At 71.7% G+C, this 49,367-nt stretch carries 37 protein-coding genes and 2 pseudogenes; 18 read left to right on the top strand and 21 right to left on the bottom strand.

The genetic code is table 11. The features are described from left to right. Nucleotides 1–76 precede the first annotated feature (76 nt). Entirely contained in the window at nt 77–2,266 is a 2,190-nt protein-coding gene (locus tag AB0917_RS13105; RefSeq protein WP_366819585.1) for an MMPL family transporter, read from the bottom strand. Between the two features lie 243 nt (nt 2,267–2,509). Between AB0917_RS13105 and AB0917_RS13100 the strand changes: the two genes are divergently transcribed. Then, nucleotides 2,510–3,778: a sensor domain-containing protein gene (locus AB0917_RS13100; RefSeq protein ID WP_366819584.1), complete on the top strand. Its 1,269-nt coding sequence runs from the start codon at nt 2,510–2,512 to the stop codon at nt 3,776–3,778. After that, nucleotides 3,763–4,410 carry a response regulator transcription factor gene (locus AB0917_RS13095; protein WP_366819583.1) on the top strand — a complete coding sequence of 216 codons (648 nt, stop codon included), beginning with the start codon at nt 3,763–3,765 and terminating at the stop codon, nt 4,408–4,410. Before AB0917_RS13100 ends, AB0917_RS13095 begins: the two co-directional genes overlap by 16 nt. Nucleotides 4,411–4,586: 176 nt before the next feature. Here the strand turns inward: AB0917_RS13095 and AB0917_RS13090 are convergent, their stop codons facing one another. Then, nucleotides 4,587–5,126: a MarR family winged helix-turn-helix transcriptional regulator gene (locus tag AB0917_RS13090; RefSeq protein WP_366819582.1), complete on the bottom strand. Its 540-nt coding sequence runs from the start codon at nt 5,124–5,126 to the stop codon at nt 4,587–4,589. An 86-nt stretch (nt 5,127–5,212) separates the two neighbouring features. On the opposite strand from AB0917_RS13090, the gene AB0917_RS13085 reads away from it, so the two are divergent. Beyond that, the gene (locus AB0917_RS13085) at nt 5,213–5,755 is read left to right on the top strand and encodes a carboxymuconolactone decarboxylase family protein (RefSeq protein WP_366819581.1); all 543 of its coding nucleotides are present in this window, start codon (nt 5,213–5,215) and stop codon (nt 5,753–5,755) included. 78 nt (nt 5,756–5,833) lie between these two features. On the opposite strand, the pseudogene AB0917_RS13080 reads toward AB0917_RS13085, so the two are convergent. Continuing rightward, nucleotides 5,834–6,539, bottom strand: a pseudogene (locus AB0917_RS13080) (methyltransferase domain-containing protein). 210 nt (nt 6,540–6,749) lie between these two features. Between AB0917_RS13080 and AB0917_RS13075 the strand changes: the two are divergent. The 3 genes from AB0917_RS13075 (at nt 6,750) to AB0917_RS13065 (ending at nt 9,658) form a co-directional block, all read left to right on the top strand. Then, nucleotides 6,750–7,655 (top strand): metal-dependent hydrolase, encoded by a 906-nt coding sequence (locus tag AB0917_RS13075; RefSeq protein WP_366819580.1) that lies wholly within the window; start codon nt 6,750–6,752, stop codon nt 7,653–7,655. A 3-nt stretch (nt 7,656–7,658) separates the two neighbouring features. Beyond that, on the top strand, nt 7,659–8,735 hold the full coding sequence (locus tag AB0917_RS13070; protein ID WP_366819579.1) for a PDR/VanB family oxidoreductase: 1,077 nt from the start codon (nt 7,659–7,661) through the stop codon (nt 8,733–8,735). A 185-nt stretch (nt 8,736–8,920) separates the two neighbouring features. After that, on the top strand, nt 8,921–9,658 hold the full coding sequence (locus AB0917_RS13065; RefSeq protein WP_366819578.1) for a TetR/AcrR family transcriptional regulator: 738 nt from the start codon (nt 8,921–8,923) through the stop codon (nt 9,656–9,658). A gap of 35 nt (nt 9,659–9,693) precedes the next feature. Here AB0917_RS13065 and AB0917_RS13060 read toward each other — a convergent pair whose 3' ends face one another. From AB0917_RS13060 to AB0917_RS13020, 9 genes are all read right to left on the bottom strand, one after another. Beyond that, nucleotides 9,694–10,398: a DUF2470 domain-containing protein gene (locus AB0917_RS13060; protein WP_366819577.1), complete on the bottom strand. Its 705-nt coding sequence runs from the start codon at nt 10,396–10,398 to the stop codon at nt 9,694–9,696. A gap of 136 nt (nt 10,399–10,534) precedes the next feature. Next, on the bottom strand, nt 10,535–12,727 hold the full coding sequence (locus tag AB0917_RS13055; RefSeq protein WP_366819576.1) for an NB-ARC domain-containing protein: 2,193 nt from the start codon (nt 12,725–12,727) through the stop codon (nt 10,535–10,537). 186 nt (nt 12,728–12,913) lie between these two features. After that, a complete protein-coding gene (gene pulA / locus AB0917_RS13050) occupies nt 12,914–18,232 on the bottom strand; it encodes a pullulanase-type alpha-1,6-glucosidase (protein WP_366819575.1) in 5,319 nt (1,772 codons plus the stop codon). A 94-nt stretch (nt 18,233–18,326) separates the two neighbouring features. After that, nucleotides 18,327–20,060 (bottom strand): carbohydrate-binding module family 20 domain-containing protein, encoded by a 1,734-nt coding sequence (locus tag AB0917_RS13045; protein ID WP_366819574.1) that lies wholly within the window; start codon nt 20,058–20,060, stop codon nt 18,327–18,329. 418 nt (nt 20,061–20,478) lie between these two features. Then, entirely contained in the window at nt 20,479–21,543 is a 1,065-nt protein-coding gene (locus AB0917_RS13040; RefSeq protein ID WP_366819573.1) for a LacI family DNA-binding transcriptional regulator, read from the bottom strand. Beyond that, nucleotides 21,528–23,255 carry a glycoside hydrolase family 13 protein gene (locus AB0917_RS13035; protein ID WP_366819572.1) on the bottom strand — a complete coding sequence of 576 codons (1,728 nt, stop codon included), beginning with the start codon at nt 23,253–23,255 and terminating at the stop codon, nt 21,528–21,530. The genes AB0917_RS13040 and AB0917_RS13035 overlap by 16 nt, the downstream gene beginning before the upstream one ends. A gap of 118 nt (nt 23,256–23,373) precedes the next feature. Then, entirely contained in the window at nt 23,374–24,252 is an 879-nt protein-coding gene (locus AB0917_RS13030; RefSeq protein ID WP_366819571.1) for a carbohydrate ABC transporter permease, read from the bottom strand. Continuing rightward, a complete protein-coding gene (locus AB0917_RS13025) occupies nt 24,249–25,268 on the bottom strand; it encodes a sugar ABC transporter permease (protein ID WP_366819570.1) in 1,020 nt (339 codons plus the stop codon). Before AB0917_RS13025 ends, AB0917_RS13030 begins: the two co-directional genes overlap by 4 nt. A gap of 19 nt (nt 25,269–25,287) precedes the next feature. Beyond that, the gene (locus AB0917_RS13020) at nt 25,288–26,559 is read right to left on the bottom strand and encodes an extracellular solute-binding protein (protein WP_366819569.1); all 1,272 of its coding nucleotides are present in this window, start codon (nt 26,557–26,559) and stop codon (nt 25,288–25,290) included. 418 nt (nt 26,560–26,977) lie between these two features. Between AB0917_RS13020 and AB0917_RS13015 the strand changes: the two genes are divergently transcribed. Together AB0917_RS13015 and AB0917_RS13010 are read left to right on the top strand one after the other, a co-directional pair. Then, on the top strand, nt 26,978–28,033 hold the full coding sequence (locus AB0917_RS13015) for a LacI family DNA-binding transcriptional regulator (RefSeq protein WP_366819568.1): 1,056 nt from the start codon (nt 26,978–26,980) through the stop codon (nt 28,031–28,033). Between the two features lie 76 nt (nt 28,034–28,109). Continuing rightward, nucleotides 28,110–29,096 (top strand): phosphatase PAP2 family protein, encoded by a 987-nt coding sequence (locus AB0917_RS13010; protein ID WP_366819567.1) that lies wholly within the window; start codon nt 28,110–28,112, stop codon nt 29,094–29,096. Nucleotides 29,097–29,210: 114 nt separating this feature from the next. On the opposite strand, the gene AB0917_RS13005 is transcribed toward AB0917_RS13010, so the two are convergent. After that, nucleotides 29,211–32,207: a bifunctional [glutamine synthetase] adenylyltransferase/[glutamine synthetase]-adenylyl-L-tyrosine phosphorylase gene (locus tag AB0917_RS13005; RefSeq protein ID WP_366819566.1), complete on the bottom strand. Its 2,997-nt coding sequence runs from the start codon at nt 32,205–32,207 to the stop codon at nt 29,211–29,213. 155 nt (nt 32,208–32,362) lie between these two features. Here AB0917_RS13005 and AB0917_RS13000 point away from each other — a divergent pair. Next, nucleotides 32,363–32,572: pseudogene (locus AB0917_RS13000) on the top strand (pyridoxamine 5'-phosphate oxidase family protein); the annotation flags it as partial. On the opposite strand, the gene AB0917_RS12995 reads toward AB0917_RS13000, so the two are convergent. Further along, the gene (locus tag AB0917_RS12995) at nt 32,565–33,356 is read right to left on the bottom strand and encodes a putative protein N(5)-glutamine methyltransferase (RefSeq protein WP_366819565.1); all 792 of its coding nucleotides are present in this window, start codon (nt 33,354–33,356) and stop codon (nt 32,565–32,567) included. The pseudogene AB0917_RS13000 and the gene AB0917_RS12995 overlap by 8 nt on opposite strands. A 246-nt stretch (nt 33,357–33,602) precedes the next feature. Beyond that, nucleotides 33,603–35,102: an MFS transporter gene (locus AB0917_RS12990; RefSeq protein WP_366819588.1), complete on the bottom strand. Its 1,500-nt coding sequence runs from the start codon at nt 35,100–35,102 to the stop codon at nt 33,603–33,605. A 157-nt stretch (nt 35,103–35,259) separates the two neighbouring features. Here AB0917_RS12990 and AB0917_RS12985 point away from each other — a divergent pair, with 157 nt between their 5' ends. Together AB0917_RS12985 and AB0917_RS12980 are read left to right on the top strand one after the other, a co-directional pair. Beyond that, a complete protein-coding gene (locus AB0917_RS12985) occupies nt 35,260–35,859 on the top strand; it encodes a TetR family transcriptional regulator (RefSeq protein ID WP_366819564.1) in 600 nt (199 codons plus the stop codon). A gap of 214 nt (nt 35,860–36,073) precedes the next feature. After that, nucleotides 36,074–36,610, top strand: a complete 537-nt coding sequence (locus tag AB0917_RS12980; RefSeq protein WP_366819587.1) for a GNAT family protein — start codon at nt 36,074–36,076, stop codon at nt 36,608–36,610. A 65-nt stretch (nt 36,611–36,675) separates the two neighbouring features. Here AB0917_RS12980 and AB0917_RS12975 read toward each other — a convergent pair whose 3' ends face one another. Then, on the bottom strand, nt 36,676–37,440 hold the full coding sequence (locus tag AB0917_RS12975; RefSeq protein WP_366819563.1) for a GntR family transcriptional regulator: 765 nt from the start codon (nt 37,438–37,440) through the stop codon (nt 36,676–36,678). Nucleotides 37,441–37,598: 158 nt separating this feature from the next. On the opposite strand from AB0917_RS12975, the gene AB0917_RS12970 reads away from it, so the two are divergent. Both AB0917_RS12970 and AB0917_RS12965 read left to right on the top strand, forming a co-directional pair. Beyond that, nucleotides 37,599–37,937: a hypothetical protein gene (locus AB0917_RS12970; RefSeq protein WP_366819586.1), complete on the top strand. Its 339-nt coding sequence runs from the start codon at nt 37,599–37,601 to the stop codon at nt 37,935–37,937. A gap of 160 nt (nt 37,938–38,097) precedes the next feature. Beyond that, nucleotides 38,098–38,394 carry a hypothetical protein gene (locus tag AB0917_RS12965; protein ID WP_366819562.1) on the top strand — a complete coding sequence of 99 codons (297 nt, stop codon included), beginning with the start codon at nt 38,098–38,100 and terminating at the stop codon, nt 38,392–38,394. Nucleotides 38,395–38,551: 157 nt separating this feature from the next. Here the strand turns inward: AB0917_RS12965 and AB0917_RS12960 are convergent, their stop codons facing one another. The 3 genes from AB0917_RS12960 to glnA all read right to left on the bottom strand — a co-directional run bounded on the left by AB0917_RS12960 (nt 38,552) and on the right by glnA (nt 41,340). Then, nucleotides 38,552–38,875: a hypothetical protein gene (locus tag AB0917_RS12960; protein ID WP_366819561.1), complete on the bottom strand. Its 324-nt coding sequence runs from the start codon at nt 38,873–38,875 to the stop codon at nt 38,552–38,554. Continuing rightward, complete coding sequence (locus tag AB0917_RS12955) at nt 38,872–39,726, bottom strand: DUF6461 domain-containing protein (RefSeq protein WP_366819560.1); 855 nt, start codon at nt 39,724–39,726, stop codon at nt 38,872–38,874. The genes AB0917_RS12960 and AB0917_RS12955 overlap by 4 nt, the downstream gene beginning before the upstream one ends. 252 nt (nt 39,727–39,978) lie before the next feature. After that, nucleotides 39,979–41,340, bottom strand: a complete 1,362-nt coding sequence (glnA, locus tag AB0917_RS12950) for a type I glutamate--ammonia ligase (protein ID WP_366819559.1) — start codon at nt 41,338–41,340, stop codon at nt 39,979–39,981. Nucleotides 41,341–41,641: 301 nt separating this feature from the next. Here glnA and AB0917_RS12945 point away from each other — a divergent pair, with 301 nt between their 5' ends. The 4 genes from AB0917_RS12945 to AB0917_RS12930 all read left to right on the top strand — a co-directional run bounded on the left by AB0917_RS12945 (nt 41,642) and on the right by AB0917_RS12930 (nt 46,282). Next, on the top strand, nt 41,642–42,067 hold the full coding sequence (locus AB0917_RS12945; RefSeq protein WP_366819558.1) for a CBS domain-containing protein: 426 nt from the start codon (nt 41,642–41,644) through the stop codon (nt 42,065–42,067). Between the two features lie 113 nt (nt 42,068–42,180). Further along, nucleotides 42,181–42,726, top strand: coding sequence for a hypothetical protein (locus tag AB0917_RS12940; RefSeq protein WP_366819557.1), 546 nt, complete (start codon nt 42,181–42,183; stop codon nt 42,724–42,726). A 61-nt stretch (nt 42,727–42,787) separates the two neighbouring features. Continuing rightward, nucleotides 42,788–44,404, top strand: a complete 1,617-nt coding sequence (locus tag AB0917_RS12935; RefSeq protein WP_366819556.1) for a multicopper oxidase family protein — start codon at nt 42,788–42,790, stop codon at nt 44,402–44,404. Between the two features lie 123 nt (nt 44,405–44,527). After that, the gene (locus AB0917_RS12930) at nt 44,528–46,282 is read left to right on the top strand and encodes an NAD+ synthase (RefSeq protein ID WP_366819555.1); all 1,755 of its coding nucleotides are present in this window, start codon (nt 44,528–44,530) and stop codon (nt 46,280–46,282) included. A 126-nt stretch (nt 46,283–46,408) separates the two neighbouring features. On the opposite strand, the gene AB0917_RS12925 is transcribed toward AB0917_RS12930, so the two are convergent. Both AB0917_RS12925 and AB0917_RS12920 read right to left on the bottom strand, forming a co-directional pair. Further along, nucleotides 46,409–47,758 carry an MFS transporter gene (locus tag AB0917_RS12925; protein WP_366819554.1) on the bottom strand — a complete coding sequence of 450 codons (1,350 nt, stop codon included), beginning with the start codon at nt 47,756–47,758 and terminating at the stop codon, nt 46,409–46,411. Between the two features lie 335 nt (nt 47,759–48,093). After that, nucleotides 48,094–49,119 carry an endonuclease/exonuclease/phosphatase family protein gene (locus AB0917_RS12920; protein ID WP_366819553.1) on the bottom strand — a complete coding sequence of 342 codons (1,026 nt, stop codon included), beginning with the start codon at nt 49,117–49,119 and terminating at the stop codon, nt 48,094–48,096. Between the two features lie 54 nt (nt 49,120–49,173). Here AB0917_RS12920 and AB0917_RS12915 point away from each other — a divergent pair. Then, on the top strand, nt 49,174–49,367 hold a 194-nt coding region (locus AB0917_RS12915; RefSeq protein WP_366819552.1), incomplete at its 3' end, for a hypothetical protein.

Raw genomic sequence — 49,367 nt, 5'->3', positions numbered from 1 at the left:
CGAACGCCGGGCTCACCCCCTGGATCTTGCCGGTGTAGGGGTTCACATAGAGGTTGCGGCCCGTGGGTGCGCCGGGTCAGGCCACGCCCACCGGTGAGCCGCCCGTCCGGGGGGCCGGCTCGTCGTGCTCCAGGCTCGGCAGGCGGGAAAGCCCCCTCGGCGTACGCCAGTTGCGCTCGCCCAGGAGCAGCATCACGGAGGGCAGCAGCACCATCCGTACGACGGTGGCGTCCAGCAGCACCGCCACGGCGAGGCCCACGCCCATCTGCTGCATGTCCTGCATGGAGAGCGTGCCGAACACCGCGAAGACCGCCACCATGATCGCCGCCGCCCCGGTGACCGCCCCGGCCGTACGGCGGATACCGGTCTCGATGGCTTCCCGGTTGTCCAGGCCGGCGCCGCGGGCCTCGCGGATCCGGGAGACCACGAACACGTGGTAGTCCATGGAGAGGCCGAACAGGACCACCAGGACGAACAGCGGCATCCACGCCTCGATCGCGCCGACCCCCTCCGAGCCGATCAGCGAGGCGCCCCAGCCGTGCTGGAAGACGGCGGTCATCACCCCGTAGGCGGCGGCCACGGAGAGCAGGTTGAGGATGATGGACGTGACGGCGATGACGTAGGAGCGGAAGCAGAACAGCATCAGCAGGAACGTCACCGCGGTGATGAACGTGAAGACCGGGACGATGCCGCGCCGCAGTTGGTCGTTGAAGTCGACGGATCCGGCGATCTCCCCGGTGACGTACGCCTGCGCCCCCGTCCCGTCGAAGGCGGCGGGCAGCCGCCGCTCGCGCAGCTCGGTGAGGCCCGCGGTGCCGTCCGGGAGGGGGACCTCGATCTCGGCGATGCCGCGGTCGCGGTGGACGGTGACGTTGTCGAAGCCCGCGAGCGCCTTGCCGATGGCCGGGGCGGTGATGTCGGCCGCCTTGACGACGACCAGGGCGGGGGCGGGGCCGCCGGGGAAGCTCTCGGTGATCGTGCGGTGGGCGACGGAGAGCTGCGAGTCGGAGCCGAACTGCTTCTCCAGGCCCAGGGTTTCGGTCTTCATGCCGAGTGCGGGCGCGGCCAGTGCGAGGAGCAGGAGGGTGGCGGCGGCGGCGAAGAGGCGGGGCCGGGCGAGTACGGGGCCGAGCACCCGGCCCACGATGCGGCCGCTGCTCCGGCCGCCGTGGGAGCCGCGCCGGTCGCCGTGGGAGCCGCCCTGGTCGCCGTGGGTGCCGCGCCGGCTGCCGTGACGGGCGGTGCGCGGGCCCAGCAGCGGGATGCGGCCCGCGTCGACGCGGTCGCCGAGCCAGGAGAGCAGTGCGGGCAGGACGGTCACCGAGCCGAGCATGGCGATGAACACGACGATGATCGTGGCGAGGGCGAAGCCCTTGAACAGCAGGAGCCCGGAGAGGAACATGCCGCCCATCGCGACCATCACGGTCAGCCCGGAGACGAGCACCGCCCGGCCGCTGGTGGCGGCGGCGATCCGCAGGGCGGTCTCGGCGTCCCGGCCCGCCGCCCGCTCGTCGCGTTCGCGGCGCAGGTAGAAGAGGCAGTAGTCGACGCCGACGGCGAAGCCCATCAGGAACATCACCGAGTACGTCGTCTGGAACAGGTGCAGCTGGTGGCTGGCGAGGGAGAGCAGGCCGAAGGCGGCCAGGCACGCGGTGAGCGCGAGGCCGACGGGGAGCAGGGCGGCGACCACGGCGCCGAAGGCGACGAGCAGGATGCCCAGGGCCAGGGGTACGGCGGTGAACTCGGCGCGCCGGAAGTCGTCGGCCAGCAGGTCGCCGAGCCACTTGCCCGCACTGGCCTCGCCGAACTGGTGGATCTCGACGTCCGGGTGGTCCTTCGCCACGGCCGCGACGGCGTCCAGGACCGGCTGGACCCGGTCCGGGGCGGTCCGCGCGTCGCCCCGCATCGCGAAGGTGATCAGGGCGTCCTTGCCGTCCTCGGAGGGGACGGGCTCGGCCAGGTCCCGCACCTCGCCGGTCTTCTCTACGGCGTCGGTCAGGGCGCCGGTGGCCGCCTTCCAGTCGCCGGCGGCGGTGGCGGAGACCATGACCAGTTCGCCGGCGGGCTTGGTGAGCCCCGCGTCCTGGAGAATCTGCTCGGCGCGGGCGGAGTCGCCGGCCCCGTTCTCCGCGGCGGACATCTCGACCATGCCGGTCGCGCCGCCGATGCCCGCGGCGAGCACGACGAAGAGCAACCAGCCGAGAACGGCCGTCCTACGGTGGTGTGTGCTCCACACACCGATGCGTGCCGCGAGGTTGCGCCTCATGCGGTTTCGCCCCCAGAGATAAGCGTCGGGTAAGTACGTACGTCGAACGCTTCGAATCTAGGAACGGGGCTCCGTCCGCCCCAGCCGTCGGGACCCCCGCTCGCGAGGCGCTGGGGCGAGGTGCGGGGGTGGTGCCAGCTACACCCCCGGGTGGGTGGCGTACCGGCTGCCGCCGCGGGGTGGGTGGGGGTGAGACTTGATCCAGAGCGGGGCCGGTCCGGTCCTGTGAGGGAGAGGGACACCATGAACGTACTCGCGACACGGATACGGCCGCCGATGCTGGCGGCGGGACGAGGACTCGTCCTGTCGGTCTACGGGCTGGCCGTCTCCATCATCCTGTTCGTCGTCACGGTGCTCTCGATCGCCTTCATCCTGCTGGGCATCGGTGTGTTCACCACCCCGGTGGTCCTGGAGGCGGTGCGCCGCCACGCCAACCAGCGCCGACTGTGGGCCGCCGCCTGGTCGGACGTACGGATACCCGCCCCGTACCGCCCGTTCCCGCCGGATCTGCGCGGGGGTGTCACCGGGCAGGTCGAGCGGACGACGCTGCTGCTGAAGGACCCGGCGACCTGGCGGGACCTCCAGTGGCTGCTGGTCGACATGACGGTCGGCCCGGTCGTGGCGATGCTCGCCGCCACCCTGATGATCTACCCGGTCGAGGGGCTGGTCCTGGCGGCGGGGCTGTGGCGCGTGTTCCAGGACGACCCGTACTGGTACGGATTCATCCCCGTGGACAGCCAGGGCACGGCGCTCGCCGCCCTGGCGCTCGGGGCCGTGATCTTCGCCGTCGGGCTCAAGGCCGCCGCGCCCCTGCTGCGGCTGCACTTCGTGATCGCCCGCCCGCTGCTGGCGCCCACCCCCGAGCAGACGCTGGCGCAGCGTGTGGACCGGCTCACCGAGACCCGGCACGAGGCGGTGGACACCGCCGCCTCCGAGCTGCGGCGCATCGAGCGGGACCTGCACGACGGGGCGCAGGCGCGGCTGGTCGCGATGGGGATGAACCTGGGCACGATCGAGGCGCTCATCGAGAAGGACCCCGAGCAGGCGAAGAGGATGCTGGCCATGGCCCGGGAGTCGTCGGCGGAGGCGCTGACCGAGCTGCGCGACCTGGTCCGGGGCATCCACCCGCCGGTCCTGGCCGAACGGGGCCTCGGCGACGCGGTCAAGGCGCTGGCCCTGCGGCTGCCGGTCGCCACGGAGGTGACGGTGGAGCTGCCGGGGCGGGCGGAGGCGTCGGTGGAGTCGGCGGCGTACTTCGCGGTGAGCGAGGCCCTGACCAACGCGGTGAAGCACGGCGGCGGCGACCGGATCTGGGTGGACCTGCACCACGGCGAGGGGATGCTCCGCATCTCCGTGACGGACAACGGCGGGGGCGGTGCGCGGATCGGATCGGGCTCCGGGCTGAGCGGGATCGAACGGCGACTCGGTACATTCGACGGCGTCCTGGCCGTCAGCAGCCCTGCGGGCGGCCCCACCATGGTCACCATGGAGCTGCCTTGCGTGTTGTCCTAGCCGAAGATCTTTTCCTGCTGCGCGACGGCCTGGTGCGCATGCTGGAGGCGTACGGGTTCGAGATCGCGGCAGCGGTGGAGAGCGGGCCCGAACTGAGCAAGGCCCTGGTCGAGTTGGAGCCGGACGTCGCGGTCGTCGACGTCCGGCTCCCGCCGTCCCACACGGACGAGGGCCTCCAGTGCGCCCTGGCGGCCCGGCGGGCGCGGCCGGGGCTGCCGGTGCTGGTGCTCTCCCAGCACGTGGAGCAGCTCTACGCCCGGGAGCTGCTGGCCGACGGCAACGGGGGCATCGGCTATCTGCTGAAGGACCGGGTCTTCGACGCCGACCAGTTCATCGACGCCGTACGACGGGTGGCGGCGGGCGGCACGGCGATGGACCCGCAGGTGATCTCCCAGCTGCTGTCGCGGCGGGCGCAGGACAAGCCGATGGGCGGCCTCACCCCGCGCGAGCGGGAGGTGATGGAGCTGGTGGCCCAGGGCCGCTCCAACACGGCGATCGCCGCCCAGCTGGTGGTCACGGAGCGGGCGGTCGCCAAGCACACCTCGAACATCTTCGGAAAGCTCGGCCTACCCCCCTCGGACGACGACAACCGCCGAGTCCTGGCGGTGCTCGCCTACCTGGACCAGGGCTGAACGGGGGGGGTGCGGCTGGCCCCCGGGGGGCTGGTCTGGGGGGGGCGGCTGGGGCGGGGGCACGGCTGACCTCCGGGCGCGGCTGACCTTCGGGGCACCGCTGGTCCGGGGCGCGGCTGAACCAAGCGCACGGCTGACCTCCGGGCGCGGCCGTGCGCCCGGTTCGGGCCCGTCTCTCAGCCCGTGAACCAGCCGGCCGCGTCGAGCCGGAACGCGTTCGCCGGCGCCATGGTGCGCAGGTCCGCCTCCAGGGCGGTCAGCCGTTCGTCCCCCAGCGCTCGCGCCCACTGGGCCCGCAGCCGGTCGAAGCCCTCGGCGGACCGGGCCAGCAGGTCGGTGCCGTGCGAGGTCAGGCGGATCACGGTGCGCCGGCCGTCGGCGGGATCGGCGGCGCGCTCCACGTAGCCGAGCGCCTCCAGCTTCTCGACGGTCTTGCCCGCCGCCTGTTTGGAGACCCCGAGCCGCCGGCCGATCTCGCTGATGCCCGCGCCCTCGCGGCCCACCGCCTGGAGGGCGAAGCCGTACGCGGGCCGGGTCTCGGGGTGTCCCTGCTCGGCCAGGTCCCGGTGCAGGGCGTCGATGATCGAGCGGAAGCCGGCGAAGAGGAGCAGCGGCAGCTCGAAGCCCGCCCCTCCCCCGGGCGCCGCCGCCCCTCCGCCGGGCACCACCGTCCCGCCCTCGGGCCCCCCTCCTCCCCCTGCGGCAGCCTCAGCCATTGCCGAACTCGACAACCTGGTTTACCTTTTTTTCGTCAACCATGTTGTCGATCCTACCTGTCCCCACCCTCCCCGAAAGGTCCGCCATGCCCTTCCCCGACCACACCCCCGAGACCGCGCCGCCCGCTGCCCGGCGAGCGCTGGAGGCAGTGACGGAGCGCCTGGGCTACCGGCCCGCCGCCGTCGCCCGGCTCGCCACCTCGCCCCACACCCTGGACGGCTTCCTCAAGATCAGCGCGATATTCGAGACCTGCACCCTGGACCCGCTCTCCCGCGAGGTCCCGATCATGACGATGGCCACCCGTAACGACTGCCATGTCTGCGTCGCGATGCACACGGCGAAGCTGACCCGCATGGGCGCCGACCCGGCGCTCGTCGCCGCACTCCGCGACCGCGCGGCCCCCACGCTTCCCGACGAACGCCTGGAAGCCATACGCCGGTTCACGCTGGCGGTGCTCGCCTCGGCGGGCGCGGTCGACGACGCGGCGCTGCGGGACTTCCTGTCGTACGGCTACACCGAACAGAACGCCCTGGAAGTGGTCCTGGGCATCGGCGCCTACACGCTGTCCACTCTGGCCAACCGGCTCACCGGAGCACCGGTGGACGCCCCCTTGGCCGCCTTCGCCTGAGAGTCGGGCAGGCGGGCCGCCTTCAGGGTTCCCGCCACGGTCGGCGGCGCCGAGGGGCGGCCCTCGCCGCAACCGGTCTCAGGTACGGGTGACGGCCAGGCTCGTCACGTAGGCCTCGCGGACCGTGCCGCCCGGGAACGCCTCGGTCAGCAGCGTCCGTTCGCGCTCCAGGGCGGCCTCGGCCACCGCTCGTTCCGCGACCAGGAAGACGGAGTGGCTGGCGAGGTTGGCGAGGTGGACGTCGAGCGGCACCTCCCGGCTCCACTCCACCTGCCGGGTGCCGAAGTCGACTCCGGCGGGCAGCTCGGCCCGGAGGCGGACGTCGGGGGCGTACGCCGTCACGTGGTGTTCCTCCTGGCCTTCGCCGAAGGTGTCCAGCACCCGCCGCCTCTGTTCCCCGATCCACTCCACGCGCGGGTCGGAGTCGTTCCACCACAGGGCGAGCGCCCCGCCGGGCCGCAGGACCCGCCGGGCCTCGGGGACCGAGCGGGCGGGGTCGGTCCAGTGCCAGGACTGGGCGTACGTGATCAGGTCCAGCGACCCCGTGCGCAGCGGCAGCCGGTTGCCGTCGCCCCGGACCACGGACACGTGCGGCAGGCCCCGGCGGAGCTGGCCCGCCATCCCGCCCCCCGGCCCCGACGTCGGCCACCCGGGCGCCGGCCAGGGGGCGGCCGGACAGCTCCTCGATCGCGTCCAGCAGTGCGGGCGGGTAGGAGGGCCGGTTGGCGGCGTAGGAGGCGGCCACCGCATCGAACGAGCGGGCGCGGGCTGAGTTCGTCGTCATCCCTCCATCATGGGCGACGGCGCCGCGAAGACGCTGGGAGTTCTGGGCCAGGACGCTGCCGGCCGCACTGGACAGGGAGTTCCGGGACCACCGGGCCGTCCGGCCCACCCTGCGCCGACTGAGCCAGGGGGCGAGTACCGACCCCGATCGGTACTGACGAATCCGTGCACGCCTCTGGTCCCCCCGCTTACCCGTCAGTACATTGACGCCATGTCTAACACGCAGCCAGCGGCGGTCGCGTCGGAGCGGACGCCGCTCAAGGCCCGCAAGGTCTCCTTCGCCTGGGAGAAGACCCCCCTGCACTGGGTGCCGGGCGACCCGTTCACCACGCACACCATCAACGTGCTCCACCTGCTGCTCCCGGCCGGGGAGCGCTGGTTCATCCATGTGTACCGGCAGATACTCCCGTACATCCATGACGAACAACTCCGCGAGGACGTCATCGGGTTCATCGGCCAGGAGGCCGTGCACTCGCAGGCCCACGACGACGTTCTGCCGCACCTGCGGGAGCTGGGCCTGGACCCGACCCCGTACACCGCGCAGGTCGACTGGTTCTTCGAGAAGCTGCTCGGGGACCGGACCCTGCCGCCGGGGCGGGCCTCGCAGTGGTGGCTGATGGAGCGGGTGGCGATGATCGCCGCCATCGAGCACTACACCGCCTTCCTCGGCGACTGGATACTCAACGCCGAGGCGCTGGACCGCAAGGGCGCCGATCCGACCATGCTGGACCTGCTGCGCTGGCACGGCGCGGAGGAGGTGGAGCACCGGTCGGTGGCGTTCGAGGTGTTCATGCATGTCGACGGCGGCTACCGCAGGCGCGTGCGGACCTGGGCGACCGCCTTCTCCACGCTGGTCTTCCTCTGGCAGCGCGGGACCCGGTTCTTCATGGAGAACGATCCGACCCTGCTGGACGGCAAGGCCACGTTCAAGGCGTTCCACGCCCGTGGCAAGCAGGGGACGCTGCCCGGTACGGGGGCGATCCTGCGGTCCATACCCAGCTACCTCAGCCGCTCGTACCACCCCTCCCAGGAAGGCAGCACGGCCCAGGCCGTCGACTACCTCGCCCACTCGCCCGCGGCGCTCGCCGCCGAGGCCCACGCGACGGGGGTGTCCTGACCCGTGGCCCCGCCCCGTCTGCGTCACCTCGCCGTCGTCGTCGGCGCCGCCCTGCTCGCCCGGCGGGCGCTGCGCCGCCGGATCGCCCGGTCCCCGCTGTGGCCGCTGCCCGCCCTGCCCGAGCCGATATCCGGCCACTCCCGGCGAAGGCCGACGGCCGTGCGGCGGCTGCTGGTCACCGAGCGGGTGACCGTCGCCGAGGGGGTCGTACAACTGCGCCTGGAGGGCAAGGGGTTGCCGCGCTGGCGGCCCGGCGCCCATCTGGACCTGGTGCTGCCCTCCGGCCTGGTGCGGCAGTTCTCGCTCTGCGGCGACCCGGACGACCCCGGCTCGTACACGGTGGCGACCCGGCTGGTGGAGGACGGCCGGGGCGGGTCACGGGAGGTGCACGAGCGGCTCCGGGTGGGGACGGAGATCGAGGTGCGCGGGCCGCGCAACCGGTTCCCGCTGGTGGAGGCGGAGGCGTACGTCTTCGTCGCGGGCGGCATCGGCATCACCCCGGTCCTGCCGATGGTGCGTTCGCTGGCCGCCTCGGGGGCGGGCTGGCGGCTGCTGTACGGGGGCCGGTCGCGGGCCTCCATGCCGTTCCTGGACGAGATCGAGAAGCTCGGCGCCGACGGGGACCGGGTCACGGTGGTCGCCCAGGACGAGGCGGGCCACCCGGACACCGCCGCCGCGCTGGCGGGCGTCGCCCCCGGCACGGCGGTCTACTGCTGCGGCCCCGAGCCCCTGATGGACGCCGTCACCGCCGCGCTCCCCGAGGGCCGCACCCCGCACCTGGAGCGGTTCTCCGCCGCGACGACGGACGCGGCCGGCTCCGCCGCCTTCGAGGTGGAGCTGCACCGCAGCGGCCGGACCGTGCGGGTGGCGGCCGGGCAGTCGGTGCTGGCGGCCGTCCGCGAGGAGCTGCCCCATGTCGCGTACTCCTGCGAGCAGGGCTTCTGCGGAACGTGCCAACAGCGGGTGCTGGAGGGCGAGATCGACCACCGGGACGAGCTGCTGACCGACGACGAGCGCGGCGACTCGATGCTCATCTGCGTCTCGCGCTGCCGGGGCGGGCGCCTCGTGCTGGACCTGTAGCGGATGCCGGCCCCCGGGTTCGTGGCGGATACCGGCTCCCGGGCCGGTGGCGGACGCCGGCTGCCAGGCCCGTGGCGGACGGCGCCGGCTCCCGGGCCCGTGGCGGATGTGACGTCTGGAGCTGAAGCGGTCGTGACTCCTGGACCTGGGGAGCCGCCGCGCCGCGCCCCGGCTAGGCTGGACGGATGACGACCGGAGTACGGCGCAGGATGGGCGTCGACGAGCGCAGGCAGCAACTGATCGGCGTCGCGCTGGACTTGTTCAGCCGACGCTCCCCCGAGGAGGTGTCGATCGACGAGATCGCCGCCGCCGCGGGCATCTCACGGCCGCTGGTCTACCACTACTTCCCGGGGAAGCAGAGCCTGTACGAGGCGGCGCTGCGGCGGGCCGCCGACGAGCTGGCCGCCCGCTTCCTGGAGCCGCTCGAAGGGCCCCTGGGGGCGCGACTGCTGCGGGTGATGGGGCGGTTCTTCGACTTCGTCGACGAGCACGGGCCGGGCTTCTCCGCGCTGATGCGCGGCGGCCCGGCCGTCGGCTCCTCCACGGCGAACGCCATGATCGACGGGGTGCGGCAGGCCGCGTACGAGCAGATCATCACGCACCTGGGGGTGCAGGACCCGCCCGCCCGGCTGGAGTTGGTGGTCCGCTCCTGGGTCTCGCTGGCCGAGTCGACCGCGCTGATCTGGCTGGACGGGCGGCGCATTCCGCGCGAGGAGCTGGAGACGCAGCTCGTGCACGACTTCGCGGCACTGGCCGCCGTCAGCGCGGCGTACGACCAGGAGATGGCGGGCATCGTGCTGCGGGTGCTCTCCCAGGAGCCGGCACAGGGCCCGTTCGGGGAGCTGCTGACCCGGCTCTCCGCGCTCGCCCCCGCCGTACCGGCCGTCCCGGCGCAGCGGCTGCCGCACGACGCGCCCGCCTGAGCCGAGACGAAGACGGAGACGGAGACGGAGACGGCTCAGGCCGGCAGCCCGTTGCGGTGCGAGACGCGGCGGGCGGCGGCCAGGAGAGCGTGGATCTGCGGGCCCGCCTGGTCGATGTCGGTCACCGGCTTCGGGAACGGCAGCCGTACGTCGCGGTGGGCGCGCGGGTACTCCAGCCGCAGGGTCAGGCCGTAGCGGTCCATCGCCAGGGGCAGGGCCCGCACCATCCCCCGGTCCGGGTGGGGGCGGACCAGGCGCAGCAGCAGCGGCACGAGCTCGCCGTGGTCGTCGACCAGGTGCGTCAGCATGCCCGCCTCGCACGCGGCGACCGGGTCGGTCTCCGCCCGCTCCAGCTCTTCGAGCGTGACGAACGTACGGCCCTCGGCGTCCTCCAGGACCGCCTGGCCGAACTCCATGCAGGTGGAGGCCTCGGTGTCGGTGCTGTACGGGGCCGCCAGCAGCCCGGTCACCGTGACCCGGGCGCGCAGCCGCTCACGTACGGGGGTGGGGGCGATGTCGGTGAACTCCAGGCGGGCGGGGACCCGTTGCGCGGCCGGGGCGTGGGTGCCCTCGGTGGGGGCGTGGAGGTGGATGTGGCCCATCGCCCCCGTGCCGTCCAGGCGGCGGACTTCGGTCTGCACCCCGTCGCTCACCACCGTCATCGAGTGGGCGACGACGAGGATCGACCGGACGCGCTCGGCGCGGGTCGGCTGCGTGGCACGGGCACTGAAAGGGCGCATCCGAGTTCTCCAGAGACGGTCAGGGCACCCAAGTGGTTACTTAGGTATGCCTAACCTAACTCACGATGCGGCGGCAGGGGTAGTCCGCCATCCGGATCCGCCCTTCCGCATCACGCCCCCGGGCCGCCGCGCCCCCTCAGAGCTGGAGCTCGCTGTGGAGCGCGGCGGCGAGTCCGACCTCCGCGTTGTCCGCCTGGCCGCGTTCGAAGGCGCGCTGGTAGGCCTCGTCGCCCACGGCAGCCCGCGCCTGGCGCTCGTAGGTCCTGCGGACCGCGCCCAGCTCCGGGGTGCCGCGCTGGGGGTGGCCGACCATCCGCCAGTACGCGTGCCCGGTGCCGTAGACCCTGGCGGCCTGGGCCCCCGCGCCCTGGGCGGCGATGGCGGCGGCCAGGATGTCCAGGCCCAGCGCGATGCCGAAGCTGTCGCGGAGCCGGTGCTTGCCCGCGAGCATCGCGCGGGCGTGCGTGGCGGAGGCCTCCGGGCGGCCCTGGAGCAGGGCGATCAGGGCGAGCTGGTAGTCCGCGTAGGAGCGGGTCCAGTGCTCGCCGCCGCGCTCGCACGACCGGCGCAGCGCGGTGGCGGCCCGCCCGGCCTCGGCGAGCCGGCCCAGCGCGGTGAGCGCGAAGACGGTGATGAGGCGGCAGCGCAGCCGGTGGGCGGTGTCCAGGGGGGCGAGGCCGTCGTCGGTGTCCCCGGCGGTCTCCCCGGCGGCGCCCGCGCCGGTCTCCCGGGCGGTGGCGCGCGGCCCTGCCGGCGGCCTGTCCGGCGAGCCGCTCGACGGCCTCGTCCCGGTCATCCGCAGCACCCGTTCGGCCGCCTCCAGGGCCGCCGCGGGCCGGCCGGTCATCAGCTGGGTGAGGCCGCTGAGGTAGGTGGCGCCGAGCATGCCCTCGTCGTCCCGGTCGTGCAGCGCGATGGCCGTGCAGAGCGCCCCGTACTTCTCGGCGGTCGCGAAGTCCCCCTGGAGCAGGGCCGCGACGCCGAGCACCCACTGCAACCGGGTCCGGTGCGGGCCGTCCGCCGGGCCCGCGTCCAGGGCGCGCTGGGCGTAGCCGCGGGCCTCGGAGAGATGGCCGCAGCAGGCCCAGAAGAAGCCGACGCGGCCCGCCATCTCCTGGGCGCGGGCCACATCGTGGGCGAGCAGGTGGTCCAGGGCGGCGCACAGGTCCAGGTGGGTGTCGGCGACCTTGTGGTACCAGGAGACCTGGTCGGGGCCGGTCCAGCCGTCGTGGGCGCGGCGGGCCAGGCGCAGGAAGCTGGCGGCGTGCCGGTCGGCGGCCGCCCGCTCCTCGCCGAGCTCGGTGAGCCACATGCGGCCGTACTCGCGCAGGGTGTCGAGCATCCGGTAGCGGGCGCCGTCGCACTGGAGGACCGACTGGGCCACGAGCCCTTGCAGCGCCCGGTCCACCTCGTCGGGGGTGAGCGGCCCCCCGGCGCAGACCTCGCGGGCGACCTCCTCGTCGAAGTCCGTACGCAGCAGGGTGAGGCGGGCCCACAGGAGCCGCTCCAGCGGGGTGCACAGTTCGTGGCTCCAGCCGATCGTGGTGCGCAGGGTGCGGTGGCGGCGGGGCCAGAGGGAGTCGTCGGCGAGGAGGTCGAGCCGGGAGGCGGTGAGGTCCTCGGCGTCGACCGGGGCGTCGAAGCGGGTCCCGATGCGGGTGGCGAGCTGGGCCACGGTGTGGCGGCCGATGCCGGCCGCGGCCAGTTCGATGGCGAGCGGGATGCCTTCGAGGCGGCGGCAGATGTCGGCGGCGGCCTCCCGGTCTCCCGGCGCGTCCAGGCCCGCCCGGGGGTCGCCCGCGCGCAGCCGGTCCTCGAAGAGCTGGAGCGCGTCGGGGGCGCCGTCGACCGGCAGCGGCTGGATCCGTACGACGTGCTCGCCCCGGGTGCCCAGCGGCTGCCTGCTGGTGACCAGGACGGTCAGGCCGGGCGAGGTGGTGAGGACCTCGGCGAGCAGGTGGGAGCAGGGGGCACGCAGGTGTTCGGCCGAGTCGAGGACGAGCAGGAGGCGCTTGTCGCTGAGCCATTCGCAGAGCGCCTCGACCGGCATCCGCAGGGTGTGGTCGGCGAGCCCGACCGCGTCGGAGACGGTGGGCAGCAGCAGGGTGTCGTCGTAGAGCGGTGAGAGGTCGGCCCACCAGGCGCCGTCCGGGTAGCGGTCGGCGGCGGCGCGGGCGGCCCGGACGGCGAGCCGGGTCTTGCCGACGCCTCCGGGGCCGATCAGGGTGGTCATCCGCCGCGTGGTCAACGCGGTGTCCAGTCGGGCCAGTTCGGCCCGCCTCCCGACGAAGCTGCTCGTCTCCTCGGGAAGGAATCCCACCTTGGTCATGATCACCGTCCGGCACGCTGGGGCAGAGGGCGCCGGTGAGCCGACCGCCCCGCCCGGGGCTCCTGCCGCACGAACCGGGCCGGCCCCGCCTCCCCGACGGGGGGAAGGCGGGGCCGGCCCGGTGGACCAGGACGGCTGTCGCGGCTCCTTCGCCGACGTCTGCCGTCACCGTAATGCCGGTGGGAGTCAGCGCAGGACGAAGACGGCCGCCGTGCGTCCCGGGACGGTGAAAGTGGCTGATTTCGCCTCGTACCTGGCTCGTTTGACAGTAAGGTCCGCGCCCTTGGCCTGCACCGGGTGGAGGGCGTACGTCTTCCCCGCCGGGGCGGCGAGCCGCTGGGTGGCGGTGGCCGGGGTGGCGTTGAGGACGACGGCCAGCCTGCCCAGGCGCATGGTGATCACGCCGGGGGTCTCGGCCGGGCCGGAGAGCGGGAAGGACAGGGCGGACTGCACCTGCCCGGTGGTGGTCAGGGAGAACTCCTTCTCGGTGGAGCGGATGGTGAGCAGGTCGCGGTAGGCGGCCGAAGCACCCTCGATCTGGGCGCACTTCGGGGCGATCGTGGCGGAGGCCGTCAGCAGCGGCTTCGCGTAGGACCACTTGTCCTCGTTGTCGGCGGCGGGCGGCAGGCCCCGGCCGAAGCCGTTGCCGTCGCGGCAGTCCCAGTGCAGGGCGTTGAACCAGTCGCCGCTGTCGTAGGAGTTGCGGTCCAGCGACTTGGAGCGCAGCAGGTCGGTGCCCGCCTGGGAGAGCGAGGGGCCCTGGGAGAGGACGGAGGCGGCCATCGCCACCACCTGGGCCCTGGCCCGCTCGGCGGCCGTGGTGCCGGCCGGGAGCTTGAAGGCGAGGGTGTCGAAGAGCGTCTCGTTGTCGTGGGCGTCGGAGTAGGCCAGCGCGTCGCCGGGGACGGCCGCGTATCCGGCGGGCGCCCCGTTGTAGTCGACGTCCGAGCCCTTGACCTTGCGGCCGGAGGTGTCGGTGAAGGTGTAGTCGGCGAGGTTGCCGGTGAGGCCGACCTTGATCAGGTCCTGGTAGTGCAGGAGGCGGGCCTTCTGCTCGGCGCGGGTGCCGTTGGCCGGGGAGGAGTTGGGGTCGGTGTAGAGGCCGGTAGCGAAGCCCTGGACGCCGGGGTCCTCGTCGAAGGGGCCGCCGCCGCGCACGGCGTCACGGGCCCGGTCGGAGAAGGTCGCGATGCCGGTGCCGGCCATGTTCTGCTGGGTGGCCTGGACGAAGCGGGCGTCGTCGGCGATCTCGCCGAAGTTCCAGCCCTCCCCGTACAGGATGATCTTCTTGCCGTCGACGCCGTCCTTGGCGGGCGTGAGAGAGTCCAGCGCCTCGCGGACGGCGAGGATGTTGTCCTTGGGGTGGTGGCCCATCAGGTCGAAGCGGAAGCCGTCGACCTTGTACTCCTTGGCCCAGGTGACGATCGAGTCGACGACGAGCTTGCCCATCATGGTGTTCTCGGGCGCGGTGTTGGCGCAGCAGGTGGAGGTGGCGACGGTGCCGTCCTCCAGGAGCCGCTGGTAGTAGCCGGGCACGATCTTGTCGAGGACCGACTTGTCGTCCTGGCCGGAGGCGACGGTGTGGTTGTAGACGACGTCCATGACCGTGCGCAGCCCGGCCTGGTTGAGGCCCTGGACCATCTGCCGGAACTCGACCGTGCGCCTGGTGCCGTTCGGGTCGGAGGCGTACGAGCCCTCCGGGACGGTGTAGTGGAACGGGTCGTAGCCCCAGTTGAAGCCGTCCTTGGCGGCGGCCTTGCTCACGCAGGCCTGCTGCTCTTCGGAGTCAGGGGCGTAGACGTGCAGGTCGCAGGCGGGCTCGGCCTGGTCCTTCTTCTTCTCGGGGATGGTCCCGATGTCGAAGACGGGCAGCAGGTGGACGTAGCTGGTGCCGGAGTCGGCGAGCTTCTTGAGGTGCTTCATGCCGGCCGAGCGGGTGTCGGTGAAGGCCAGGTACTCACCGGGGTGCTTGGCCGTGCGGTCCGTGATGGAGAAGTCCCGGACGTGCAGCTCCTGGATCTGGGCGTCCCGCAGCGGGGTGGCGGCGGGCTTCTTCAGGCCGGACCAGCCGCGCGGCGCCAGCTTCGGGTCGGTGAGGTCAACGACGAGGCTGCGGGCGGAGTCGGCGGTCAGGGCGGTGGAGTAGGGGTCGGTGACCTTGTTGGTGACCAGCTTCTGGACGGTGGGCGCCCAGACGGTCACGGCGTACCGGTAGGGCTTGCCCCGCCAGTCCTTCTTCCCGGTGACCGACCAGACGCCGGTGCGGTCGTCGCGCTTCATCGGGTGTGTACGGCCGTCGAGTTCGAGGGCGACGGTCCGGGCCGTGGGGGCCCAGACGGAGAGCGTGGGGGCCGACTTGCGGAAGACGGGGCCGAGTTCGGCGCTCGCCGCGTGCTGCCCGTACAGGTCGTCCAGGATGCCCGCCGTCTGTACGCCGGTGGCGGCGAGCAGAGCACCGTTGGCCGCGCGCTGGGTGGCGATGAGCTGGCCGCGCAGGGACTCACGGACGCGGTCCCGGTCGCGCGGGTCGACGGTGAAGACCGGATAGTCCTTCAGGTGCGGGTACTTGGCCTTCTGCGCATCACTGAGCGCGGCTGAGGTGAGCCGCAGCCACTGGCCCTCGTCGGAGAGCGCCCCGTCGACGACGGAGATGCCGCCCTTCTTCGCGTACACGAGCTGCTGGCTGGTGGCGTCGGTGGTCTTCACCTTCCAGACGACGGTGTTCGCGTCGATCCACTGCGCCTCGGCCTTGGAGAGGTCGGGGGCCGCGCCGCCGCCGACCTGCGGGAGCAGGTAGCCGGGCCTGCCACCGATCATCCAGACCTCGTGGCCGTAGGTGGCGATGTCCAGGGACTGGTCGCTGGGGAGATCCTTCTCGTCGCCCTTGTGCAGGATGTAGCTGAGCGAGGTGGCGCCGTCGACGAGGGGCACCTCGAAGGTGACCCCGTAGGCGTCCTCCTTGACCGGTGTCAGGGGCTTGGCCCAGTCGGTGGGCTCCTCGGCGCCGGTCCAGGTGTGCAGCCCCCAGCCGTCGTAATCGCCGTCGGCGCGGTGGTAGTTGAGGACCGCCTTGGTGGTGTCCTGCGGAGGGGTCTCGGGCGCCTGGGTGGTCTGTTCGTCCGTGCCCTGCTCGACCCAGACCTGTCCGGTCACCCCGAGGTCGATGGTCCGCTCCGGCCCGTCCGCCGTGCCGTTCCTCTCGACGGTGTACGGGAGGGAGCCGGTGCCCTCCTCCAGGTCGAGCCAGGCGAACGCGCCGAACGCGTCCCGGCCGATGAACTCGGCGGTCCTGTCACCGGACTTGAGCTGCCAGCCGTCGTAGTCGCCGTCGGGGCGCTGGTAGTGGACGACGGCCCGGTCGCGCTCGACAGCGACGGGCTTGCCGGCCGGCGGGGTCTGCCCGGCGGTGGTCGTGGCCAGGGCGCTGGAGGTGCGGCCCGCCCGGTCGACGACAACGGCCTTGTAGCGCAGGGGCGTTCCGACCTTGACGGTCTCGTCAAGATACTGGGTGACCTTGTACGGGGCGTGGTCGGCCGAACCGAGCGTCTGCCACTTCCCGTTGCCCACCTGGGCGGCGAAGACGACCCGGTTGAGCTGGCCGCCGTCCACGTCGGCGGTGATCTCGACGGTGCCGGTGGCGCCGGCGGCCGGCGCCTTCAGCGTGATGGCGGGCTTGGTGGCCGGGGCGCCCAGCGGCTTCTCCGCCCGCAGCACGACGCTGGAGAGGGCGGGCACGGTCACGGTGACCCTCTTGTCGGCACCGCTGCGGACCGCGCCGGAACCGCCGTAGATCGTACGGAAGTTGACCCCGGCCGACTCGGTGGAGAGCTGGACCTTCTTCGGGGTGGCCGCGTTGTTGGAGGCGACGAGGTACTCGTACGGCCGCTTGGCGTCGATGCGCGAGGTGGCGTACACCGAACCGTGCGCGTACCGCTCGTTCTGCACGCCGTCCCGCAGCGCCGGGTGCTCCTTGGTGAGCTTGGCGAGCCCGGCGATGGAGCGGTAGATCGGGTGCTCGGTGTCGTACGCGTCCGAGGCGTGGGTGCGGTCGGTGCCGAGCTGGTCGTCGTCCAGGTAGTCGGCGGTCCTCGAGGCGAAGAGGGTCTGGCGCGCGTCCTTGTCGCCACCCGCTCCGGTGAAGCCCTGCTCGTCGCCGTAGTAGATCACCGGGTTGCCCCGGCCGAGGAACATCAGCTCGTTGGCGAGGCGGGCGCGCTTGAGCAGCTCCGCGTCGTCGGCCTGCGGGTTGTCCTCCTTGAGGAAGGTCCCGATGCGGCCCATGTCGTGGTTGCCGAGGAAGGTGACCTGCTCGTAGGCGTTGGCCTTGTCGGTGGTGTAGCGGTAGTCGTTGCCGTACACCGAGGCGAGCCGGTCGGCCGGGGCGCCCTGGGAGGCGAACTGCCGGGCGGCCTCCTGGAAGGGGAAGTCCAGCGTCGAGTCCAGGCGGCCCCGTGTCACGTACGGCGAGGTGATCGCCGGGTCGGCGGAGTAGACCTCTCCGAACATGAAGAAGTTCTTCCGGCCCTGCTTGGCGGCGTACGCGTCGAGCGCGGTGGCCCACTGGGTCCAGAAGTCCAGGTCGACGTGTTTGACGGTGTCGATGCGGAACCCGTCGATGTCGAAGTCCCGGACCCACTTCTCGTAGATCTTCTGCATGCCCTTCACGACCTCGGGACGCTCGGTCCACAGGTCGTCCAGCCCGGTGAAGTCCCCGTACTCGCTGGACTCGCCGGCCCACGTCGAGTCGCCCCGGTTGTGGTACATGGTCGGGTCGTTGAGCCAGGAGGGGACCTTCTTCTCCGTGCCGGGGGCCTTCACCGGCGTGTACGGGAAGGAGTCCTGGTCGACCTTCCTGACGCCCTCGCGGTCGTCGAAGGGGCGGCCGTCCTTGTCGAGGTAGGGGAAGGCGCCCTTGGGCTTGTAGCCGTAGGCCTTCTCCGCGTAGTCGATGGTGTCGGCGGTGTGGTTGGTGATGACGTCGAAGAAGACCTTCATGCCCTTGGCGTGGGCCTTGTCGATCAGCTTCTCCAGGTCGGCGTTGGTGCCGAAGTGCGGGTCGACCTGGGTGAAGTCGGTGATCCAGTAGCCGTGGTAGCCGGCCGAGGCGTCCTCGCCGGTGCCCTGGACGGGCCGGTTCTTGAAGATCGGGGCGAGCCAGATCGCGGTGGTGCCGAGCCCCTTGACGTAGTCGAGCTTCTGGGTCAGGCCCTTGAGGTCGCCGCCCTGGTAGAACCCCTTGTCGGTGGGGTCGAAGCCGTGCTCCAGCCGTGAACCCTTCAGTCCGCCGCGGTCGTTGGCGGTGGTGCCGTTGGCGAACCGGTCCGGCAGCACGAAGTAGAACTGCTCCCGGGTGAGGTCGTGCCGGGCCGCCTCCTTGGCCAGCTTGGCGTCCGAGGGCGGAGCGGGGGGTCGGGGCGACGCGGCGGCGGTGGCCGCCGGGACGACGGGCAGCAGCGCCACGCAGAGCGCGGCGACGACCCCTCGCCTGAGGGTGGTTCGGGACACGGGCGGGTGCTCCTCGGCTGGTCTCAGGAGGGCTTGCGGAGGGTGGGCCGCGGGCCGGCGACCTCGGTCACCGGCCCGCGGGTTCGTCAGGAGGTCAGCCGCGCCACACGTCGGCGGTGAGGGTGACCTTCCCGGAGGACGGGACGGTGGCGGTGCGGTCGGCGCCGCTCTCCCAGGTGACGTTGCCGCTCGCGTCCTTGCGGACGTACTTGTACGCGAACGACGTCCCGGCGGGCAGGTTCACGTCCAGCTTCCAGACGGGGTACGCGGCCGGGTCGAGCTTCAGCGCGCCGGCCGGGTTCCAGTTGCCGAGGGCGGCCTGGTCGCCGGTGACGTAGATGTTCTGGCCGGGCTGGGTGGTGGCGTTGACGCCGAAGGAGGCTCCGGACTGGCCGGTGCCGGGGTCCGGGTCGCCCGGACCGGGGTCCGTACCGCCGGAGCAGGTACGGGCGCCCGCGTGCAGGGCCACGGCGGTGCCCGCGCCGAGGGTCGCGGTGAACTGGCCGGAACCGTTCACCGTGACGCCCTGGCCGCTCTGGACGTCGCAGTAGTCACCGGCGGGCAGCGAGGTCTGGAAGGTCCGGGTCAGCGAGGAGCCCTCGTGGTTGATGGCCACGTACGCCCTGTCGCCCCGGCCGAAGGCGATCTGGTCGCCGCCGTTGTCCCACCAGTCGGTGACCGACTGGCCGCGTGCGGCGTTGCGGAAGCCCACCATGGAGGAGATCTCGCGCCAGTCGTGCTGGCACTTCCAGCCGTCGGCGTAGCAGGCGTTCACCTGGCCGCCGCCCGGCGGGCCGGCGTCGTGGTCGCTGAACTCGTAGCCGGAGTGGACGTCCGGGGAGCCGTAGGGCCAGGCCAGCATGAAGACGTTGGCCAGGGTGTAGGCGGAACCGTTCTTGTAGCTGAGGGTGTCGCCGCCGCGCTCGGTGTCGTGGTTGTCGACGAAGACGGCGGACTTGCCCGACTCCATGAAGCCCCAGCCCTCGCCGAAGTTGTTCAGGTTGGCGAGGTTCTCGTTGAGGAAGACCTGCTTGAGGCTGCGCGCGTACCGGAACTCCTGGACGTCCCCGGTGCCCAGGTACTCGGAGGGCGAGACGGCCTCGCCCTCTCCGTGGATCGCCTCCTGCTTCCAGTAGGCGTTCGGGTCGGTCAGCCGGGACTTGATGGCGGCGAGGTCGCCCGCGGGCATGTGCTTGGCCGCGTCGATCCGGAAGCCGTCGACGCCGAGGGAGAGCAGGTCGTTGAGGTAGCCGGCGATCTTGCCGCGTACGTAGTCCTCGCCGGTGTCCAGGTCGGCGAGGCCGACCAGTTCGCAGTTCTGGACGTTGGCGCGGTCGTTGTAGTTGTTGATCTCCGACTGGCAGTGGTTCAGGTCGTTGACGGAGTAGAGCCCCGGGTAGTCGTACTTGGTGTACGACGAACCGCCGGTGCCGGTGCCGCTGCCCGCGGACATGTGGTTGATGACGGCGTCGGCGACGACCTTGACCCCGGCCGAGTGACACGTGTTGATCATGGCGGAGAAGGCGGACCGGTCGCCGAGACGGCTGGCGATCTTGTAGCTGACGGGCTGGTAGGAGGTCCACCACTGGCCGCCCTGGATGTGCTCCTGGGGCGGCGAGACCTGGACGTAGCCGTAGCCCGCCGGACCGAGGCTGTCCGTGCAGGCCTTGGCTATGGAGTCGAACTTCCACTCGAACATCACGGCGGTGACGTCCTTGTCGCCCGGAGCGGCGGCCTGGGCCGTGGCGCCGAATCCGGTGGGGACGACGAGGGCGGCGGCAGCGCCGGCCACGAGGGCAAGCGCGGCGGACAGGGGTCTGCGTGCCATGTCTTTCCTCCTGCGGGTGGGGGAAACGCGGGTGACCGTGCAGCCTCAGCCGGCAACGCGCCATGCCCTCAAGGCTCCTGAAGGTTCTTGCAGCAAGAATGCAAACCTTGCCGCGGAGCAGACCGTACGAGCCCACCAGTCGCCGGTCAACCCTTTGGACATCTCCCGCTCACATCAACGAAACAGCGCGGATTTCTCGCCGCAAGGTCTTTCGCAAGATATTGCGGGCTGTTACGTTTCACCTGACTCCGGTCCGGTCGGCCGAGGGTTCCGGCCGCCGCCTCGCGGCGTCGGACCCCACGCGCCCGGCCGGCCGGGCCGGTCACGGACAAGAGAGGCACCCGGAGTCGCAAGAACTCCCCGCCGGCCCTTCCTGGGCCGACTCCTGGTGCCTCTCTTCCCGTGCCCTCAGGCCTGGTCAGCCCTCCGCGCGCACCGCCGCCGTCGAGCCCCGTACCACCAACTCCGGCTGGAAGACGTACTCGGTGCGCTGCACCGGGCTCCCGCCGATCTCCTCCAGCAGCGCGCCCACCGCGGCCGCCGCCATCGCCTGCACGGGCTGGCGCACGGTCGTCAGCGGCGGGTCGGTGAAGGCGATGAGCTGCGAGTCGTCGAAGCCGACGACCGAGACGTCACGCGGCACGTCCAGCCCCCTCCCCCGGGCGGCGCGCACGACGCCCAGGGCCATCAGGTCGCTGCCGCAGACGATGCCGGTGCACCCGGCGTCCAGCAGGGCGCCCGCCGCCACCTGGCCGCCCTCGACGCTGAACAGCGTGGAGCAGACGAGCCCTTCGGCCTCGGAGCGGTCCATGCCGAGCAGGGAGATGGCCGCCTCCACGAACCCGTCGCGCTTGCGCCGGGAGGGGACGTACCGCTGCGGGCCGATGCCCAGGCCGACCCGGCGGTGGCCCAGGTCGGCGAGGTGGCCGACGGCCATCCGTACGGCGGCGTTGTCATCGGGCGAGACGAACGGGGCGCTGATGCGCTCGTTGTAGCCGTTGATCAGGACGAACGGTACGCCGCGCTCGGTGAGCGCGGCGTACCGTGCCGGGTCGGCCGAGGTGTCGGCGTGCAGCCCGGAGAGGAAGACGATGCCGCCGACGCCCCGCTCCACGAGCTGTTCGACCAGCTCGTCCTCCGTCGCCCCGCCCGGGAGCTGGGTGCACAGGACGGGGGTGTAGCCGTGCCCGGCCAGCACCTGTTCCACGGACTGCGCGAACGCCGGGAAGATCGGGTTGGTGAGTTCGGGCGTCACCAGGCCGATCAGTCCGGCGCTGCGCTGCCGCAGCCGCAGCGGCCGCTCGTAGCCCAGGATGTCGAGCGCCGCGAGCACCCGCTGACGCGTGGTGTCCGCGACGCCCGGCTTCCCGTTCAGGACCCGGCTGACCGTCGCCTCGCTGACCGCCGCCTGGCCGGCGATGTCGGAGAGCCGGGGCGGGGCCGCGGTGGTCCTGGGTGCGGCCAGTGTCACACCGTCCACCACACCGTGGTGTCGGCGGGCAGGACGGCCTCGGCGCCGTCGACGGTGACCGGGGAGCTGGCGAGCAGCGCCTGGCCGGGGGCGGTGATACGGACCGGGGTGCCGGTGGTGTTGACGGTGCAGACGAAGCCGGGGCGGGCGAGGACGAGGACGCCCTCGGGGCCGTCCAGCCACTCGACGTCCGTGCCCGCGCCGAGGCCCGGGTGCTCGCGGCGGGCGGCGATGGCGGACCGGTACAGCTCCAGCGTGGAGCCCTCCACACCGGTCTGCGCCTCGACGGACAGCTCGCCCCAGCCGGCGGGCTGCGGGAGCCAGCTGCCGCCGTCGCCGAAGCCGTACGACGTGCCCTCGCGGTTCCACGGGATCGGCACCCGGCACCCGTCGCGGAAGCCGTCCTGGCCCTCGGCGCGGAAGAACGAGGGGTCCTGGCGGGCCTCGTCGGGCAGGTCGGTGACGTCGGGCAGGCCCAGCTCCTCGCCCTGGTAGACGTAGGCGGAGCCGGGCAGGGCGAGCATCAGCAGGGTGGCGGCGCGGGCCCGGCGCAGGCCGAGTTCGCGGTCGCCGGGGGTACGGATCTGGGTGCCCAGGCCCGCCGGGTTGGCGAACCGGGTGGCGTGCCGGGTGACGTCGTGGTTGGAGAGCACCCAGGTGGTGGGGGCGCCGACCGGGCGCATCGCGTCGAGCGAGGTGTCGATGACCTTGCGCAGCTCCCGCGCGTCCCAGGCGGTCGACAGGTACTGGAAGTTGAACGCCTGGTGCATCTCGTCGGGGCGCACGTAGTTGGCGGTGCGCTCGACGGTCGGCGTCCACGCCTCGGCGACGGCGATCCGCCCGCCCGTCGCCCGCCGCCGCCCTTCCGAGGAAGGTCCTTCAGGCACCATCGTGTCCGGGTACTCGTCCAGGATGGTGCGCCAGCTGCGGTAGATCTCGTGCACGCCGTCCTGGTCGAAGAAGGGCATGACGTCGTTGCCGAGCAGCTTGAGCTGCTCGTGGGAGCCGAGGTCGGGCAGCCCCTCCGCCTTGACGAGGCCGTGGGCGACGTCGACCCGGAAGCCGTCGACGCCCATGTCGAGCCAGAAGCGCAGGATGGAGCGGAACTCGTCGGCGACGGCCGGGTGCTCCCAGTTGAAGTCGGGCTGCTCGGGGGCGAAGAGGTGCAGGTACCAGTCGCCGGGGGTGCCGTCCGGGTTCACCGTACGGGTCCAGGCGGGGCCGCCGAAGATGGACTCCCAGTCGTTGGGCGGGAGTTCGCCGTCCGTGCCCTTTCCGGGGCAGAAGTGGTAACGCTCGCGCAGGGCGGAGCCGGGGCCCTCGGCCAGGGCGCGCTTGAACCACTCGTGCTGGTCGGAGGAGTGGTTGGGCACCAGGTCGACGATGATGCGCAGGCCCAGGCCGTGCGCCTCGCGGATCAGGGCGTCGGCGTCCAGCAGGGTGCCGAACATCGGGTCGATGGCCCGGTAGTCGGCGACGTCGTAGCCGGCGTCGGCCTGCGGGGAGGCGTAGAAGGGGGAGAGCCACACCGCGTCGACACCGAGGTCCCGCAGGTAGGGCAGGCGGGCGGTGACGCCGGCGAGGTCTCCCATGCCGTCGCCGTTGCCGTCGGCGAAGCTCCGCGGATAGACCTGGTAGATCACCGCGTCCTGCCACCAGCCGGTGCGGTGGCCCGGGGCGCCGTCGGACGTGCCGGTGGAGGGGGCAGCGAGATGCTGGGTCATGTCGTCCCTGGGGTGTCTGGGTGGGGAGCGGCGCCGGTGACCGGGTCGGGATTTCCGGCGCCGCCGTGACGGGTGCGGTGGTGCGTACGGGTGCTGGTGCGGGTGGCCAGGGGGTCTCTCAGCCCTTGACGGCTCCGGCGGACATGCCGGTGACCAGGTGCTTCTGCGCGAACAGGAACACCAGGGCAGCCGGGATGGCGATGAGCACGGAGGCCGCCGTCATGGGGCCCCACTGGGCGCCGTACTGGTTGACGAACTTCTGGAGCCCGCCGGCCAGCGTCAGGTTCTCGTCACCGACCAGGAAGGCGGAGGCGTACGCCACTTCGCCCCAGGCGGTGATGAAGGAGTAGAACGCGGTGACCGCGAGGCCCGGCTTGGCCAGCGGCAGGATCAGGCGCCAGAAGGTGCCGAACGGGGTGAGGCCGTCGACCTCGCCCGACTCGTCGATCTCGCGCGGGATGGTGTCGAAGAAGCCCTTCATCATCCAGGCGCAGAACGGCACCGAGATGGTGAGGTAGGTGATGACGAGGCCGGCGGGCTGGTTGAGCAGCCCCAGGCTCGCCATGATGTTGTAGATCGGCACGATGAGGACGGCGACCGGGAACATCTGGGTGATCAGCAGCGTCCACATCAGCCCGCGCTTGCCGGGGAAGCGGAAGCGGCTCACCGCGTAGCCGGTGGTGGCGGCGACGAAGACGCCGATGACGGTGGAGAGCCCGGCGATGATCGCGGAGTTGGCGAACCAGTTGAGGAACTCGGTGTCGCGGATCAGGTTCGTGTAGTTGACGAATGTGGTCTCGCGGAAGAAGTCCGTCGTGGTCGCGTACTTGGCGGGCTTGAGCGAGGTCAGCAGGACCCACAGCACCGGGAAGACCGCGATCACCGAGGCGATGATCAGGGTGAGGTGCAGCCCGACCGAGGCGAGGGGGGAGCGCTCGCCGCGGAGGCGGACCTTGGGCACGGCGTGCCGGCCGGGGGTGTCGGTGGCGGTGGTCACCAGTTGTCTCCCTGGGAGCGCAGGACTCGCCGGTAGATCACGGCGAAGAGCATCAGGAGTACGAGGATCAGCACGCCCCAGGTGGAGGACTGCGCGAAGTCGCGCGGGCTGATCTCGAAGGAGAACTTGTACGCCTGGGTGACGAGGATCTGGGTCGCCTCACCGGGTCCGCCGCGGGTGAGCAGGAAGATCACCGGGAACATGTTGAAGGTCCAGATGGTGGAGAGCAGGATCACCGTGGTGGAGACCGGGCGCAGGCCGGGCAGCGTGATGTGGCGGAACCGCTGCCAGGCGGTGGCCCCGTCCATCTCGGCGGCCTCGTACTGCTCCGAGGGGATGGACTGCAATCCGCCGAGCAGGGCGACCATCATGAACGGGATGCCGAGCCAGACGTTGACGGCGATGACCGCGAACTTGGCCCAGGTGGGGTCGTTGAGCCACGGGATGCCGTCGATGCCGGCGCCGCCGAGGACCTTGTTGAGCAGGCCGCGCTCCTCGTTGTAGAGGAAGCGCCAGGCGAAGACCGAGACGAAGCCGGGGATGGCCCAGGGCAGGATGAGGGCCATGCGGTAGGCGGAGCGCCCGGCGATCCTGCGGTTGAGGATGTTGGCGAGCCCCATGCCGAGCGCGAACGTGATGCTCACGCAGGAGACCGTCCACACCAGCGTCCAGCCGAGCGTGCCGAGGAACTGCGAACCGGTCAGCGCGTCGATGTAGTTGTCCGCGCCGACGAACTTGTAGGTGGCGGGGATCTCGTTGACGCCGATGGTGCGCGCGACGTTGCGCTCGTCGGCGTCGGTCATCGACAGGTAGATGCCCCGCAGCAGCGGGTAGCCGATGATCACGCTGATCACGACGACGACCGGGGCGACCATGGTCCAGGCGTACCAGTGGGTCGACAGGCCTCGCCGGAAACGGCCGGGGGCCGGTGGTGGGGTGCCAGTACCGCGGCTCCGGCCGCGGGCGGTGTTCTCGCCCGCGGCCTTCACCACCGACTGGCTGGTGTGGACAGCCATCAGTCGGCCAACCTTCCTGTTACTTCCAGCCGTCGAGGAGCTTGCGGTACTCGTCACCGGTGGCCTTGGCGGCCTTCTCCGGCGTGGTCTGGCCGGTGAGGACCTTGGTGTACTCGATGCCGAGCGGGGCGAAGAGGCTGCCGCCCTCGGGGATCCAGGGGCGCTCGACAGCGGTCTCGACGACCGGCTTGAAGAAGCCGACGATCTCGCTGTTGACGGCTTCCTTCTTGGCGTACGCGGAGGTGCGCGTCGGCAGGAGGTTCAGCTCACCGGCGGCGGTGGCCTGGGACTCCACGGACGTCATGTACTCGACGAAGGCGTAGGAGGCCTCCAGGTTCTTCGAACCGGCGTAGACGGCGAGGTTGTGACCGCCCTGCGGGGCGCCGTGGGCGGCCGAGCCGGCCGGGACCGTGGCGATGCCCAGGTTGTCCTTGTCCGTGAACTCCTTGCCGGTCAGCGTGTCGGCGACGGCCCAGGGGCCGTTGATCATCATCGCGACGTCGCCGTTCTTGAACGCCTGCATCATGTTCTCCCAGCCGTCCGAGGCATCCGTCTTCGCGGTGCCGTCGTCGACCAGGGCCTTGACCGCCTTGAACGCCTTGACGCCCTCGGGCTTGTCCACGGTGACGGTCTTGCTCTCGGCGTCGACCAGGTCGCCGCCCTCGCCGTACAGGAAGGAGAGGAAGAAGTACGGGTCGTCGCCGCGCAGGTAGAGACCGGTCTTGCCGGTCTTCTCCTTGATCTTCTTGGCGGCGCTCTTCAGCTCGTCCAGGTCGGCCGGGGCCTCGACGCCCGCCTTCTCCATCAGCTTCTTGTTGTAGAAGATGCCCATGGAGTCGATGACCTGCGGGACGGCGAAGGTCTTGCCGTCGTACTTGGTGGAGGCGACGGCCTGCGGCAGGAAGTCGTCCTGGTTCTTCAGGGCGGCGGTGTCGTCCAGCGGGGCCAGGTAGCCGAGCGAGGCGAAGTCCGGCGTCCAGGCGACCTCGGAGCGGATCACGTCGGGCGCGGAGCTGCCGGCCTGGGCCGCGTTCTTGAACTTGTTCTGCGCGTCACCGAAGGGGACGCTGACGTACTTGACGTCGACCTTCGGGTGCTTCTTCTCGAACCCCTCGGCCAGCTTCTTGAAGACCTTGTCCTCACTGCCGACGCTCGAGGTGTCCCACCACGTCACGGTGCCGGAGAGCTCACCCGAGCTCGAACCGCCGTCGGACTTGTCGTCACTGCCGCAGGCGGTCGCCGCAAGCGCCAGGGCCGCGACCAGGGCGGTGGCCGTTATGCCACGTCGCATCTGAACTCCTTCAACTGCCGTACCGCTCCGTCGCGGCGCCGGGTCGACGTGAACGTAACAAGGATGAAAGATCACCGAAAGACCTTGCGGAAGATTTCTGCAAGCCCTGTTGATCGTTACATTCGCGTGTCCTCAAGGTTGCCGTCAAGCCCCTTGACGAAAGCGGTGGGAGCCTGACACGGGCAGGCCACACGCGGTGCATCCGCAGTGCGACGATCCGACCGCACCCCGCACCGGCGGCCCGCAAGGGCTTGCAAGTCCTTGCCGGGGCGCGGGGAGCCGGGGCGTACCGGAGAGCGCCCGCCGGGCGGCGTACGCCCGGCCCGCCGGCAGGCGCGCACCCTCCCCGCACGGGGGCGCGCACCCCGGGACAGCGCACAGTGGGCAATCCGACACCGGCCCGGTACAGTCCACTCACATGACCGCACGGCTTGCCGATATCGCAGCTCAGGCGGGGGTCAGCGAAGCGACGGTCAGCCGAGTCCTGAACGGCAAGCCCGGGGTCGCGGCGACCACCCGCGAATCCGTCCTCGCGGCGCTCGACGTCCTGGGCTACGAACGCCCCGTACGACTGCGCCGGCGCAGCGCGGGCCTGGTCGGACTGATCACCCCGGAGCTGGAGAACCCGATCTTCCCGGCACTGGCCCAGGTGATCGGCCAGGCGCTGACGCGGCAGGGCTACACGCCGGTCCTCGCCACCCAGACCCCTGGCGGCTCCACCGAGGACGAACTCACCGAAATGCTGGTGGACCGGGGTGTATCGGGCATCATATTCGTCTCCGGGCTGCACGCCGACACCTCGGCCGACATGCAGCGCTACGAGCAACTGCGCGGGCAGGGTGTCCCCTTCGTCCTGGTGAACGGTTTCTCCGCCAAGGTGCAGGCCCCCTTCATCTCGCCCGACGACCGGGCGGCGATGCGGCTCGCGGTGACGCACCTGGTGGCGCTGGGGCACACCCGGATCGGCCTCGCGGTCGGCCCCAAGCGCTTCGTACCGGTGCTCCGCAAGATCGAGGGCTTCCACTCCACGATGCGGGAGCAGCTGGGCCTGGCGCCCGACGAGGTGGAGGAGTTGATCCAGCACTCTCTGTACACGCTGGAGGGCGGCCAGGCCGCCGCCTCCGCCCTCATGGAGCGCGGCTGCACGGCGGTCGTGTGCGCGAGCGACATGATGGCGCTCGGGGCGGTCCGGGCGGCCCGCAGGCTCTCCAGGGAAGTCCCCCGGGACCTCTCGGTGGTCGGCTACGACGACTCGCCGCTCATAGCGTTCACGGACCCGCCGCTGACCACCATCCGGCAGCCGGTGACGGCGATGGGCCAGGCCGCGGTGCGCACGCTGCTGGAGGAGATCGGCGGAACCCCGGCGCCGCACAGCGAGTTCGTCTTCATGCCTGAGCTGGTGGTTCGCGGCACGACGGCCTCCGGCCCCGGACCGGGACCCGTAGGTGGATCAGGGTCCCCGTCTCGTCCTTGAGGTGCAGAATGTGCGACCGGAACCCGACCGGAGGATGATCGGGGGCAGGGGAACCTCTATGGAAGACTCTCTGCCTATGGGTGAGACGGATGTGACAGCGCAGGAAGGCCGGTCGGCGGCCGGTCCTTCACCCATCGTGGCCGAGGCGGCCCCCGAGGCCCCCGCCACGTCCCCGGCCACCGGGTCCGCTTCCCGGAAGTCCGGCCGACCGGCCCGCTTCCGCTCCCTGCGGTCGCCCCGCCGCCCCCGCATCTGGTTCGAGATCCTGCTCATCGCCGTCAGTTACTGGCTGTACTCGCTCGTGCGCAACGCCGTGCCCGAGCAGAAGGCCCAGGCGCTGCGCAACGCGGACTGGATCTGGTCGGCGGAGAAGTCCCTGGGCCTCGCGTTCGAGGAAACGGTCAACCACGCGGCCAATTCCGTGACATGGCTGATCGTGTCGATGAACTACTACTACGCGACCCTGCACTTCGTCGTGACCATCGGCGTCCTCGTCTGGCTCTTCCGCCGCCACCCCGGCCGGTACGCGGCGACCCGGCTCGTCCTCTTCGCGACGACCGCGGTGGCCCTGCTCGGCTACTACCTCTACCCACTGGCACCACCGCGCCTGATGAACGGCGCGAACTTCATCGACACGGTGCTCGTGCACGAGACCTGGGGTTCGATGGCCTCGGGCAACTTCAAGAACATGTCGAACCAGTACGCGGCGATGCCGTCGATGCACATCGGCTGGTCGCTGTGGTGCGGGCTGACCATCTTCGCCCTGGCGTCGGCGCCCTGGGCCCGCATCCTGGGCCTGCTCTACCCGACGCTGACCCTGGTCGTCATCGTGGCCACCGCCAACCACTTCTGGCTGGACGCGGTGGGCGGCATGGTCTGCCTCGCCTTCGGCTACGCGGTCTCCCGCGCCTGGTACGGCTCGCTCCCGCACCGCCTGCCGAAGCGGGTCCCCGGGAAACGGGACGGCCGGCTGACGGGGGTGCGCGCGGCCCGGCTGCCACGGCCGGCCAAGGAGCCCTCCGCCCGGCCCGAGCCGGAGGCGGCGGGGGCGCGGAGGCCGTAGGGCGACCGGAGCGAACCCGGGGCCGAGAACGTAGGCAGGCACAGCCCCGGGGCGGCTCCCGTAGGCGAGGCCGTGCCTACGCCCTCGCCTACGACGCCGTGCCTACGCCCTCGCCTACGACACCGCCCCGTAGAACCGCTCCTCCACCACCGCCCGAGCCCTCCGCGTGATCCGCCGGTAGTCGTCCAGCATGTCCCCGACGTGCCCCGGCTCGTACCCCAGGTACCGCCCCACCGCTGTCATCTCCCGGGCGTCGGACGGGAACGTGTCGCCCGGCCGCCCCCGCACCAGCATCACCGCGTTGCGCACCCGCGTGGCCAGCACCCACGCCTCGTCCAGCGTCTGCGCGTCCTGTGCCGGGATCAGCCCCGCCGCGCACGCCGCCGCCAGCGCCTCGCGCGTACGCGTCGTCCGCAGCCCCGGCTCCGCCCACCCGTGCCGCATCTGCATCAGCTGCACGGTCCACTCGACATCGCTCAGCCCGCCCCGCCCCAGCTTCGCGTGGAGCGTGGGGTCCGCGCCGCGCGGCATCCGCTCGGACTCCATCCGCGCCTTGAGCCGGCGGATCTCGCGTACGGCGTCCTCGCCGAGCCCCTCCGCCGGGTACCGCAGCGGGTCGACGAGCTCGATGAAGTCGCGCCCCAGCTCCTCGTCGCCCGCCATGTGCTCGGCCCGCAGCAGCGCCTGGCTCTCCCAGACCAGCGCCCAGCGCCGGTAGTACGCCTCGTACGACCTCAGGGTGCGCGCCATCGGCCCGCTCTTGCCCTCGGGGCGCAGGTCGGCGTCGATCAGGAGCGGCGGGTCGGCGGTCGGCAGCTGGAGCAGCCGCCGCATCTCCCCGACGACCGCGCCCGCGGCACGGGCCGCCTCCTCGTCGCTCACGCCCTCGCGCGGCCGGTGCACGAACAGGACGTCGGCGTCGGAGCCGTAACTCAGCTCGTGCCCGCCGAAGCGGCCCATGCCGATGACGGCGAACCGAGTCGGCAGGGCGTCGCCCCACCGCTCGCGTACGGCGGCCCGCAGCGCACCGGCGATGGTGGCGGCGTTGAGGTCGGTGACGGCGGTGCCGACCCGGTCGACGAGGGCCCCGTGGTCCTGCTCGGCCGGGCTCTCCTCGGTGCCGTAGGAGCCGATGATGTCGGCGGCCGCCGTACGGAACAGCTCCCGCCGCCGCACCCCGCGCACCACCGCGACCGCCGACTCCGCGCCCCCGGCCCGCCCCACCGCGGCCAGCACCTCCTGCTCCAGGTGCTCCCGGGCGCGCGGCTTGAGCCCCTCCGGGTCGCCGAGGATCGCCACCGCCTCCGGGGCGCGCAGCAGCAGGTCGGGGGCGAGGCGACCGGCGGACAGGACCCGGGCGAGGTTCTCCGCCGCCGCCCCCTCGTCGCGCAGCAGCCGCAGGTACCACGGGGTCTTGCCGAGCGCGTCGGACACCTTGCGGAAGCCGAGGAGCCCGGCGTCCGGGTCGGCGGAGTCCGCGAACCAGCCCAGCAGCACCGGCAGCAGCGTGCGCTGGATCGCGGCCTTGCGGGAGACCCCGGAGGAGAGGGCCTCCAGGTGGCGCAGGGCCGCGCCGGGGTCCGCGTACCCGAGGGCCTCCAGCCGGATCGCCGCCGCCTTCGTGCTGAGCCGGGACTCGGCGGGGGCCAGCTGGGCGACGGCGTCGAGCAGCGGCCGGTAGAAGATCTTCTCGTGCAGCCGCCGTACGACGGAGGCGTGCCGCCGCCACGCCTTGTCGAGCTCGGCGACCGGGTCGGTCCGCATCCCGAGCGACCGCCCCAGCCGCCGCAGATCCGCCTCGCCCTCGGGGACCAGGTGGGTGCGGCGCAGCCGGTAGAGCTGGATGCGGTGCTCCATGGAGCGCAGGAAACGGTACGCCTCGTCCAGCTGGGCGGCGTCCGCGCGCCCCACGTATCCGCCCTCGGCCAGCGCCCGCAGCGCCTCCAGCGTGGTCCCGCTGTGCAGCGAGGCGTCGCTGCGGCCGTGCACGAGCTGGAGGAGCTGTACGGCGAACTCGACGTCCCGCAGCCCGCCGGGCCCGAGCTTCAGCTCACGCTCTATGCGGTCGGCGGGGATGTTGTCGACGACGCGGCGGCGCATCTTCTGTACGTCGGGGACGAAGTTCTCCCGGTCGGCGGCCTGCCAGACGAGCGGGGAGACGGCGGCGACGTACTCCGCGCCCAGCTCCGGGTCACCGGCGACCGCGCGGGCCTTCAGCAGCGCCTGGAACTCCCAGGTCTTCGCCCACCGCTGGTAGTAGGCGAGGTGCGAGGTGAGGGTCCGCACCAGGGGCCCGTTGCGGCCCTCGGGGCGGAGGTTGGCGTCGACCGGCCAGATGGTGCCCTCGGGGGTGTTGTCGGAGCAGATCCGCATCATGTGGGCGGCGAGCCGGGTGGCGGCCTGCATGGCCTTGTTCTCGTCGACCCCCTCGCGCGCCTCCCCCACGAAGATCACGTCGACGTCGGAGACGTAGTTCAGCTCGTGCCCGCCGCACTTGCCCATCGCGACGACGGCGAGCCGGCACTGCGCCGCGTCCTCGGGGGCCGCCGTGCGGGCGATGGCGAGGGCGGCGCGCAGGGTGGCGGTGGCCAGGTCGGCCAGTTCGGCGGCGGTCTGGGCGAGGTCGGTGGTGCCGCAGACGTCACGGGCGGCGAGGGTGAGCAGGCAGCGGCGGTAGGCGGCGCGGAGCGAGTCCGGGTCGACGGCCTCGGCGAGCCCGCGCTCGAACTCGGCGATCCCCGGGTGCAGGTCGACCGCCTCGTACGTGACGAGCGCCTGCCAGTCGCGCGGGTGAAGGGCCAGGTGGTCGCCGAGCGCCTCGGACGCCCCGAGGACCCCGAGCAGCCGGTCGCGCAGCGGTTTGGCGGTGACGAGGGTGCCGAGCAGCACCTGCCGCTCGTCCTCCTCCTCGGCCTCCACGAGCCGGACGAGGCCGCGCAGGGCCAGGTCGGGGTCGGCGGTGGCGCCGAGCGCCTCCAGGAGGACGGGATCGGACCGTACGGAGGCCAGGGCGTCCAGCTCCAGGAGTTGTTCGGCCGCGGACGGGTCGGTGAATCCGTGCCGCAGCAGCCTGGTGAACGTACTGCTTCTGCGCCCCGGCACCGTCGTCATTGCGCGCTCTCCTGCCGCCCGAACCGATCTGCGTAGCCGTGCGCCGCCCCGTTGCCGCGTCACAGCTCTTCGAGCCTAGTCGGGTACCGGTGAATTCGGGGCGGGGGCGGAGTCCACCCCCGGGGTAGAGCACCTGACAGCACCCTTGACGCCACGCGGACCGGGTGACCGACCACGGCCGGCTGACCGCCCTGGCCCGGGAGTGGGAGGCGAAGTACGGCGGCGACTGGCACTTCGACGTGGAGGACGGCGCGTTCGTCCAGCCGGGGGCGGGCCAGGCCCATGTGTTCCCGGTCCGCCCCCGTACGGCCTTCGGCTTCGGCAAGGGGGACCCGTACAGCCAGACGCGCTACCGCTTCACGTGATCCGCCCGGCCGTACCGATGACGACGGTGGCGTACAGCTCCTCGCAGACCACCACGCGCGGGACCAGTCCGGCGCCGCCGACGACCTCCACCGCCGCGTCCCGCTGCCGCTCGCTCGTCTCCACCAGCAGGCTGCCGCCCGGGGCGAGCCACCCGGGGGCCTCGGCGGCGACCCGGCGCATGACGTCGAGGCCGTCGCCACCGCCGTCGAGGGCGACGCGCGGTTCGTGGACGCGGGCCTCGGCGGGGAGGAGCTCGACATCGGCGGTCGGTACGTAGGGCACGTTGGCCAGCAGTACGTCGACGCGGCCGCGCAGGGCGGCGGGAAGGGGGCCGAACAGGTCGCCCTCGTAGACCTGCCCGAGGTCACCGACGTTGCGCCGGGCACAGCGTACGGCGGCGGGTTCCACGTCACAGGCGTGCAGCTCGACCCGGTCCAGGGCGACGGCGAGGGCGACGCCGAGCGCCCCCGAGCCGCAGCAGAGGTCGACGACGACGGCCCGGTCCGGCGCGAGGGCCGCGGCCTGCTCCACCAGGAACTCCGTACGCCGGCGGGGCACGAAGACGCCGGTGTCCACGGCGAGACGCCGGCCGCGGAACTCGGCCCAGCCCAGGACGTGTTCGAGCGGGAGCCCGGCGGCGCGGCGCTCGACGAGCAGGGCCAGTTCGACGGGGGACGCGGCAGCCTCGTGGAGGAGGAGGGCCTCGTCCTCTGCGAAGACGCAGCCTGCGCGGCGCAGGGTGGCGACGGTGGCGGAGAGGGGACGTGAGGGGTGAACCGACATGCGGGCGAAGCCTTTCGGGAAATCCGATGGGCGCTCCGCGATCGGCTGTGCCGTCCGGCCGACTGCTGCTACTGCCGGCCGTGCGATGCGATCGACGAGGTGAGCACCCAGCCTGATCCAGCGGTAATGGGTCTCACCTCCTCGTCCGTCCCCGTACCGGTGCACGGGGGGTGGTAACACTACAACAGCTCGTCCCCGCACCTGCGGCGGGAACGAGCTGTTGGTGACGGTTCACACGCTGTGGCGCTACAGGTCGACGCTGTCGCGCAGCTTCGTCGGCGTCAGGAACAGCGAGGCGATGACACCGACCACGGCGATGCAGGCCGAGATGAGGAAGATGTGCCCGGTGGCGTCCCCGTAGGCGGCCCGGACGACTTCCTGGACCTGCGGCGGCATGGCGGCGACGTTCAGCGTCGAGCCGCCGGAGCCGGAGGCCGCGGGGTCGATGCCCAGCTCCGCCAGCCCGTGGGCGATCTTCGTGGCGACCTGGTGGGCGAGGACCGCGCCGAGGACGGAGACGCCCATCGTGCCGCCGAGGGAGCGGAAGAAGGTGATGGCCCCGCTGGCCGCGCCGATCTCGCTGAGCGGCACGGTGTTCTGGAGGACGAGCACCAGGTTCTGCATCGACATACCGACCCCGACGCCCACACCGAGCATCCCCAACGACACGGCGACGAGCGGGGTTTCGTGGTCGATGAAGGACAGCCCGAGGAAGCCGAGGGCGAGGACGACGACACCGGCGACGATGTACGGCTTGACCTTGCCGGTCTTGGACACCAGGCGTCCGGCGACGGTGGAGGAGACGAGCACGCCCGCCATCAGCGGGATGGTCAGCAGCCCGGCCTCGGTCGGTGAGTAGCCGCGCCCGATCTGGAAATACTGGCCGAGGAAGACCGCGCCGCCGAACATCGCCATGCCGACCGCGAGGCTGGCGACGATGGCGAGGGCGGGGTCCCGGCGCCGGACGACGTGCAGGGGGACGACGGGGTCCTTGACGCGGGCCTCGACGAACACGGCCGCGCCGAGGATGAGCAGACTCCCGCCGACCATGAGGGCGCTCTGCCAGGAGATCCAGTCGAAGTCGTTGCCGACGAAGGTCACCCACAGGAGCAGGAGGCTGACCCCGGCGGCGATGAGCGAGGCGCCGAGGTAGTCGACCTTGGTGTCGGGGCGGCGGACCTCGGCCAGGTGCAGTGTGCGGGCGAGCATCACGGAGGCGAGCAGCGTGAAGGGCACGGCGATGAAGAAGCACCAGCGCCAGCCGAGCCAGGAGGAGTCGGTGATGAACCCGCCGAGCAGCGGCCCGCCGACCGTGGCGACGGCCATGACGCCACCGAGGTAGCCGTTGTAGCGGCCGCGCTCCTTGGGGCTGATCATCGCGGCGATGATCACCTGGACGAGCACCTGGAGCGCGCCCATGCCGAGCCCCTGGACGGCCCGGAAGGCGATCAGCTGCTCGGTGGACTGAGCGAAGCCGCAGGCGATCGACGAGACGACGAAGAGGCCGATGGCTATCTGGAGCAGCAGCTTCTTGCTGAAGAGGTCGGCGAGCTTGCCCCAGATCGGGGTGGAGGCGGTGGAGGCGAGCAGGGTCGCGGTGACGACCCAGGTGTACTGCGACTGGGTGCCGTCGAGCGACCCGATGATCTGCGGGAGCGCGACCGAGACCACGGTGGTGCTGATCATCGCGACGAACAGCACGATGAGCAGCCCGCTGAGGGCCCGCAGGACGTGCCGGTGGTCCATCGGTGCGGGGGCCCCGGCCGGGGCGACGGTGGTGTGTGCTGCGCTCACGCGCAACCTCCGGGAGGTTCGTACGTAGGAGAGAAGGCTTCACCCTACATGCACACTGCGCAATTTTGCCCACTGGGCAATAATTCCACCGCCGGGGGATAATGACCCCATGGACAGCAGCACCGCGGGACCGGGGCTCCGGGAACGCAAGAAGGAAGCCACCCGGCAGGCCGTGCACGAGGCGACCCTGCGCCTGACCGTGGAGCACGGCTTCGACCAGGTGACGGTGGAGGCGGTGGCGGACGCGGCCGGGATCTCCCGCCGGACGTTCTCGAACTACTTCACCAACAAGGAGGACGCCCTCCTCTACGGCGAGGAGCAGCAGATCAGGGACCTGGTCCGCACGGTCCGGGGCCGCCCCGCCGACGAACCGGCCTGGCCGGCGCTCCGCGCGGCGGTGGCCCAGTTCTCGGAGCGGGTGGCCCCTCCGGAGCGCGACTGGGCGGTACGCACCCGCCTGGCGATGCGTCACCCCTCGCTCCTGGCCCGCCAGTTGGCCAACCACGCGGCACTGGAACGCGACCTGGCCGAAGCGGTGGCCTCCCGCCCCGGCCCGACGGCGGCCCCGGTCCGCCCGATCGTGCTGGCGGCGGGGTTCCTCTCCTCGCTCCGGATCGCGATGCGGATGTGGATCGAGGAGGACCTGGCCCGGGAGCCGGCGGCGGTGATCGACGAGGTCCTGGACGAGATGGGGCGGGGGTTCGGGTGAGCCCAGGTGTGGGGGCTCGGGTGAGTTCACGTGCGGGGGTTCGGGTGAGCCCAGGTGTGAGGGTCCCGGCGACCCCAGGTGCGAGGATGTGACACCCCCGGCCTCCAACTCCCGCCACCACCGCCACCGCCACCACCGCCACCGCCGCCACCGCCACCGCCGCCGCTGAGCATCGGAGCCCGCCATCAGCACCGCCCCTGACCCCACCCTCTGGATCGGCACCGACACCTGCGCGCTCGGCCCCTACCGGGCGGACCTGGTGGAGACGTACTGGCGCTGGGAGCAGGACCCCGCGCTCCTGGTCGGTTACGGACGGCAGCAGCCGGAGTCCCTGGAGGCGCGCACGGAGGGCATGGCCCATCAACTGCGTGGGGACAACATCCGCTTCACGGTGTACGACCTCGCAGGCGGCAGCCCGGTCCCGGCGGGGGTGGCGACGCTGCTGCCCGACCCGTCCGTACGCACGGCGGAGTACGTCGTGATGCTCGCCCCCGAGGCGCGCGGACGCGGCCTGGGCACGGCCGCCACCCGGCTGGTGCTGGACTACGCGTTCCACATCACCAACCTGCGGATGGTGTGGCTGAAGGTCCTGGCCCCCAACAAGGCGGGGCTGCGCGCCTACGAGAAGGCCGGCTTCCGGACCGCCGGGACCCTTCGGGAGGCGGGCTACTGGCTCGGCACGGTCTGCGACGAGATCCTGATGGACACGCTGGCCACCGACTTCCCGGGCGAGTCGGTCATCACGGCCTGACAGCCCGGAGGCGGCTCACCGCGCCGTCACGCAGGAGCCGCCTCCAGGGACCGACCGGACCGCCCTCAGAACCGGGAGTCGTCGACCTCGATCTCGTACGCGATCTCCCAGCGGATGTCCGGGACGATGATGTCGGCGGTCTCCACCGGACGGCCCTCGGAGTCGAAGTAGATGCGCTCCAGCTGAGTGACCAGATCACCCACGGAGATGCCGAGGAAGTTGGCCTGCTCGCGCGTGGCGCGGGCCGGTCGCGGCATTTCGAGGGCGGTGGAGATGTTCACGTCGATGGAGCGCATACGCGCGACGACGCCGATCTTGCCCCGCGGCCCCATCTCCGGGAGCAGGACGGAGGTGCCGCCGGTGATCGCCATCGGTTCCCAGCTCGTGGCGAGCTGGGCGGGCTGTCCGTCCGCGAGGAATTCGTAGTGGGTCATGACGCAGAGGTCGCCGGGCTCGATCGCCAGCCGTGCGGCGATGTCCTCGGTGGCGGGGACCCGCGCCCGGCTGTTGCACTCCCAGGTGCCCGCGGAGCCCTGGTCCTTCAGGTCGGAGCGGAACGGGGAGCCGTTGCGCTCCTGGCGGAGGCGTGAGCGGACCATCCGGCGGCGCTCGCGGGCTTTGCGGACGTACGTACCGGAACCGGCGCGGCCTTCGAGGATGCCCTCGATGATCAGGCGCTCCATCGCCCGCTGGGCGACGGACTGGCCGACGCCGTACTCCTTGGCGAACCGGGCGCGGGACGGCAGCTTGTCGCCGACGGCCCACTCGCCCGCCAGCACCCGGGCACGGATCTCGTCGGCCACCTGCAAGTACGGGGTATCGCGAGGCATTTCGGCGGCTCCGTGAGGGGTGCGGCGTTCGGGCTCGATATTGACAAAGCTAACCCATCAGGTTGAAGCTGAGTATTCAGCATTACATGGAGTGACATCGGCTTCACCAGGGGAGAAGTGTGCGCTCAGCACAAGCGCGGGCAGCGGCACTGACCGGCATGCTCACCGCGGCCATCGGCACCGAGCCGCGCGTCACCGACACCGCGGCCGGTATCCGCGTCGAGGCGGACCTCCCCACCGAACTCACCGAGGCCGAGCACGCGGCGGTCCTCGCCGCCCTGGCCACGGCCGACCACTTCGGGCACACCCTCACCCGCGCCGCCGAGTTCGTCTGGGCCGAGATCAGCAGAGAGGCGACCGTGACCACGACCGATTCCCCCGACGCGGCCTACCGCGCCCTCCTCGGCCACACGATGACGTGCGGCGCCTGCCGCGCGGGCGCGACCTGCCCCACCGCGGCCAAGCTCGTCCGCACGTGGCGCGAGACCCGCGGATGACCCCCGGCACTCCCCCGGGCCCCCGCCCCGGCCTCCCACTCCCTGACGGAACAGCGGCGGCCGAGGCGGAACACCACGACCACCCGCCCACCCACGAGAGACGGAGGCACCACATGCGTACCACCCGTCACGCTTTACCGGCCCCGGCCGGGAGGCGCCGATGATCGCCCTGTCCGCGACGGACGTCCGTACCTGCGAGGCCTGCTGGAACGCCCCGGTCACGGCCGCCCGGCACACGGAGGCCGGCCGTGACCTGCTCTGCGAGCAGTGCGCGGAGGCGAACTACCCGCGCCGCGTCGACCTGTTCCCCCCGTTCGGCGTCTACGGCCTCACGACCCGCAAGCTGACGAACGACGGCAGACACGGCAGCGGCCCCCCGAAGACCCCGCCCAACCCGGGTCCGCCGCTGCCCAACCCGCCCCCGGCACCGTCCCCACCGGGGACACCGCCGGTGTAGAGCATCTTGCCGACGTAGAACCTCTTGGGGCCCGCACCTCCGCAGGGGGGTACGGGCGCCGCGGGCCCGTTCATGGCATCCATGGGCGTTTTCAGCTGCGCCTCCCCACGGTGAGGACGGCCTTGGCCAGCGACGTCCTCCACTTCGCTCAGTGCGGTCAGCAGAGGAGTTTCATGAGATTCTCCTTGTACTCCTGCATCTCGTCTGCTGTGTAGCCCGTTTCCTTCAGGCTCTGCATCGCTGCCGCAATGTCACCGCACAGCCGGCGGCGCTGCTGCGTGACGTAGGACTTGACGCCTTCGGCGGGCAGTTGTTCCCACGTCCGTTTGGTGTCTTCGTTCTTCTCGTGCGCATAGGAGAACTCGGCCCATTCCTTTTCCCGGTCCGTCAGTCCGGACGTCTCCAGCGGGCCGCTCCCCCCGCATGAGACGGCCATCAGGGTGCACGCCACCACGACGAGACATATGTGCGCTCTCTTCATGATTCCCCTCTGCGAGAGCCCGGGTCCGGCTCCGAACGAACTGTGGTCAGCGGCTCGTTGTAGGTGATCACGACCGGCGCGTTTGCCTCCGCCCGTGCGCGGGCTGACTCCGCCACGATCTCCTCGTAGGTCCATTCCTTGTACAGACGCTCCCTGTGGGCATCTGTGATGTCGATGACCAGGCCGGTCCACTCCTCGGCGGGCTGTTCGGGGACGAGTCCCAGCTCGTACGTGACGTCCTGGAGGAGAGATTCGGTGACGCGTATGCCGGTGAGTCTCTCGGCCAGAGCCAGGACCGCCGCCTTGCGGTCGACGTCCGGGGCGCTCTCGTCGTGCTCTCCCTCGGCGGTCAGAGGGAAGCCGACCTCCCGCAACAGGGGGACCAGTTCGTCGGGGGTGCTGCCGTCGCGTGACGAGGGGCCCTCGAAGGTCGTCCGGAGCTCACCGTCCTCGAACCAGTGGAAGAGGTGGATGGGTTTGCCGCCGTTGGTCGAGTGCGCCACGACCCGGCCGCCCTTCGACAGCGTCTCCATGCACGGCTCCGCGATCCCCAGACCGCCGTCGAAGCCGAGGACGAGTGTCCAGTCGCCACTCTCGCCCGGAGCGCTGAATGCGCCCGCGACGTAGGACTCGTTCCAGTAGTCGTCCACCTCGTCGCGGTGGGCATCGTCCGCCTCCATCAGCCCGGCCGTACCCTCCCCGGTGCCGAGCGGTTCCGCCTCCATCGCACGCAGCACCTCGAGCGGGGTCCGCCCCCGTATCAGCGTCAGGGTGTACCCGCTCTCCGTCATGTGGCAGAAGAGCGGCGAGGTGCGGATCCAGGCGTAGTCGTGCGCGGTCACCAAGTTCATACGGCGCAGTGTGCCCGACGCCTCTGACAACGCCCGGTGCACGCCGGTTCCTCCAGCGTGCTGCGGGGCCGGCGGGTCGCGTGGTGCCCCGGCGACCCCCTTCACACCCGCCACGCGCCTGCGCGCACCTGGCGAGCAGTCAGCGGCGCACTCCAGGCACGGCGGCGTGAACGGGCTGGAGACGGCTCATGGCCAACGGTTCGCGACCGTCGAACGGTTCGCGACCGTCGGCCATGAGCGCCTGACCTGGAGCTACAGCACCGGCAGCAGGTTCTTCAGCTCGAAGGCCGTGACCTCGCTGCGGTACTCCTCCCACTCCTGCTTCTTGTTGCGGAGGAAGAAGTCGAAGACGTGCTCGCCCAGCGTCTCGGCGACCAGCTCGCTCTTCTCCATCAGGGAGATCGCCTCGCCCAGGTTCTGCGGGAGCGGTTCGATGCCCATCGCCCGGCGTTCGGCGTCGGAGAGGGCCCAGACGTCGTCGTCGGCGCCGGCCGGGAGTTCGTAGCCCTTCTCGATGCCCTTGAGGCCGGCGGCGAGCAGGACCGCGTAGGTGAGGTACGGGTTGGCGCCGGAGTCGATGGAGCGGACCTCGACGCGGGCCGAGCCGGTCTTGCCGGGCTTGTACATCGGGACGCGGATGAGGGCGGAGCGGTTGTTGTGGCCCCAGCAGATGTACGAGGGGGCCTCGCCGCCCGCGCCGGCCGCTCGGGACGAGCCGCCCCAGATGCGCTTGTAGGAGTTGACCCACTGGTTGGTGACGGCCGAGATCTCCGCGGCGTGCGTCAGCAGGCCCGCGATGAACGAGCGGCCGACCCTGGAGAGCTGGTACTCCGCGCCCGACTCGTAGAACGCGTTGCGGTCGCCCTCGAAGAGGGAGAGGTGGGTGTGCATGCCCGAACCCGGGTACTCCGAGAAGGGCTTCGGCATGAACGTGGCCTGCACGCCCTGCTCCAGCGCCACCTGCTTCATCACCAGGCGGAACGTCATGATGTTGTCCGCCGTGGAGAGCGCGTCCGCGTACCGCAGGTCGATCTCCTGCTGGCCCGGAGCGCCCTCGTGGTGGCTGAACTCGACCGAGATGCCCATCGATTCGAGCATGGTGATCGCCTGGCGGCGGAAGTCCATGCCCACGTTCTGCGGGGTGTGGTCGAAGTAGCCCGAGCTGTCCGCCGGGGTCGGGCGCGTGCCGTCGACCGGCTTGTTCTTCAGGAGGAAGAACTCGATCTCGGGGTGCGTGTAGAACGTGAAGCCGAGGTCGGACGTCTTGGCGAGGATGCGCTTCAGGACGTAGCGCGGGTCCGCGAAGGACGGGGAGCCGTCCGGCATCAGGATGTCGCAGAACATCCGCGCGGTGCCGGGGGCCTCCGCGCGCCAGGGCAGGATCTGGAAGGTGGCCGGGTCCGGCTTGGCGATCATGTCCGATTCGTAGACCCGGGCGAAGCCCTCGATCGCCGAGCCGTCGAAGCCGATGCCCTCGTCGAAGGCCTGCTCCAGTTCGGCCGGGGCCACGGCGACGGACTTGAGGAACCCGAGGACGTCGGTGAACCACAGTCGCACGAAGCGGATGTCGCGCTCCTCAAGGGTCCTGAGGACGAATTCCTGCTGCTTGTCCATTGCCACATCCTTGCAGTTCAGACGGTCCGTGCACCACCGCCCGGGGTAGGGGGACACTTCAGTATCGCGACCCGGGATTTCCCCCAGATTACGCACACGGTGTGAGAGGGAGCACTCGGCCACCCACTACGGTCGACGGCCGTGCCACGAGGCGGCAAGGGCGGACCGTGCGGCGGCCCCCGTCCTCGTACCAGCGCACCCGAACGGGTGGTTGCGGTCGCGCCCTGCGGGCGGGCCGATGACGATGGGTGGCGCTCGGGGCCGTACGGCAGTGCCATCGGCACGCAGGAGGAAATCCCCCATGACGACCGCCAAAGACATCATGCACAGCGGGGCCCGCTGGATCCCCGCCCACGAGACGCTCGACCGTGCGGCGCAGCTGATGCGTGAGCACAACGTGGGCGCGCTGCCCGTGTCCGCCAACGGTGACTCGGACAAGATGGTCGGCATCATCACCGACCGCGACATCGTCGTCGACTGTGTGGCCATGGGCCACGACCCGTCGAGGGTGACCGCGGGCGACCTCGCCCAGGGGACGCCGCGCTGGATCGACGCGGGGGCGGATGTGAACGCGGTCCTGGAGGAGATGCAGAACCACCGCATCCGCCGGCTCCCCGTCGTCGAGAACAAGAAGCTCGTCGGCATGATCAGTGAGGCCGATCTCGCGCAGCACCTCACCGAGGAGCAGATCGCCGCCTGGGCGGAGAAGGTCTACTCCCGCAGCTGAGCCGACGGCTCTCCGTGGCCCGGCACCCGCCCCCGTACGGTCCGGCGACCGGGCGGGGGAGGAGTGCCGGGCCGCCGCCTTCCCACATACCCTCCGGGGGTAAGGTGGGCGACATGGTGAGCAGGGTCGGCGGGGCGCGGAGCGGGAGCGTGATGGACGGGCGGCTCCTGCTGCTCGCCGCGCTGCTCTTCGGCATCGTCACCATGCATACGGTCGGACATCCGGCGGAGCATGAGGTCGCCGCGCCCTCCGGGTCCATGTCCGATGTTGTGGACGTGCCCGACGTTGTGGACGTGTCCGACGTCGTGACCATGGCCAACGTTATGGATGTGTCCGATGTTGTGGACGTGGCCGACGTCGTGGCCATGTCCCACGTCGTGGCCGTTCCCGTAGCCGCAGCCGACCTCGCCCTCGGCGCCGGTCACCCCTCGCACCGCTCCCCCGACGACGGCCCCATGAGCGGTATGGATCCGCTCTCCGTCTGCCTCGCCGTCCTCGGCGCCTGGGGCCTCGCCCTCCTCGGTGCCTGGCTGCTCGGGCCGCTCGCGGACGGGCGGGCCATCGGTACGCCGGTGGGCGCGGGGCTCCTGCGGGCGCCGCGGCCGAATCCGCCTCCCCCGATACCGGTGCTCGCCGCCGTCTCGGTGCTGCGCATTTAGGAGTGGGCGTTCACCTCCGCCCTTCTCCCTGAACCAACAGTTCCTCAGAGGTGTATGCAGCATGCCCACGCAACCCACCCGACGCGCCGTGCTCGGCGCCGCTCTCGCCGTCGCCGGTACAGGAGCCCTCGCCGCCTGCTCCGACGGCAGCGGCGGCCACGGCGGCGCCCACTCCCCCGCCGGGGCCCAGGACGCCGGTACGTACGTCTCCCCCCACGGCAAGGAGGTGGCGGCGGCCGAGGCGGCGCGCGGCTCCGGTCCCGTACGCGAGGTCTCCCTCACCGCCACCCGTACCCGGCTCGATCTGGGCGGCGGCACCACCGTCGCCTCCTGGGCGTACGGGGACCGGCTGCCCGGACGGGAGGTGCGGGTGAGCGCCGGTGACACGCTCGACCTCACCCTGGCCAACCACCTCCCGCAGCCCACCTCGATGCACTGGCACGGCCTCGCCCTGCGCAACGACATGGACGGCGTCCCCGGACTCACCCAGCGGGACATCGCGCCGGGGGCCGACTTCCGCTACCGGTTCGCGGTGCCGCACCCGGGGACGTACTGGTTCCACCCGCACTCCGGGCTCCAGCAGGACCGGGGGCTGTACGCGCCGCTGATCGTGGAGGACCCGAAGGAGCCGCTGGCGTACGACAAGGAGTGGGTCGTCGTCCTCGACGACTGGGTCGACGGGGTAGAGGGGTCGACGCCCGATGCCGTGCTCAAGGAGCTGTCCGGGGGCATGGGCGGGCACGACGGGATGGACCACGGGGCGCACACCCTGTCCGGTCAGGACGGGCCGGGTGACGGCGAGGACGAGCCGGGTGACGGCGAGGACGGGCCGGGTGACGGCGGGCCCTCGCGGATGATGATGGGTGCCCGCAGCGAGTTGCTGGGCGGGGATGCCGGTGATGTCGCCTATCCGCACTACCTCGTCAACGGGCGCGTGGCCAAGGACCCGGAGACCTTCAGCGCGCGGCCCGGTGACCGTATCCGGCTGCGGATCGTCAACGCCGGGGGCGACACCGCCTTCCGGGTCGCGCTCGGCGGTCACCGGATGACCGTCACCCACACCGACGGCTTCCCCGTCCGGCACACCACGGGGGACGCGCTGCTGCTGGGGATGGGCGAGCGGTACGACGTCCTCGTCACCGCCGGGGACGGGGTCTTCCCGCTCACCGCGCTGGCGGAGGGGAAGAAGGCGTCGGCCCTCGCCGTGCTGCGGACCGGACGCGGTGCGGCGCCCACCGCCTCCGTACGGCCCAAGGAGCTGGACGGGAAGCTGGTCGAGGCGGGGCGGCTGGTGCCGGACCCGTCGGTGGCGCTGCCCGCCCGTGCTCCGGACCGGACGATCCGGATGCGGCTCACCGGCGGGATGGCCGCGTACGACTGGGCCTTCGACGGGCAGCCGTACAGCGCGAAGCGGCGGCGGCCGGTGGAGGCCGGGGAGCGGGTACGGGTCGTCTTCGACAACGGGACGGCCATGTGGCATCCCCTCCATCTGCACGGACACACGTTCGCGCTGGCGGGGAACGCCGCCGGGGCGCGTAAGGACACCGCGATCGTGCTGCCGCACCGGTCGCTGACCGTGGAGTTCGACGCCGACAACCCGGGGCTGTGGATGGTCCACTGCCACAACGTCTACCACGCGGAGGCCGGGATGATGACGGTCCTCGGCTACCGGGGCTGAGCGGGGAACCACCCTCGGTGGGTCGGGCCGACAGCGCCTGTGACCTGCGGTTCCGGCGGGCCGGGAGAGATTTTGCCCGGCCCGCCAGGACATCGCGTCAGAAAGACGATTACACTGGGCCGCGTGCCTCAACTACGCCTCGCACTGAATCAGATCGACTCGACCGTCGGTGACCTCGCCGGCAACTCCGAGGCGATCGTCCACTGGACCCGGCACGCCGCCGAGCAGGGCGCCCACCTCGTGGCGTTCCCCGAGATGGCGCTGACCGGATACCCCGTCGAGGACCTGGCCCTGCGGTCGTCCTTCGTCGAGGCCTCGCGGCAGGCGCTGCGCGCGCTGGCCGCCCGGCTCGACGCGGAGGGCTTCGGCGAGCTGCCGGTCGTCGTCGGCTACCTGGACCGCTCGGAGCACGCCGCCGCGCGGTACGGGCAGCCCGCCGGGTCCCCGCGCAACGCGGCGGCCGTGCTGCACCGCGGCGGGATCGCGCTCGACTTCGCCAAGCACCACCTGCCGAACTACGGCGTGTTCGACGAGTTCCGGTACTTCGTGCCGGGCGACTCCATGCCCGTCGTACGCGTCCACGGCATCGACGTGGCCCTCGCGATCTGCGAGGACCTGTGGCAGGACGGCGGGCGCGTCCCGGCCGCCCGGTCCGCCGGGGCCGGGCTGCTGCTCTCGATCAACGCCTCGCCGTACGAGCGGGACAAGGACGACACCCGGCTCGACCTGGTCCGCAAGCGGGCCCGGGAGGCCGGCTGCACGACCGCGTACCTGGCGATGATCGGCGGGCAGGACGAGCTGGTCTTCGACGGCGACTCGATCGTCGTGGACAAGGAGGGCGAGGTCATCGCCCGTGCGCCGCAGTTCTCCGAGGGCAGCGTGATCCTCGATCTGGAGCTGCCCGCCGCCGGGGCCGTGGCGCCCTCGGGCGTCGTGGACGACGGGCTGCGCATCGACCATGTGGTGCTGTCCGACCGGCCCGTGGCCGCGTACGAGCCCGAGCTGGCGGGCGGGTACGCCAAGCGGCTGGAGGACGACGAGGAGGTCTACTCCGCGCTGGTCGTCGGGCTCCGCGCGTACGCCGCGAAGAACGGTTTCAGCAGTGTGCTGCTGGGCCTCTCCGGCGGGATCGACTCGGCGCTCTGCGCGGCCATCGCGTGCGACGCGCTCGGTGCGGAGAACGTGTACGGCGTGTCCATGCCGTCGAAATACTCCTCGGACCACTCCAAGGGCGACGCGGCGGAGCTGGCCCGGCGGACCGGGCTCAACTTCCGTACGGTGTCGATCGCGCCGATGTTCGACGCGTACATGGGGTCGCTGGGGCTCACCGGTCTCGCGGAGGAGAACCTCCAGGCGCGGCTGCGCGGTACGACGCTGATGGCCATCTCCAACCAGGAGGGGCAGATCGTGCTGGCGCCGGGCAACAAGTCGGAGCTGGCGGTCGGTTACTCCACGCTGTACGGGGACGCGGTCGGCGCGTACGGGCCCATCAAGGACGTCTACAAGTCGTCGGTGTTCCGGCTGGCCAAGTGGCGCAACCGGGCCGCCGAGGAGCGCGGGCAGACCCCGCCGATCCCCGAGGCCTCGATCACCAAGCCGCCGAGCGCGGAGCTGCGGCCGGGGCAGGTCGACACGGACTCGCTGCCGGACTACGACGTGCTCGACGCGATCCTGGAGCTGTACGTGGACCGGGACCAGGGGCTGGATTCCATCGTGGCGGCCGGGTTCGACGCGGAGCTGGTGGCGAAGACGTTGCGGATGGTGGACACCGCCGAGTACAAGCGGCGGCAGTACCCGCCGGGGACGAAGATCTCGCCGAAGGGGTTCGGGAAGGACCGGCGGTTGCCGATCACGAATCGCTGGCGCGAGTCGTCGTAGCGGGGGTGGCGGTCACCGGGGGCGTCCGGTGGCCGCCTTCGTCCTCAAGCGCCGGACGGGCTGGAACGGGCCGACGGGCCCGGGGCCGACGTGGCTGCGGGCCCGCCCGGCGAACCGGTTCCGTCCTCAAGCGCCGGACGGGCTGGAAGTGGTGCCGGGCGGGTTGGAAGTGGTGCCGGGCGGGTTGGAAGTGGTACCGAGCGGGCCGGAGATGGTGCCGGGCGGGCCGGAGGCTGCGGCCACCGGGGACGAGGCCTTGTCCTCAAGCGCCGGACCGGCCGGAAGAGGTGCCGGGCCGGCTTGATGGGCCGCCACCACCCGGGAGGTCTTCGTCGGGTCCCGGTCCAGCAGGCCCGCCGTCACCGCTATCGCCAGGCCGATCACCGCCAGCACCGCGCCCACCGGGGCCGGGGACGTCCAGCCCCAGCCGGCCGCGATGGCCGTGCCGCCCAGCCAGGCGCCGCCCGCGTTGGCCAGGTTGAAGGCCGAGTGGTTGGAGGCGGAGGCCAGGGTCGGGGCGTCCTTGGCCTTGTTCATCACCAGCATCTGGAGCGGGGTCGTCGTCATGAAGCCGACGCCGCCCAGCAGCACCACCATCACCAGCGCCGCCCACTGCACGTGCACCGTGAACGGGAACGCCACCAGGACCACCGCCAGCGCGCCGAGCGAGCCGTACAGCGTCGGGCGCAGGGCCCGGTCCGTGAGGGGGCCGGCGGCCAGGGCGCCCAGGGTCATCCCGATGCCGAAGAGGGCCAGGACCACGGTGACGGAGGACTCGCCGAAGCCCATCGCCTTCGTGGTCATCGCCGAGAGGTACGAGTACACCGCGAAGACCCCGGCGAAGCCGAAGACCGCGGTGAGCAGGCCCAGGAGCACCTGACGGTTGCCCAGGGCGCGGAGTTCGCGGCGTACGTCCTGGTGGGCCTCGACCGGGATCAGGGGCACCAGGCGGGCCAGGGCCGCCATCGCGGTGAGGCCGATCACGGCGACGACCAGGAAGGTGGCCCGCCAGCCGAGGTGCTGGCCGAGCAGGGTCGCCGCGGGTACGCCGACGATGTTGGCGACCGTCAGGCCGAGGAACATCGTCGCCACCGCCCGCGCCCGGCGGCCCTCGGGGACCAGCCGGGCGGCGACGACCGCGCCGACGCCGAAGAACGCCCCGTGCGGGAGTCCGGCGAGGAAGCGGCCCGCGAGCAGCCAGCCGAAGTCGGGGGCGAGCGCCGAGGCCAGGTTGCCGACGGTGAACAGCGCCATCAGGAGCAGCAGCATCTTCTTGCGCGGGATGCGCGAGCCGAGGCCGGTGAGCAGGGGTGCGCCCAGGACGACGCCGATCGCGTACGCCGACACGAGGTGTCCGGCGGTCGGCACGGACGTACCCAGGTCGTCCGCCACGTTGGGCAGCAGGCCCATCATGACGAACTCGGTCGTGCCTATGCCGAAGGCGCTCACGGCCAGGGCGAGCAGGGCCAGAGGCATGGGGGAAACCTTTCGCGGTCACGCGAGGCGGGGGCAGGTGCAGGGGCAGGGGCAGAACGAAGAGCCGTCGCCTCGGCTGGGGCGCCGGGCGACGGCTGGGTCTTCTTTATGTAAGCGACTGGAACAAATTGTCGCAGACGTTTTATGCCGCGAGGTGAACAGCCGGTTGCGCGGCCGTGGTCACCACTGCCGTCGTGGTCATCACTGCCGTCATGGTCACAGCTGCCGTTGTGGTCACCACCGCCGTCATGGTCACAGCTGCCGTTGTGGTCACCACCGCCGTCGTGGTCAGCACCGCCGTCGTGGTCACAGCTCCCGCCGCGCCGTGGTCACGGTCACAGCTCCACGCGGGCCGCGATCGGCAGGTGGTCGCTGTCGGTCGCCGCCAGGGTCCAGGAGGACTTCGGCTCGACGCCCTTGACCATGATCTGGTCGATCCGGGCCATCGGGAACGACGCGGGCCAGCTGAAGCCGAAGCCGTCGCCCGCCGCGCCCTGGGTGGAGCGCATCTGGGAGGTGACGGCGTTCAGGGAGCGGTCGTTCATCGTGCCGTTGAGGTCGCCGAGCAGGACGACGCGCTCGATCGGTTCGTCGGCGATGGCCTCGCCGAGGGCGTCGGCGCTGTTGTCGCGCTGGTTGGCGGTGAACCCGGCGTGCAGCTTCACCCGGACCGACGGCAGGTGGGCCACGTACACCGCGACCTCGCCCTGCGGCGCCTTGACCGTGGAGCGCATGGCCCGGGTCCAGCCCATCTTGATGTCGACCGGCTTGGTGTTGCTGAGCGGGTACTTGCTCCACAGCCCGACGGTGCCCTGGACCGAGTGGTACGGGTAGCGGGCGGCCAGCGCCTTCTCGTACGTGGCCACCGCGCCGCCCGGCAGTTCCTGGAGGGCCACGACGTCGGCCCCGGAGCCCGCGACCTGCTGGGCGGTGCCGGCGGGGTCGGGGTTGCCCGCGTTGACGTTGTGGGTGGCGACGGTGAGGTCGCCGCCGGTGCCGGACTTGTCGGTGACCAGGCCGCCGAACATGTTGAGCCAGACCACGGCGGGGAGCAGCAGGGCGATCAGCGCGGTGGCGGAGCGGCGCAGCAGGGCCAGGAGCAGCAGGAGGGGGATGAACAGCGCTATCCACGGCAGGAACGTCTCGGTGAGGCTGCCGAGGTTGCCGACCCGGTTCGGGATCCGGGCGTGGACGGCCATCACGAGGGTCAGCACCAGCGAGCAGAGGGCCAGCACGATCCCGCGCCGCCAGATCCCCCGGTCCCGGGTCGCTCTGGCCACGAGGCCCCGGAAGCGGGATTCGTCGGGCTGCGGCCGCCCCGCGCTGCTGCTGCCCGTGTCCGCCCCGTACGCCTGCACCATCGCGCTCGTCCTCACTGCCTTGCCGTACACATCGCCGCCCCCCGACCCTAGGCGATGGGCGGCGCCTTTCCTGCCGTCGACCACGGCCCTTCGTCAGCAGGACGAGCGGAGCGGGACGGGAGGTTCCGGTCCGGGGGCGGCCGGTGCGGGCTTGCCCGCGCCGACTACTGCTCGCCCAACCTCAACAGCACCTTCCCGGCCCTGGCCGACTGCTATGAACTGCTGGCCCGCGAATCGGCCAGCGTGCC

Source organism: Streptomyces sp. NPDC007346 (assembly GCF_040703535.1).
Lineage (GTDB): Bacteria > Actinomycetota > Actinomycetes > Streptomycetales > Streptomycetaceae > Streptomyces.
The sequence above is the reverse complement of the archived record's forward strand: the minus strand, read 5'-3'. Positions and strand labels throughout refer to the sequence as shown.

Coding starts and splice junctions, on each gene's coding strand:
- AB0917_RS13105 (WP_366819585.1), bottom strand. CDS start 2,266: ATGAGGCGCAACCTCGCGGCACGCATCGGTGTGTGGAGCACACACCAC.
- AB0917_RS13100 (WP_366819584.1), top strand. CDS start 2,510: ATGAACGTACTCGCGACACGGATACGGCCGCCGATGCTGGCGGCGGGA.
- AB0917_RS13090 (WP_366819582.1), bottom strand. CDS start 5,126: ATGGCTGAGGCTGCCGCAGGGGGAGGAGGGGGGCCCGAGGGCGGGACG.
- AB0917_RS13085 (WP_366819581.1), top strand. CDS start 5,213: ATGCCCTTCCCCGACCACACCCCCGAGACCGCGCCGCCCGCTGCCCGG.
- AB0917_RS13075 (WP_366819580.1), top strand. CDS start 6,750: ATGTCTAACACGCAGCCAGCGGCGGTCGCGTCGGAGCGGACGCCGCTC.
- AB0917_RS13065 (WP_366819578.1), top strand. CDS start 8,921: ATGACGACCGGAGTACGGCGCAGGATGGGCGTCGACGAGCGCAGGCAG.
- AB0917_RS13060 (WP_366819577.1), bottom strand. CDS start 10,398: ATGCGCCCTTTCAGTGCCCGTGCCACGCAGCCGACCCGCGCCGAGCGC.
- AB0917_RS13055 (WP_366819576.1), bottom strand. CDS start 12,727: ATGACCAAGGTGGGATTCCTTCCCGAGGAGACGAGCAGCTTCGTCGGG.
- AB0917_RS13045 (WP_366819574.1), bottom strand. CDS start 20,060: ATGGCACGCAGACCCCTGTCCGCCGCGCTTGCCCTCGTGGCCGGCGCT.
- AB0917_RS13035 (WP_366819572.1), bottom strand. CDS start 23,255: ATGACCCAGCATCTCGCTGCCCCCTCCACCGGCACGTCCGACGGCGCC.
- AB0917_RS13025 (WP_366819570.1), bottom strand. CDS start 25,268: ATGGCTGTCCACACCAGCCAGTCGGTGGTGAAGGCCGCGGGCGAGAAC.
- AB0917_RS13020 (WP_366819569.1), bottom strand. CDS start 26,559: ATGCGACGTGGCATAACGGCCACCGCCCTGGTCGCGGCCCTGGCGCTT.
- AB0917_RS13015 (WP_366819568.1), top strand. CDS start 26,978: ATGACCGCACGGCTTGCCGATATCGCAGCTCAGGCGGGGGTCAGCGAA.
- AB0917_RS13010 (WP_366819567.1), top strand. CDS start 28,110: ATGGGTGAGACGGATGTGACAGCGCAGGAAGGCCGGTCGGCGGCCGGT.
- AB0917_RS13005 (WP_366819566.1), bottom strand. CDS start 32,207: ATGACGACGGTGCCGGGGCGCAGAAGCAGTACGTTCACCAGGCTGCTG.
- AB0917_RS12995 (WP_366819565.1), bottom strand. CDS start 33,356: ATGTCGGTTCACCCCTCACGTCCCCTCTCCGCCACCGTCGCCACCCTG.
- AB0917_RS12990 (WP_366819588.1), bottom strand. CDS start 35,102: ATGGACCACCGGCACGTCCTGCGGGCCCTCAGCGGGCTGCTCATCGTG.
- AB0917_RS12985 (WP_366819564.1), top strand. CDS start 35,260: ATGGACAGCAGCACCGCGGGACCGGGGCTCCGGGAACGCAAGAAGGAA.
- AB0917_RS12975 (WP_366819563.1), bottom strand. CDS start 37,440: ATGCCTCGCGATACCCCGTACTTGCAGGTGGCCGACGAGATCCGTGCC.
- AB0917_RS12970 (WP_366819586.1), top strand. CDS start 37,599: ATGCTCACCGCGGCCATCGGCACCGAGCCGCGCGTCACCGACACCGCG.
- AB0917_RS12965 (WP_366819562.1), top strand. CDS start 38,098: ATGATCGCCCTGTCCGCGACGGACGTCCGTACCTGCGAGGCCTGCTGG.
- AB0917_RS12960 (WP_366819561.1), bottom strand. CDS start 38,875: ATGAAGAGAGCGCACATATGTCTCGTCGTGGTGGCGTGCACCCTGATG.
- AB0917_RS12955 (WP_366819560.1), bottom strand. CDS start 39,726: ATGAACTTGGTGACCGCGCACGACTACGCCTGGATCCGCACCTCGCCG.
- glnA (WP_366819559.1), bottom strand. CDS start 41,340: ATGGACAAGCAGCAGGAATTCGTCCTCAGGACCCTTGAGGAGCGCGAC.
- AB0917_RS12945 (WP_366819558.1), top strand. CDS start 41,642: ATGACGACCGCCAAAGACATCATGCACAGCGGGGCCCGCTGGATCCCC.
- AB0917_RS12940 (WP_366819557.1), top strand. CDS start 42,181: ATGGTGAGCAGGGTCGGCGGGGCGCGGAGCGGGAGCGTGATGGACGGG.
- AB0917_RS12935 (WP_366819556.1), top strand. CDS start 42,788: ATGCCCACGCAACCCACCCGACGCGCCGTGCTCGGCGCCGCTCTCGCC.
- AB0917_RS12925 (WP_366819554.1), bottom strand. CDS start 47,758: ATGCCTCTGGCCCTGCTCGCCCTGGCCGTGAGCGCCTTCGGCATAGGC.
- AB0917_RS12920 (WP_366819553.1), bottom strand. CDS start 49,119: ATGGTGCAGGCGTACGGGGCGGACACGGGCAGCAGCAGCGCGGGGCGG.